Here is a 57671-nt window from a genome sequence, read left to right as displayed (position 1 = left end):
CGATCTGGCCGAGGGTCAGGTTGTTCACGTTGCGCATGAAGATCCCGTACAGCGGCGCCCCGGTGAGGGTCAGGTTCTGCACCTCGACGTCGGTGGTGCCCCGCGAGTAGACCGGCGCGTAGTCGCCCGAGCCCGAACCGGTCACGTTTATCGTGCCGCAGACCGCGAGCGTCGTGTACGACGGCAGCGACAACCGCGATCCCGCGCCCATCGTGCCGGAGCCCCGGACCACCACCCGCTGCCTGGCGGTCCGTCCCGCCGGAAGCGAGTTCACCGCGGCCTGCATCGCCGCGAGCATGTCCGCGCCCGAGTACACGGTCGACGCCCCGTTGCGGGCCGTCCAGGTGCCTCCGTTCTGCACGGCCTCGGCCTGGTACGAGCCACTGCCGCAACCGCTGCCCACCCGGACCATCTGCCACTGCTGGTTGGCGCCGTTGAGGTCGGTGTACTGACTGATGCGCGCCCCGTCCGCGGTCGACCGCTCCCAGACCTCGAGGGCCTTCCCGGAGTGCCGGTTGATCAGGCGGACGTAGCCGCCGTCCGAGTCGACCACCTGGAACTGCTGGTTGGCGGCGTTGAGGTCGGGCCACTGCCGGTACTCCGCGCCGTCCGCGACGTTCCACTCCCACAGGTCGACGACCTTGCCGCTGTGCCGGGCCCGCAGGCGGTAGTAGCCACTGCCGGAGGAGACGAACTGGAACTGCTGCCACTCGCCGTCGTTGCGGGGCCACTGCTGGAGGACCGCGCCGTCGTCGACGGAGGTGTCCCGGACGTCGAGGACCTTGCCGCTGTTGCGGTTGACCAGCACGTAGGAGGCGCCGGTGTCGATGGTGGCGGCCCGTGCCGACGGCGCGGCCACCACGACGGCGCCGGCCGCACCGACCAGCGCCGCCACCAGGGCCAGTACCAGGCCGGCACGCCGGCCCGGTGCGCGGGGGGACGACTTCTCTGCGGGGTTGGGCATCGTGGGACCTCCGAAGCGGTACGCCGGGTGGGCGAGGAGTTGACGAGGGGGCGCTACTCGAGGTGGAAGGTGGCGGCGACCCGGTCCGCGCTGGTGCCGACCGTTTCCAGTTGGAGCAGTCCGTCCCGGTGGCGCACGTACCGGCCGGGGTAGTTCTGCGATTCGAGGGAGAGCCCCGCGTCGGCGGCCAGCCCGGGGCGGCGCTGGAAGCTCGCGTCGCCGTCGAACAGGGTCGACCCGTCGTCGCGTTCGACGTAGAGGGCGAAGGCCCGGTGCCGCAGGAAGTAGCCGGGGAAGTTCGTCGACTCCAGGGAGACCGATCCGGCTCCGGCGAGCCCCGGGACGATGCGGAACTGCGAGTCGGCGAGGTTCGTCACGTTCGGTTCGACCCGCGCCCGGTAGTCGTAGTGCCGGACGTAGCTGGTGTTCAGGTCGTGTGACCGCAACCGCACCGGCGTGGGGCCGTCGGGCACCGGGATGCCGAGGTTCGGGGTGCCGTCGGCGTTCCAGTACAGCTTCTGGATCCTGGTCCGCCGGTTCGGGTCGTCAAGCGGGTCACCGCTGATGTCCCGGTAGTTGCGGTCGTGGTAGACGAGGATGTCGCTCTGCCCGTCCTCGGAGACGGTGAAGGAGTTGTGCCCGGGGCCGTACTGGCCGGTGGCCGCGTTGCTGGCGAACACCGGGGTCGGGCTCTTGCGCCAGGCGGCGGCGTCGAGCAGATTCGCGCCGGCGGACGCGGTGAGCATGCCGAGGCAGTAGTTCGCGTCCGTGGCGCTCGCCGAGTAGGTGAGGAAGACCCGGCCGTTGCGCTGGATCACCGCCGGTCCCTCGGCGACCCGGTAGCCGCGGGTCTCCCAGTCGTACGTCGGGACCACCAGGCGGGTCACCTGGCCGCTGATCTGCCACGGGTTGGCGCCCATCCGGGCGAGGTAGACGTTGGAGTTGGTGGAGATGCCGGGTTCCTGCTGGGCCCAGGTCAGATATCGCACGCCGTTGACCTCGAACGTCGAGGCGTCCAGGCTGAACGTGTCCCACGGCGTGGTGATCCGGCCGCGTTCGGTCCACGAGCCGGCCAGCGGGTCGGGGTTGGCGTTCTCCAGGACGTACATCCGGATCCGCCACACGTCGTCGGTGCGCCCGGCGGCGAAGTAGACGTACCACCTGCCGTCTATGAAGTGGATCTCCGGGGCCCAGATGTGGGCGCCCATCTCGCCGCTGGTGTGCCGGCGCCAGATCGTCGTCTCCGTGGCGGTGGCCAGCCCGGCCAGGGTGGTGGCCCGCCGGAGCACGATCCGGTCGTACTGCGGCACCGTCGCGGTCATGTAGTAGTAGCCGTCGGCGTGCCTGACGATGTGCGGGTCGGCCCGCTGGTTGACAAGCGGATTGGTGTAGCTGACGGCGGGTGCGGCCTGCGCGGCGCCGGCCGCGACGAGACCGGCCGACACGGTGAGCAGGGCAAGCGCCGCGGCCAACAACGACCGCAGGGGCCGGCGGGCGGCGGAGTCCGCGACGGCCGGACCGGCGGCCCGGCGGTGGGCCGGGTGGCGAAGGTGCCTGTGCAACATGCGCCCTCCAGGTGGGCGAGATCGTCGTCCGTGTCGGTGGCGTGCGCCCACCCGGCGGGGTCAGTACACGTAGGGCCAGGCGGCGGCGTCGTAGCCGATGCGGTTGATGCCGAGCAGTGACGCCCCGTTGTCGGCGTAGTAGTGGTAGAACAGCAGGTCACCGTCGGTGTCGGCGAGGACCGCCTGGTGGCCGGGGCCGTGCACGCTGCCGTGCGAGGCCAGGATCTGGGTACCTCCCCCGGCGAGCATGTCCCGTCCGGCGCGGTCGACGAACGGTCCGGTCGGGTTCGCCGAGCGACCGACCATGACCCGGTAGGTGCTGGCGGCGCCCTGGCAGCAGCGGTCGAACGAGACGTACAGGTAGTACCACGGGCCGCGTCTGACGAGGACCGGCGCCTCGATGCCGGGGGCGTACGCGGCGAGACCGTGCATGGTGGTGCCGAGCCGGCGTCCGGTGGCCGGGTCGATCTGGATCATCTTGATGCCGGACCAGAAGGAGCCGAAGGTGAGCCACCAGCGGCCCTGGTCGTCGACGGTGAGGTTCGGGTCGATGGCGTTGAAGGTGTCCGAGGTCCGCGACTCGACGACAAGCCCCTCGTTGGTCCAGCTCCCGGACGTTCCGGTGGTGCTGGTGGCCAGGAAGATCGCCGAGCGGTTGGAGCCGAAGGTCGACGCCGAGTAGTAGAGGTGGTAGCGCCCGTTGCGGTACGACAGGTCCGGGGCCCACAGGTTGCGCGCACCACCGGTGTACGTGCTGGTCCACGGCGCGCCACCGGGGAAGACGACGCCCGCGTCGCGGTAGGTGATCCGGTCGGCGGAGGTCTTCAGCGCGATGTTGTCACCGGTGTGCGCGACGAGGTAGGTGCCGTCGGGTCGCCTGACCACGGTCGGGTCGTGCACGCCGACGTCACCGGCGACCCTGGCGGGCTGCGGGTAGGTCGCGGGTGGGGTGGGGCCGGGCGGGGTGGTCGGTGTGCCGCCGCCCAGGCGGATCAACTGCCACTGCTGGTTGGCGCCGTCCACGTCGGAGTAGGCGGCCAGCCGCGCACCGTCGGCCGTCGACCACTGCCACACGTCGACGGCCTTGCCCCACTGCCGGTTGACGAACCGCACGAACCCGCCCGCGGAGTCCTGCAACCGGAACTGCTGGGTGGCCGACGAGCGGTCCGTGGACTGCACCAGCCGGGTGCCGTCGCCCCCGGTCGGCAGTTCCAGCACCTTTCCACTGTGCCGCGACCGCACCGTGTAGAAGCCGCCACCGGAGTCCACGAACTGCCACTGCTGCACCGCGAGGTCGTTGCGCGTCCACTGATTGACAGGCGCGTTCTCCGCCGTCGACCAGTCGTACAGGTCCATGGCCTTGCCGCTGTGCCGGTTGACGAACACGTACGTCGCCGACGTGTCCACCGTCGCCGCCGACGCCTGCGGCACCCCGAGCACCACGCCCGCGCCGAGCAGCAGCGCCGTCACGCCCACGACCGCCGATGACCGCCCGCCCCGCGAGCGCGCCCGCTGATCCGTCCCTGTCATCGGTACCTCCGGGCGAACAATCATGGCAGCGGCGTTACGTCCGTGTTGCCAACCATGTTTTCGCTAACATAGACAAGTGTCAAGGTGTGGGTCGGGCAGGGTACCTTCGGTCCATCCGCACAACCTTCCCTCCGGGGAGCTGGTTAGCGCTAACACCGGGCGGGCGGCCGGCTGCGGCGCAGCGGGCGGGCGGCCGGCTGCGGCGCAGCGGGCGCACGAAACCGGCTAGGCCTGCTCGCCGGGTTCGAACACCTGGTCGTTCAGGTCCTGCACCGCCTCCCAGGGAATCGGCTGGACGGACCAGCTCTCGCCGTAGGCCCAGCGCTCCGTGGTTCCCCTGCCGTACGGTCCGCGCTCCATCGCGAGCGTGGTGTTCCTGCCGACGATCTCGATGTGCCCATCCTCGTAGATCCGGGCGTACACCTCGGCGCTGTCGTTCTCCGCGACCCAGATCGAACGCTTGACGAACGCCCCGTGCTTGCCCTTCGGCATGAGGTTCTCCCTTCGGATGGGCGAAGGTCGATTGTTCCCTCGGCACGTTCCGGCAGGCAACCTGGGTGCGGTGCGGCCTCCCCTCCCCCGGCGCACGGCCGCCCCGGCAGGTCGACGCGGGCCCGCCCGGCGGGTGACGGCCGGCACGCCGCCGTCACCCGGGGGCGTTCCGCTCACCCGCGCGCCGCAGCGGCCGCCCGGCCGACCAGCCGGAAACCGTCCGCCGTGACGTCGATCTCGTCGAAGCTCCTGATCATGGCGCCCGGCGCCGGGTCCGGGGCGTCCCCACGGCACACCGTGACGGCAGCCCAGCCGGCGGACCTGGCCGCCCGGATCTCGGCGTCGCTGTCGGACAGGAAGAGGATCTCCTGCGCGGCAACGCCGACGGCCGCGGCGATGGCCAGGTAGGCGTCCACGGACGACTTGGCGCCCGCGTTCTCCGTGTCGAAGTGCAGATCCAGGTACGGCAGCAGGTCCCCGTGGGGCGTGTGCCGGAACCAGGCACGCTGCGCGGTGACCGAACCCGAGGAGAAGACGCACAACCTCAGGTCACGGCGGTGCCAGCGGCGAAGCGCCGGGGGCACGTCCGGGTACACGTGCGAGGTCAACTCCCCCGCGGCGAATCCCTCCTGCCACATCAGGCCCTGGATCGTCTTCAGCGGGGTGACCTTGGCGTCCTCGTCGATCCAGGTCTGCAGCACCGCGGTCAACCCGCGCAGGTCGTCGTCGCTGAGTGCGCCGTCGTCGCCGGCCTTCCCGGCGGGGTGACCGGTCAGCACCGCCGCCGAGCGCAGCGCGCGGACGACCTCCGGGTCGGTGCGGTGGGCCGCGAGCCACCGGGGCAGGTGGCGGCGGGCGTACCCGAACAGCGTGTGGCGAACGTACTCCCCGGAGCTGGTGGTGCCCTCCACATCGACAACGACGGCCCGCATCAGGCCACCGTGGCGCCGCGCAGCTGGTCCAGGCCGGGGAAACGACGAGCGATGCTGTCGGCGACGAAGGCACCGACCCACCCGTCCTCCTCCTGGAAGAACCGGATCGCCGTGAAGTTCGGCCGCTCACCCATGTCGAACCAGTGGCGCGTGTTCGCCGGAACCGACAGCAGGTCGCCCGCCTCGCAGACCATGGCGTACACCTTGCCGCCGGCGTGCAGGTAGAAGCAGCCCGCGCCCTGCGCGAAGAACCGCACCTCGTCCTCGGTGTGGGTGTGCTCGTCGAGGAACTTCTCGCGCGCCGCGCGGGCCGTCGCCGGCCACTGCGGGTCCTCGTCGTCCGGTGCCATCCGCACCACGTCCACCAACCGGAACCCGCCGTTGACCCGCAGCAGGTCGACCTCGTCGCGGTACGCCGCCAGGACGTCGGTGTCGGCGCCGCCGTCGTTCGACCGGAGCGTCCACCTGTCGAACGTGACCCCCAGCGGAGCCAGCGCCGCGGTGATCTCCGTCCGCTCCTGCGTCCGGAGCAGGACCCGGTCCGGGTCGTGGTCGGGCATGATCTGCAGCAGGGACATGGCATTCCTCCATACCGTCGTTCAGCGGTCGAGCAGCAACGTCAGTCGACACAGCTCCTCGAGACACTCAAGGTGGTTGCGAGCCTGTCGCAGGTCAGCGCCCCAGGCCGTCGCACCGTGGTGGGCGATCAGCAGCACCGGCGGGCAGCCGTCGGGCTCGCGCTCGAACCAGGCCGCCGCGTCCGCGGCTATCCGGCCGACATCGGAGTGGTTGGGCAGGACGGGCACGGTGAGGGCGCCGTCGTGGCACCCGAGCCCCTTGATGAGTTCGAAGTCGGTGAACCGCACGCTCCGCCGTCCCGCGCGGGCCAGGCGGGCGGCCAGCGCCGTCGCATACGGACTGTGCGCGTGCACGACCGCCCCGCAACCGGTGAACCGCCGGTAGACGGCCAGGTGGACGGACGTCTCGGCCGACGGGCGTGGGGCGTCGGCCGAGACCGGACGTCCGGAGTCCGCGTCCACGCGTACCGTGTCGGCGACCGTCAGGTCGCCCTTGCCGCGCCCACTGGCGGTGATCAGGACCTCCTGCGCGCCCAGCCGCACCGACAGGTTGCCCGAGGTGCCCTCCAGCCACCCCCGCCGGTACAGGGTGTGCGACAGGTCGACGAGTTCCGCCGCCGCGTCCCCCTCGGCTCGCGGCCGCGGCCAACGGCCGCCGCGCAGCACCCGACGTTCCGTCACGACCGCGGTGACCAGGTCGGTGGGCGTCACGTCGAAGGCGGGGTTGAACACCGCCGTGCCGGGCACGGTGACCGGCGTCCCGGCGACCGACGTGACCTCCTCCGGCGGACGCTGCTCGATGACGATCTCCCGGCCGTCGGGGGTGTCCGGGTCGACAGTGGACTCCGGTGCCACCACGACGAACGGGATCCCGTGGCGGGCCGCGGCGACCGCGAGCGCGTACGTGCCGATCTTGTTCGCGACGTCGCCGTTGGCCGCGACCCGGTCCGCGCCTACCACCACGCAGTCGACCAGCCCGGAGGCCATCGCCGCGGCGGCCGCCGAGTCGGCGCACAGCCGATGCGGCAGACCCGCCGTGCGCAGTTCCCACACGGTCAGCCGGGCGCCCTGCAGCAGCGGCCGGGTCTCGGTCGCCAGGACGGACTCCAGCCGCCCGCGGGCGGCGAGCTCGATGGTGGCCTCCAGCGCGGTTCCCCGCCCACCGGTGGCGAGGCGCCCGGTGTGGCAGTGGGTGAGCACCCGCAGCGGCCGTTCCGGGCACAGCTCCGCCAGCAGGTCGGCGGTGCGCGCGGCGGCCTCGCCGTTCGTCCGCACATCCGCGTCGGCGCACTCCAGCGCGTGCTTGAGCACGGCGTCGGGTCCGTGCGGGACGTGGCGTGCCGCGGCCTCGACCCCGCGGGCCAGGTTGACCGCGGTGGGCCGCGCGGCCGCCAGCCGGCGGGCGTCGTCGTAGACGCCCTGCGGATAGTCGCCGCCGCGGTGCCGGTGCGCCGACAGGGCGACGCCGAGGGCCCCGGCGATGCCCAGCGCCGGTGCCCCCCGGATGGCCAGCCGCTGGATCGCCGCGATCAGCTCGTCGACGGTGGTGAGGCGCAGCCGACGCCGCCGGTGGGGCAGTTCGGTCTGGTCGATCGTCTCCACCGCGCCGTCGACCCAGTCCAGGGTGCGCGACGTGGCGGTGCGGTACGCGTGGTCGGTCTCGACGTGTTCCACCGTTGCCTCTCCCTTCGCGCCTACCGTCCGAGGGTCAGGACGTCCGGTACCGGTCCGACCGCGAACCGCAGGGCCGCCAGTGCCGCGTTCGCGCGGCGTCCCGCGGCCACCGGCTCGCGGCCGACGGCGATCACGTACCCGAGACGGTCCTGGAAGGAATGCCGTAACACGAGGTCGGAACCCGGCTCCCGCAGCACCCCGACGTCGACCACGCCGGGCAGCCCGCGTGCCGCCTCCACCCCGTCGACGGCGAGCAGTCGCCCGGGCCGGTCGGCGACGAGGAACCGGATCACCGCGGCCCCGGGCGCGTCCGGCGCGGTTCGGCCGCCCGTCGGCGTGAGATCAAACGGCAGGCCGGCGGCCCGCGCGACGGTCGCCGTGACCAGATCGGCGCCGGTCGCCGCTTCGACCGCCCGGGGGATCATGCCCCCGGCGAGCCGGGGGTTCACCTCGATGATGACGGCTCCGGTGGGGGCGTCCCGCAGCTCGACGTGGGCCGGGCCCCACCCCAGCCCGAGGGCGCGTACGGCCTGGGACGCCACCGCGCCGAGACGCTGCGCCGCCCGGTCGGTCAGGGCGGCCGGCACGTCGTGGCCGGTTTCGACGAAGTGCGGTTCCGGGCCGAGGTGCTTGCGGACGACCGCGACGACCCGGTCGTCGAACATCTCCACCGAGTACTCCGGTCCCGCGACGTACCGTTCGACCACGACCCCGGTCTGTGGCGGCAGGCCCAGCACGGCGGGGTCGTCGTGCAGTACCGCCGCCGCCGCGCGCCGTACCTCCGCCGGGCTCAGGCAGAGGCGTACGCCGACCGACCCCGAACCGGCGACGGGCTTGCACACCACCGGCAGCCCGATCCGGTTCGCCGCGGCCACCGCCGCCTCGACGTCGGCGGCCGGCACGAACCCCGGCACCGGCACGCCCGCCGCGGCCAGGGCGGCCCGCTGCCGGCCCTTGTCGCGGCAGGCGCGGACCGCGTCGGGGTCGACGTGCGGCAGGCCGCGCCGTCGTGCCGCCGCACCGGCGGTCGCGATGAAGTACTCCGAGCTGCTGGTGATCCCGGCGGCGGGGACGTCCAGGGCGTCGACGGCGGCCAGTACCGCATCGATCGACCCGGTGTCGACACGACGGCTGTCCACGGCGTCGGCGGCGAGGTACGGATACCGGCCGGGGTCGCGCGCGAGAACGACCGGCCGCAGGCCCAACCGGCGGGCCGCGGCGCAGAACAGCCGCCCCGAGCCGGTGGTGTTGCTCTCCACGAGGACGAGCGCGCGGTCGGTCACGGCTGGGCCTCCGGTACGCCCCCACCCGCCAGGTCGGTGGCGGTGGCACGCAGTTCCCGGTCGGCGGCGCGGACGCCGTCCTGCCACCGCGCGCTCCACGCGCGCAACGCGACCCATTCCGTAAGCGTCTGCCGGTACGCCTCGTCGAACGCCCCCGGGCCGCCACCGTGGCGCTGCGCGGCGACCACCGTGTCCGGCTCGGTGTCCACCCCGGCCAGCCAGCCGGGCGGGCCGAACGGGGCGAGGTCGACGGTGCCCGCCTCCACGGCTCGCCGTACCGCCTCACCCACCATCCGGTGCGCGGTACGGAAAGCCGTCCCGTCGCGCACCAACCGGTTGGCGATCGCCGTGGCGGTGGTGAAACCGTCCCCGACCCGCTGCCGCATGCGCTCCGGCACCGGCCGGGCACCCAGCACGACCACCTGGCCGAGTTGCACCGCGTCGTGCACCGCCCGCAGCCCCGGCCAGAGCCCGGCAACCGCCTCGGTACCGACCTCGATCGAGTTGCTGAACGGCGCGCCGGTCATCGCGGTCGCGGCGGCGGTCCAGGCCCCCACCGCGTGGCTCGGCTTCGCGCGCAGGTGTTCCAGCAGGAAGGCGTTGCGCTTCTGCGGCATCGCCGAGCTGCTGCCGACGAGCCGGTCCGGGAACCAGATCAAGCCGAACTCGGCGGTGCTCCACTCCTGCAGGTCGGTGGCCACCCGGCTGAGGGTGACGGCGAGCCCGGTCGCGGCGGCGAGGATCCGCAGCGCGGTGTCGCGGCTGGCCACCGCGTCGGCCGCGTGTCGCACCGCGGTGGCGAAGCCGAGCAGGTGTGCGGTGCGCTCCGGCGCGATGGGCAGGTCCGTGCCGGCGACCCCACCCGCGCCGAGCGGGCAGACGTCGAGGCCCGCCGCGGCGGTGCGCAGCGCGTCGATGTCACGGGCCACCGCGGTCGCGACGCCGAGCAGGTAGTAGCCGTAGGTGACGGGCATCGCCGCCTGGTGGTGGGTGTAGCTGGGCATGAGCACGTGGCGGTAGCGGCGTGCCCGGCCCAGCAGCACGCCTAGCAGGCGGGTCGCGTCCTCGGCGAGGGTCAGCAGGCGTTCGCGGAGCCGCAGGCTGGTGGTCGTCGCCTTGAGGTCGTTGCGCGACCGGCCGGTGTGCAGCACACCCCCGACGTCGGCGCCGAGCCGCTCGGCGAGGTACTGCTCGTACATGAGGTACAGCCCGCGCGGCGCCGGCCGGCCGTGCAGGGGCGCGAACCGGGCACCGAGAAGGTCGTCCATACACCGCAGCAACCCGGCGGCGGCGTCCTTGGTGACCAGTCCGCACTCGACGAGCATGATCAGGTGGGCGCGGTCCACCTGGACGGTCAGCGACAGCTCGTCCTCGATCGCGGTGGGGGTCAGCTCGCCGTACACCACCTGCCGGGTGCGCGGTCCGAGCTGTCCGACGAGCCGGCCGGTGCTGGTCATCGGCCCGGTGCTCCGGCCGGGGCCGGGGCGATCACCTCGTTGAGCGGGCGCCGGCCCCAGGCGAAGGTCGCCCACGGCTGCGGTGCCGTCCGCGGGTCGTCGACCACGACCGGGTCCTCCGGTACGGCGACACCGGCCTGCTCATGGGCGGACAGCCACGCGTCGTCGTAGACGGTGTCCTGGTAGCGGTAGCCCTCGTCGGGGAGCATCACCACGACGCGCGCGTGCGGGTTGCGCCGCGCGAACCACCGGGCGACCAGGTACGCCGCGCCGCTGGTCGGCCCCATGAACAACGCGTGTCGCTGATGCAGCCGGCGGGTCGCCGTGTACGCCACGAAAGGGGTGCACCAGTGGACGTGGTCGAAGACGCGGTGGTCCAGGTTGCCCGGCATCAGGCCCATGCCCAACCCGCGCAGCTCCCGGGGGCCGTCCTCCTGACCGAACAGCACGCTGGCGAACGTGTCCACGCCGATGGCCTGGCAGTGCGGGACCGACGCGCGCAGACCGGCCGCGGTGCCGCACATCGAACCGCCGGAGCCGACCGGGCCGACCAGGCAGTCGACCGGCCCCAGGGTGTCGAGGATGTGCTCGGCCACCATCGCGTACGAGCGGGGGTTGTCCGGGTTGGTGTACTGCTCCGGGCAGAACGTCGCCGGGTACTCCTCGCGCACCCGCGCCAGCAGTTCCAGCCGGGCCGCCTGGTAGCCGCCGGGGCGCTCGCCGGCGCTCGCCGGCACCCGCAGCACCGTCGCGCCGAGGTCCACCAGACGCCGGTGCAGCCGTTCGTCGATGACCGGGTCGCTGACCAGCACCACCCGGCGGTCGAGATGGACGCCCTGCATCGCCAGGGCGAGACCGAACGTGCCCGAGGTGGTCTCGACGATCACCGTGCCCGGGTCGAGCCGTCCGTCGGCGAGCGCGCGACGCAGGATGTGGCGGGCCGGCACCATCTTCATCAGCGTGAAGCAGGCCGCGTAGAGGTTCGGTTCGAGCCGGAGCAGCCTCGGCAACTGGTACGCCTCGGTGGCCTCCACCGCGGCGCGCCGCCCGGGCCGGGTCGTGTGGGGCAGTCTTCCGCGCATCGGTCACACCCCTTCCGCACGTACGAGGCACCTCATCGCGATCCAGGCCGCCGCGTTCTGCTCGTTCGCGTCGACCCGCACCCAGGTGCGGCCCTGCCGCCTTACCTGCCCGACGATCTCGCGTACCCGCCGGTCCGGTGAGGAGCTCAGCGGCCGGCGGGCGAGGTCGTCGGGATCGACCGACAGCTCGGCGTCGACCGCACGTCGCAGCTCGGCCGGATCGGCGGGGACGGACCCGTGGCGGGACGCGTGCCAGACCGCCGCCGCGACGAGCCGGCGGGCGAGCAAGCGGTGATGGTGTGCGTCGGGGCCAGCCGGCTGATCCTCGACGACCTCGGCCGCGAACGCCTGGGCGTCCCGCCAGTCGTCGATGTGCCGTGCCGTCGCCGCCGCACCGGGTCGACCGGAACCCATCGCACCCCCCTCTGCCGGATGGGCGCCCGAGGGGACAAACGCCGCACGGGCGCACCGTGGACATCCGAACGCTAGGTACCGGCGCCCGGAGCCACCAACCACACCGAAAGAAACCGGACGGATGCGCCCGACCGACCGCCGCGCGGTCCCGGCGTGCGCGACCGTGGCCGTCGTGATTCTTTCGGCGGCGCCGGTACGCCGCGGTCGGCGTGCGACGCTGTCCGCAGCCGCTCGATGGTGCCAGACCGGTCGCGGCGCATCTCGGACCAGCGCTCGCCCCGCGGGGGACGAGCCGGAGCCATGCCTGGAACCTTGGCCGACGAGGAGGGCTGAGACCCGATGAGTTCGCCCCTCAAGCAACGCCCCCAACCCATCCGGCGGTTCGTGGACCACAAGCGACAGGTCGGTAAGGCCACCGTGCACGGAACGTTCGGTGAGCTGCTGCAGGGATACCGCCAACACCGTACGGGCGACTTCGAACACTTCCTGTTCACCCTGCCCGTGCAGGAACTGTGCACCACCGCCACGGTGACGCTGAGTCACGGCGACGGCGAGCACCACGTCCGCCCCGCGAACCGGACCAGGGCGTTGGCCGCCGCCACCGACCTCGCCCGGGCGCTGGGGCTGCACGAGATCGACATGGACCTCACGGTCGACAGCAACATCCCCGTCGGCAAGGGGTGCGCCAGCTCCACCGCCGACATCATGGCCTCGATCTCGGCGCTCGTCGCCGCCGCCTCCCCCGGCACGTCCCGGCGCGTCCTGCACGCCCTCGGCACGCTCGTCGCCAGGGACATCGAGTGGGGCGACTACGTCCTCGGCGAGTCGATCAGCCTGTGCCTGCAACGCACCCACACCCTCGTGCGCAGCTACGACACCGACCTGCGCTGGCACATCCTGGGCGTGGACGAGGAAGGTTCGGTCGACACCGCCGAGTTCCACCGGCGCGAGCGGGAGTCGGCGCGGCTCGCGCGTCACTACGCGTCGCTGCTGAGTGAGCTGGACGCCGCGCTCATGATGAACGACTTCGCCGCCGCCGCGCAGGTGGCCACCGAGAGCGCGGTCCTCAACCAGCGGATCCTGCCCAAGCGCAGCTTCCCGCTCATGCGGCAGGTCGCCGCGGCCACGGGCGCGCTTGGCATCGCGGTCGCGCACACCGGCACCGTCGTCGGGCTCATCTTCTCCGGTCACCAGAGCGACATGCCGGCGCGGCTGCGCGAGGCGCAACTGTGCCTCGACCGCGAGGAGCTGAACAGCCGCGTCTACACGGTGCGCGACAAGGGCGCGGCGCAGCTGTCGAGCGGTGACGGTGGGTAGCGGTCCCGCCGTCCACCCACCGCCGGCCACCCGACGTCGCGACTACAGGTTCCTCAGTTCGGCGCGCAGCAACGCCGCCAGCCGGTCGGCGTCCTGCGCGCCGATCTGCGCCGGCCGGTGATCGAGCCACACCCGCAGTCCGCCGTCCTCCCCCACCTGCGCCTCGCAGGACAGCACCGACTTGGCGTACGCGAAGCGCACCGCCTCGGCCCGCAACGGCTGCGGTTCGCCGGCCGGCGCGCTCTCCACGAAGGTGAAGCGCACACCGATCCGCTCGTCGGCCACGGCACCGTCACCGAACACGAGCTCGAACGGCAGGTCCACCGACCCGAGGGCCTCCTTCATCGCCTGGTGCGCCTCATCGACCAGCCGCGGCCCGGCCAGGGTGGGCCACTGCCGGCCCGGCAGGACGACCACCGTGTTGGTCAGGTTCCCCAACGTGGTGCGCAACTCCGGACGCAGCCGCATGGTGGTGCAGCAGCCGATCGGTACGGCGCCGGCGCGCGGGTCCCAGGCGGCCAGCGCCCGGTACCAGGCGACGAAGGCGAGCGTCGCCGGTGACACGCCGGCCCGGGCGGCGGCGGCGCGCAGTGGCTCCGCCGCCCGGGCACCGGAGAGAACCTCCACGCGGCGGCCGGCGCGGTCGCCGCCGGTCGGCCACGGGCACACCGGCGCCCCCCGCAACGCGCAGCGGCGCCCCTCGACCGCGGCGCCCAGCACGCCGTCGTCGAGGCGGCGCTGCTGCCAGGCCGCGACGTCCCCGATGCCCACCTCTTCGCGCACCGGCGGCGCCCCGGTCAGGTGCGCCGCCAGCGCCGGACCCAGCACCTCGACCAGGCCCTGGTGATCCAGGTGGATGTCGTGACCCACGACCGCCAGGGCACCCGAGCCGTCCGGCAGGTCGTACGCCCGCACCTGCGCCGCGCTGCGGGTCGGGTCGAGCGGCCCCGAGGCCACCGCCGCGGCGTCCCGGCGTACCCACCGCGCGGGGTCCGGCACGCCGGCCGGCACCGGGACCGGCACCGGTGTGGGAACCGGCGCCGGTCCGCTGCGTGGCCGTCCGTCGCGCACGTCGACGACGCGGGTCAACGCGTCGAACCCGCCCGCCACCGCCTGAAACGCGTCGGCCAGCGCCCGCGCCGAGCAGGACGGCGCGAACCACAGCGCACCGCAGTGGTAGAAGTCGCCGTGGCGGCCGTCGTGGTCCAGCTGCCACAGCACCGACTGCTTGCGGGTGAGGGTGTCGGCGGGCTCCGGGAGACGTACCGGCGGGGTGTCGATCGTCGCGAGCAGCCCGCGCTGGGCGAGCGTGCGGACGGCCGCCGTACGCTGCTGCGGCGTCATCGCCCGGAGCCGGTCGACCACGGACCGGGCGGAGGTGTCAGGCGACATCAAGCTCCACCTCGTCGAGCACCTCGTGGGCCAGGGCGTCGCGCTGCCCGCGCCGCAGGATCGCCGCCGCCAGCTCGGCGATCGTGTTGGCCTCCAACCACTCCCGCAGCGACAGCTGCACGTCGAACGTCCGGCGGACCTCGGCGATGACCTGCGTCGCCAGCAGCGAGTTCCCGCCGATGCCGAAGAACTCCTCGTCCGCGCCGACCGCGGGCAGCCCCAGCAGCCGGCACCAGATCTCGGCGATACGCTCCTCGACCGGCCCGGACGGCTCCCGCCCGGCCTCCCGCCGGGAGAACTCCCGCGCCGGGTCCGGCAGGGCCGGCCGATCGACCTTGCCGTTGCTGTTGAGCGGGAAACGGTCCAGCACGACGAACGCGTTGGGCACCATGTACGGCGGCATCCGGTCGGCCGCCCCGGCGCGGAGCTTCGCCACGTCGATGGTCTCGCCCTCCTCGGCGATCACGTACGCGACGAGGCCGCGGTCGGCGCCCTCCCCGAACGGCACGACCAGCGACTCACGCACCGAGGGCAGGGCGTTGAGTTCCGCGGCCACCTCCAGCAGTTCGATGCGGATGCCTCGGATCTTCACCTGGTGGTCGCTGCGGCCGAGGAAGCGCAGGTGCCCGTCGGGCAGCAACTGGGCGACGTCGCCGGTGCGGTACATCCGCGCGCCGCCACCCCGGAACGGGTCGGGCACGAACCGGTAGCCGGTCAGCTGCGGCCGGCGCAGGTATCCACGGGTGACCGAGTCGCCGGCGATGAAGACCTCGCCGCGGGCGCCGAACGGAACGGGCTGCAGGCTCTCGTCCAGCACGTACGTGCGGGTGTTGCTCAGCGGGGTGCCGGACCGCACGAAGGGCAGGTCGTCCCCGCGCGGGCACACATAGTAGGTCGAGTCGATCGACACCTCGGTGACCCCGTAGAGGTTGATCAGGTCCGCGTTGAGCCGTTCGTGGAAGCGGCGCATCAGCGACACCGGGACCGGCTCGCCGCTGACGAAGACGTGCCGCAGCGACGTGCACCGCTCCACCTGCGGCGCGGACAGGAAGGTCTGCAGCATCGCGGGCACGAAGTGCAGCGTGGCGACGTCGTTGTCGGCGATCAGGTCGACGAACCGGTCGAGGTCGAGATGCAGCTTGGCGGGGGCCATCACCACCCGGGCGCCGAGCACCAGCGGCCAGAACAGTTCCCACACCGCGGCGTCGAAGCTGTACGCGGTCCACTGCAGCGCCGCCTGGTCCGGTCGCAGCTCGAAGCGCTCCCGCATCCACCACAGGAAGTTCACGGCACCGCCGTGCTCGATGAGCACCCCCTTCGGGCGGCCGGTCGAGCCCGAGGTGTACATGACGTACGACAGGTTGGCCGGGGTGACCGCCACGTCGGGGTCGTGGTCCGGCCATCGGCCCGGCTCGTCGGTCCCGCCGAGAACGAGGTTGCGTTCCTGGTCGACGGGGAGCAGGTGCGCCAGGTGCCGCTCCACAAGCACCACCGAACAGTCCAGGTCCCGGTACAGGTAGTCCAGCCGGTCCGGCGGGAAGAACGGGTCCAGCGGGGCGTAGGCGGCACCGGCTTTGAGGATGCCCAGGACGGCGACGCACATGTCGAATCCCGGCTCCGCGCACAGCCCGACGATGTCGTCCGGGCGGACGCCCCGGTGGATCAGCTGGTGGGCCAGCCGGTTGGCGCGCCGGTTCAGCTCGGCGTACGTCATCGTCCGCCCCTCGAAGACCACGGCCACCGCGTCGGGCGTGCGCGCCACCTGCTCCTCGACGAGCTGATGCAGGCAACTGTCGCTCGGGTAGGTGGCCTCGGTCGCGTTGTGCCGCTGCACCGCCCGCAACTGCGCCTCGTCGAGCAGGCAGATGTCAGCCGACGGGCGGTCCCCGGAGACGACCGCGGCCAACGCCACCACCGTGCAGTCCAGCAGCCGCCCGGCCAGGTCGTCGGCGACGATCGCCGGGTCGTACGCGGCGACCAGCACGCCGTCTTCCACGCGAACCGTGTACGCCACCACCGGTCCGGGTCGGCCGGTGGCGACGGCCGAGGGCGGCCGCAGGTCGAACACCGAGTCGAACAGGTCCACGCCCCGCCCCTTGCCGGTCAGTTCGTTGCGCTCGGCGCGGGACAGGTGCGAGTGGTCCAGCAGTCGCCGGATCGCCTCGACGCGCTCGTCCCGCCACTGCGGCAACGGGCGGCGGTCGAGGCCGGCCACGAGGGGAAGGGTCGACTCGTACACGCCGACGGCGTCGGCGAGCTGTTCGGGTCGGGTGTCCAGCAGTACGCCGACCGCGGAGCGCTCGCCGCCGCGGAACCGGGCGACGACCGCGCAGTAGGCGGTGAGGACGAGCCACGGCACCGGTGTCCCCAGCTCGGCGGCCGTGCGCTCCACGTCGCCGAGCAGCTGCGCGGGCAGTTCGCGGCGCACGTCCCGGCGCGGATCGGGCAGCTGTCGCGCTTCGTCGAACAGCGGCGTGGCGGCGTCGAGTTCGCGCAGCGCGGTGCGCCAGTACCGCTCGGCCGCGTCCCGGTCCAGGTGCGCGTCGGCCCAGCGGCGGTAGTCCGCACCGTCGGGCAGGCGCCGGGGCGGACCGCCGGCGGCCACGCGGGCGACCTCACGGATGAGCAGTTCCGCGCTGCGCTCGTCCAGGGCGAGGTGGCTGTAGCTGAGCGCGAGTCGGGTGACCTGCTCGCCGTCGACGGCGGCGAACAGCCGGCACAGCGGACCACCCTGGTCGATGTCGGCGGCCGGCTCGTCGGCGTATGCGCCGAACCGGACCGGCTCCGCTTCGCCGAGCGTCATCCCGGGCGTGTCCGCGCCGCCGGTGACGACGGTTCGGGTCACCGGGTTCGTCCGGCAGGTTTCCTGCCACGCCGCCTCGACCGCACCGCGGGTGAGGGCGGGATCGCAGGTGAGCGTGGCGCGTCCGTAGGTCGTCAGGGCAGCGTCGAGCAGGGTGTCGACAAGCCTGTCGTGTTGGCTGGGGGTCAGCACGATGTCCATCAAGACTCTCCCGTGATCTCGTCGAGGAGTTCCAGCGCTGTCGACGCCGCGTCGGTCGGCGTCCCGATCAGTTGCGCCAACGTGGCCACACACGGGGCGGCGAAGAAGCGCGCGAGCGGGATCTCCACCCCGGTGCGTTCCTTGACCTGCAGCAGGATCCGCATCAGCTGCAGCGAGGTGGCGCCCAGCGAGAACAGGTCGTCGTCCGGACCCACCGGCTCGCCGAGGATCTGTTCGACGACCTCCTTCGCCAGCACCGCCTCCTTCGAGGCGGCCCACCGTTCGTCGCGCCGGGGACGGGGGCGCCGGGTGTGCGCCCGCACCACCGCCCAGGCGCCGGCCGCGTCGAGCTGGTCGGCCGCCCGGTCCACGCAGACGGTCGCCGAGGCGAGCGGCTCGGGCAGGTCGACCGGGCCGACCGGGTTCGGCGACACCACGAAGGCGGATTCCGCGGCCGGTGCGCCGGGCGGCCGGGTCGCCACGACACCGCCGTCCAGCAGCGCCCACCACGCGTCGGTCAGGCAGGTTCGGTGCCGTCGTACCGCCCGGTCCGACGGCAGGCGCAGCACCCGCAGGCTCTCGTCGAGCCGACCGGCCAGCACCCCGGTGTGGTGTTCCCGTCCACCGCCGGAGCACGGCCGCAGCCGCTCCGCGGTCCGCCGGGGATCGTCGTGGTACCGCGTCCCGGCCGGGACGCGGACCACCAGTTCGCCGACGGCGCCGACCGGCACCCCACGGCCGCTGTCGTCGACGAGGCGCGCGGTGCCGGACCGCCGCACGAGCCCGTCGCCGGTGGCCTGCCACTGGGTGTCCGGCGCCTCCGCGGTCCACCACGCGGTGATGCCGTCCGGTGCGGGGTCGACGCCCCGCCGCGTCCGCCGCAGCCCGGTCAGCCGGTGCGCCGGCACCGCCCAGTCGTCGAGCAGGTGCTCGTCGACGACGCAGCCGGCGAACTCACCGAGCAGGTCCACCGCCTCGGCACCGTCGCGGTCCGACAGCACCGCCAGGTCAGCACCGTGCAGTCCGCACGCCAACGCCTTGAGCACCAGGTCGTCAGCGGAACGCGCGGCGTCCACGACGAGCGCGTCGCCCTCCCGCAGGTGCCACATCCCGCCGAGCGCCGCCGCGCCGTCGAGCAGTTGGGGTAGCGGGACGCGGGCGAGCACCGTCGGGCCGGGCGAGCTGGACAGCCCGACCAGCAGCGCGCCCTCGCCGTCGCCGCCGACGCGCTCGGCGGTGCCCGGATGCACGACGTTGCCGGCGGTTACTGGATGCACGACGTTGTCGGCGGTGACGCGCGCCGCGCCGGGCAGGTGGGCGACCAGACGGTCCCGCCAGGCCGGCGGGTCGGCCAGATCGACGACGAGCACGTCGGCGCGGCAACGCAGCGCGGCGAGCAGATTCGCCACCGTCTCCGGGCCGGCCGTCGCCTCGATGACGACGGGGGTGCCCGGTCGCACGCCGGCGTCACGCAGCTGCGCCGCGCGCCGGTCCACCGCCGCCTCGACCACGTCCGCGGAAAGCGTGCGCGGCGGAGCCACGATCCGGGGCGCCCGCGGATCGGGGTGGACCCGCCCGGACGCCGCGACGGCCGGCCCGGCGCCCGAGCCGTTGTGGACCCTCCCGTCGACGTGGTCGCCGGTCAGCGCGTCGAGCAGCGCCGGTACGGTCGGGGACGGACCGGCGAGGTAGAGCCGGGCGCTGTCCGGCTGCCGCAGCAGGAGGCACTGCCAACCTGCGTCTGCCGCCGGCGACAGCAGCGGCTCCACCTCGACGGGTTTGCCGTCGAACCGCAGGGCGGGCAGGTCCACGACGTCCACGTCGAGCTGCACCAACGGTTCTTCCGCGCGGTGCCAGGCCGCGTCGAGCGCGTCGAGCACGGCGGGCACGGGCGCGGCGGCGCCGGCCGCACGGCCGGTGTCCGGGTCGGGGAAGAGCAGGCCGAAGATCGGCTCGTCCACCCGGCCGACGACCGGGGTGGCCGGCGGCCGGAACCGGTGGCGTCGGGTCCGCACCGCGGGGCCACGCCAACCGCAGGAACGCAACGCGCCGGCCAGCTCGGCGGCCAGCGCGTCCACCGCCTCGGTGCGGGGCCGGTCGTGCCGCGGCACGGGTCGGCCATGCACCACCTCCGGTCCACCCGCGGCGAACGTCCAGTACAGCTCCGGTCCGGGCTGCCCAAGCTCCTGCGCCACAGCCCGCCCCGCCGCGGCGTCCACCGGGCGGCGATGCGCCAGCCAGTAGCAGTAGTCGCCGTAGTCCAGGTCCGACCGGGCGGACAGGCCGCCGGTGGCGTACGCCTCGGCCAGGTCCCGCAACAGGATCGGCCAGCACGCGCGGTCCACGAGGTACGCGCTGACCGCGAGGGTGACCACCACCCCCGGTGACGCGCTCCGCGCGGACCACCGCAGCGGGTGCTCGGGGTCGGCCCGAGACAACTCCGACGCGTCCTGCACCCGGGCGACCGGCTGCCGCGCCGGGGCCAGGAACAACCGCCCGCTGTCCCGGACCGGGGTGAGCCGGAGCGCCTCGTGACGCGCGGCGACGGCATGCAGGGCCGCGTCGAACCGCGACATGTCGAGCGTCGGCACACTCAGTCGCAACCGGTGTGTACGCCCCGCGGCCAGGTCCGCCGCGTGTGCGGGCGGCAGCGGGATCCGCGCGCCGGACGGCCGCGGGGCGGGCGCGTCGACGCGTTCGGCGGCCATCCTGCGCGCCAGGGCCTGGATTGCCTTCTGTCGATCAACCATCGCCTCTCCCGTTGAGCAGGCTGAGCACGTGGTGACGCTCCACCCGGCCGAGCACCGGCACCGCGCCGATCCGCCGTTCGCCGTCCGCAGCGACCCAGTCCAGGACGCGGATCAGACGGTCGGCCAGTCGCTGCGCGGTCGCGGGCTCGAAGAGGGCGTCGCTGAACTCCATCTGGACGGCGGCGCGCCGCAGCCCCAGCGCGAACGTCGCGTTGAGGTCGAACCGGGCCACCGGGTAGTCGGCGACGACGACCTCCGTGTCCAGCTCGGCGAGCGCGAAGCTCGGCGGCGCGCCGTCCACCGCGGAGCAGAACGCGCTGAACAGCGGGTGCCGGGACGTCGCGCGAGCCGGACGGACCGCGCGCACCACCTCGCCGAACGGGACCGCCTGGTGTTCGAGGCCACCGGCCAGCGCCCGCGCCGTGCGGCCCACCAGTTCCCGGACCGTCAGCTCCGGCGAGATGCGGAACCGTACGCAGACGGTGTTCATGAAGCAGCCGACGAGCCGCTCGCAGGCCGCGTCGGTTCGTGCGGCCACCGGCATGCCGATGGCGAAGTCACGCTGGCCGGTGCTGCCGTGCAGCAGCAACGCGTAGCCGGCCAGGCAGGCGGCGAACAGGCTGTTGCCCGCGGATCGGGTCAGTCGCGTCAGGTCCCGTACCGTCTGCTCGGCCACCTCGCGCCGGATGGTGATCATGGTGGCGCCGACGCCGTGACCGGTGCGGTCCGCGGGCAGATCCAGGTCGCCGACGCCGTCGAGCTCCTGCCGCCAGTACGCCAGGCCGGCCTCGTCCATGCCCCGGGCGCTCTGCCAGGCGGCGTAGTCGGCGAAGGTGAGGCCGAGATCGGGCAGCCGTACGGGGCGGCCGGTGACGAGCGCCTCGTACACCGTGCTCAGCTCGTCGGAGAGGACGGACAGTGACACGCCGTCGACGGCGAGGTGGTTGAACGTCACCGCCAACAGGTGGTCGTCCTCACCCAGCCGCACGAGGCGCACCCGCATCGGCCACTCGCCGGCGAGGTCGAACGGCCGCCCGACCTCCTGCTGCACGATGTCGCGGGCCAACCCGTCGCGCCCGTCGTGCGCCCGCACGTGTTCCGGCTCAAGCCGCACCTGCCGGGTCGGCCAGACGAACTGCCGCGGCTGCCCCGACGCGTCGGCCCGGATGGTGGTGCGCAGCGGCTCGTGCCGCATCACCAGGATGTTCAGCGCGTTCTCGAGACAGTCGAGGCGGAGTGGGCCACGCAGGCGCAACGCGATCTGGACGTTGTACTCCGCGGAGGCCGGGCGCAACTGCTGCAGGAACCACAGCCCACGTTGCTGCGGCGCCAGCGGACGTCCGGTCATCGCCGGGTGGGGCCGGTAGAGCCGCCGCTGCCGGTCGGGGCGTCCGGTGGCCGTACTCATCGCACCTCCCGGGCCAGCACGGACCGCATCGCGACGACGGCGGCGGTGACCGCGTCGTCGTCGAGGTCGCGGTGCGTGACGAAACGGACGACCCCCGGGACCACCTCCGTGACCCGTACGCCCTGCGCGGCCAGCAGGTCGACGACGTGCGCGGCGTCCGCGCCGAAGCGCAGCGCCAGGATGTTGGTCTCCGGTGGGTCACCCAGGACATCGGCGGGCAGCACCCCGTCGAGCTGCTCCCACAGCAGCCGTGCCCGGCGGTGGTCGTCGGCCAGGCTCGCGACGTTCTCCAACGCCACCAGTCCGGCGGCCGCGACGTGACCGACCTGGCGGAACGTCAGGCCGAGGGTGCGCCGCAGGGTCCGCGCCCGGTCGATGAACTCCGGAGCACCGCAGAGCACCGAGCCCATCGGCGCGCCCAGTCCCTTGTAGAGCGAGATGGCGACCGCGGCGCAGCGGCTGGTGGCCTGCGCCGCGGTGTAACCGCGCGCGACCACGGCGTTGAACAGCCGCGCACCGTCGCAGTACAGCGGCACCCCGTGCGCGGCGCACAGGTCCGCGACCGCGGCGATCTCCGCCAGCGACCAGGCACTGCCCCCGCTGGCGCTGTGCGTGTTCTCGATGGCGACCACGCCCGGCCGGGGGGCGTACGGGTCGGTGGCACTCAGGCACCGCCGCAACGCGTCCAGGTCCAGCCGTCCGCGCGCGCCCGGCAGCGGCAGCGTCTGCAGATGCGCGACCTTCGCCATGGTGTGGGCTTCCCACATCTGGATGTCGGAGTCCGCGTGCACCACGACCTGGTCGCCGACGGTGAGCGCGAGCATCGCCACGGTGTTGGCCAGGGTGCCGTTGGGCACGAAGAGACCGGCGGGCTTGCCGACAAGCGCCGCGGCGGCAGCTTCGAGCGCCGCGACGGTGGGGTCCTCGCCGTAGAAGTCGTCGCCCACCGCCGCCGACGCCATCGCCTCGCGCATCCGCGCGTCGGCCACGGTGATCGTGTCAGATCGGAAATCAGCCACTGTTCCACCCGTTCGTAGACCGCACCCAGCTTCCGGAGCCCCGGCGGCGGCGCGCCACAGGTCTTTCACGGACATGTCCAGATCTGTCCCGCAACCTTCATCCCCGCCCGGGGGACCGGCCGGCGGCACCTAGCGTGCAGATACGGCACGCATCCGTGTTGATCGGAGGAATCGATGAGCGAGAACGACGACACCCGCGAGTACCTCGTCGTCCTCAACGACGAGGAGCAGTACTCGATCTGGCTCGCCGACAAGCCGCTGCCCAGCGGGTGGCGGGCCGAAGGCACCCGCGGCACGAAGGACTCCTGCCTGGACCACATCGAACAGGTGTGGACCGACATGCGTCCGCTGAGTGTCCGCAAGCGCTTGGCCCACGTCTGACCGGACGGACGGGAGCAGCGACGTGGAGCACTTCTCCCCCATCCATCGCACGATCATGCAACGCGCGGCGGAGACGCCGGACGTGATCGCGGTCGCCGACGACGACACCAGCCTCACCTACCGTCAGCTGGTGGAGCGCGTCGACCATCTCGCGGCGGCGCTGATCCGCCGCGGGGTACGCCGCAGCGACGTGGTGGCGGTGCACATGCAGCGCAGCGCCGCACTCATCGTCGCGCTGCTCGCCGCGTCGCGGGCGGGCGCCGGTTCGCTGATGCTCGACGTGGACGGACCGCCGAGGTGGCTGCACCGTTTCATCGAGGTCGCCGCCCCGATGGCCCTGATCACGCACGAGGTCGGGCCGGCCCTGTCCGACGAACTCGCCCTGTTCCGGCTGGACCGCGACGGGCAGCCGGTCGCGACCGACTGCCCGCAGGTCCACGGCGGCGAAGCCGTGCGCTTCCCGGAGATCGGCCCGGAGGACCTGGCCTGCCTCGTGCAGACCTCCGGCTCCACCGGGGAGCCGAAGTTGGTCCTGGTTCCGCACCGGACGTGGTCGTTCGCCGCCGAGACGCAGCAGCGGTTGCACGGGATCACGGCGCAGGAGCACGGCGCCTGGCTCTTCCCCTCGCACACGAACGTCTCGGTAAGCGTGGTCATCTGGCCGTTCCTCGCCGCCGGCGCCCGGCTGTCCATCCCCGCCCACAAGATCGTCGGCTCCCCCGAGGATCTCGCGGCGTGGGTGCGCGAGCAGGGCATCACGCAGTTCTTCGCGGTCGCCCCGCTCGCCGAGGCGATGGCGCGGCTGCAGTGGCCGCCCGGCGCGCTGCGCCTCATGCTGACCGGCAGTGACCGGGTCCGGGAATGGGGCCGGTACGACCTGCCGTTCGAGGTCGGGAACTGGTACGGAGCCAACGAGGTGAACATCGTCACCTCGTCGGTCATCCCGTGGGAGAACCGGGTCACCTCGGCCACGGCGACCGCCGCCGATCGCACCGGCCCGCCGCCCATCGGGCGGATCTGGCCGGGCGCGACGTGGCGGGTGGTCGATCCGGCCACCGACGAACCGGTCCCGCCCGGCGGCATCGGCGAGTTGCTGGTCGGCGGCACCCAGATCGCCATCGGGTACGTCTCGCCGCGCAAGACCGCGGAGAAGTTCCTGCCCGACCCGGAGGCGGGCACGCCAGGCGCCCGGGTGTACCGCACCGGCGACCTGGTCCGGGTACGGCCGGACGGCATGCTGGAGCATCGCGGCCGCATCGACGAGCAGGTGAAGATCAACGGCGTGCGCGTCGAGATGGCCGACGTCGAGCGGGCCCTGCTGGCCTGCCCCGGCGTGCGGGAGGCCGCCGCCGCGGCGGTCGACACGGCCTCGGGACGCCAGCAGCTGGTCGGTTACGTCGTCACCGAGCGGGTGATGACCGACGGCGATCTGCGCGCCGCGCTGGCCGAGCTGCTGCCGGCGGCCATGCTGCCGGCCGCGTTCGTCCGCATGGACCGGCTTCCCCGCAACCGTGGCGACAAGATCGACCGGCTCGCGCTGCCCCACCCGGACGCGGCGCCGAAGTCGGCGACGGACGAGATCGGTACGGTGGTCGCGTCGGTCCTGGCCGGGTTGCTCAAAATCGAGTCCATGACCGCCGGCGACAACTTCCTGCTCCTGGGCGGCGACTCGATGCTCGCCACCCGGGCCGGCCGGGAGCTGAGCAGGCGGTTGGGACGGACGGTGTCGGCCAAGGACATCCTGCTGCACCCGACCCCCGGTGAGCTGGCCGCCCACCTGGGCGCCGGCTGAGTCACCACGACGACGATTGCCCGAGACGACCGCGACGTGCGGCGTTCTCGGGCAATCGTCGTGCGCCGGGCGGCGTCACGTGCGACATCATGTGCGAAGGGCGGCGTCACGTGCGAAGGCCGGCGTCAGGTGCGAAGGGCGGCCGGCGGCACCACCGGTGGCCGGACACGCGTCGCGGCCGCGGGGGTGTCCCCGCGGGCGCCGCGCCCCCGGGCCGGGGGGGGGGGGGTGGGGGGGGGGGGGGGGGGGGGGGGGGGGGGGGGGGGGGGGGCCGCCCCCGGGGGGGGGGGGGGGGGGGGGCCCGCCCCCCCCCGACGCAAGCGTCCGTTCGGCGGTGAGCTATTCGGCGAGCAGCACCTGCAGGTCGTCCGGGCAGGACGCGAACGCCCAGTGGGCACCTGGCAACGTCCGGAACTCGGTGTCGGCGACGTCGCTCCACGCGGGGTGGACCGCCTCGGCCGGCGGCACGACGTCGTCCTCCTCCCACGCCAGGGCGACCACCGGGCACGGCACCCGACGGGTGGCGTCGTAGCGCCAGGGGCGGTGCACCTCGACCTCCTGACGCAGCACCTTCGCGCCGATCTTCGCCAACTCCAGCGGCATGTCGGGATTGCCCAGGCCCCGTTGGACGGCCTGGATCTCGCCCACGAAGTCGTGTTTCTCGATGTCCACCTTGTTCAGCCCGCCGTACAGGTCAAGGTGGGGTGGCCCCCACGACGACGCGACGAGCTTGCGCGGAGCGCGGTGGCCGTGGTCGACCAGCCACCGGATGGTCTCCAACGCGAACGGCACACCGCCGCAGTGCGCGAAGAACACGTACTCGCGGTCGGTGAACCCGGCGAGGAAGGCGCCGAGGTCCGCACCGTACTCGCGGTGCGTCTGGAACGGCGGCTCGCCGAACCGGTTCTCGCGGCCCGGTGGCTGCACCGCCGCCACCGCCCCCGCCTTGATCACCCGCGGCCAGCGCCGGTACGACGACGCACCGGCGCCCGCGTACGGGAAGCAGACAACCACCGTGTCCGCCTCGTCCGACACCTTGCCGAACAACCACTTCTGCGGATCTCTCTGTCTGGCCACGTTCGCACCGTAGTTCGCCGCCGGCCCCCGCCCCCGGTCCGGTGACAGGTCGGCGACAGGATCCCGCGCGTCTTTCACGCTCGTGTCGCGGACCCGGTGACGGGGCGGGCGATTTCGTACGGTCGGGTGCGCTGGACGTTCCGACCCTCCGATCGTGTCGAGGAGCCGAGGCGATGAAGATCCACCCCGTTGCCGTGGTCACCGCGCCCGCCGAGGTGACATCGTGACAGCCACCGCAGGCCACATCGTGACAGCCACCGCACTCCTTCCCGCCGCACCCGTACAGAAGCAGATGTGGGTCGTCGACCGGATGGACCCGGCCGCCGCCATCTACAACGAGGACATCGCGTTCTGGATCGACGGGGACCTCCGGGTCGACGTCCTGGAGCGGGCCTGGCAGATCCTGACCCGCCGCCACGAGGCGCTGCGGTACGTCTTCGAACTGCGCGACGGCGAACTGCACCTGCGTGCGGAACCGGACACCGAGGTGTCCTTCCAGGTCGTCGAGCACGCCTCCGACGAGGAGGCGCTGGTGTGGGGCGCCGCGCTGGTCCAGCGGCCCTACGACATCACCGCCGGCCCTCCGGTCCGGCACGGCCTGGCCCGAACCGGTGACCGACGGCACCTGCTCGTCATCGGCTTCCACCACGCGATCATCGACGCGGGCTCGCTGGCGCTGCTGTTCGAGGAACTCGGCGACGTGTACGCCGCGCTGCTGGCCGGCCAGGAGCCGACGTTGCCGCCCGTCGAGCGGACGTACGCGGACTTCATCGCCTGGACCGCGCGCGACGAGCGGCGGCAGCGGGTCGACGAACTGCTGCCAGAGGTGGTCGCGAAGCTGACCGCGGACGGCGGTGCGGCAAGCGCCGAGCTGCCCACGGACCATCCCCGGCCGCCGGTCAAGGGCACGCACGGCCGGCTCACCGAGGCGCGTTTCCCGGCCGGCGTGGTGCCGCGGCTGCGCCGGTTCGCCGCCGAGCGCCGGGTCACCCCCTTCCACGTCCTGCTCGCCGGAATGACGGGTCTGCTGCGCCGCTACGCCCAGCTGGACGACATGGTCTTCGGTGTCGGCACCGGCGGCCGGCCGGAGGGCTTCGAGGACGGCATCGGCCCGTTCGCCTGCTTCGTGCCGGTGCGCGCCACCACGGGATCCGACACCACCTTCCTGGACCTGCTGGGCCAGGCCCGGGAGACCTCCTTCGACCTGCAGGAGACGCAGTTCGTGCCGTTCAGCGAGGTCGTCAGCCGGGTCATCACGGCACGCGACCCGAGCCGGCCACCGCTGGTGCAGATCGTGTTCAACGCGCCGCCGCTGTCCTTCCGCGGCGACGTGCTCGCCGGCTGCGACCTGTCGCCGGCGCGCCTGCCGCGTACCCGCTCCCGGGTCGATCTCCTGGTGAACCTGGAGTGGGTCGGCGACGACATCGTGGCCAGCTCGGAGTTCGACGACGCGATCTTCGACGAGGAGACCGTCCGCACCTTCCTCGGCCAGTTGGGCGTCTTCACCGAGCAGGCGATGCGGCAGCCCGGTACGCCCGTGGACGAGGTCCCCATCCCCTGGCCCGGTGCCCCGCTCGCCGTCGCGGCGGCCACCGACCCGGCGACCGGCGAGAAGGTCGAGGCGGACGGGCAGTGGTGCCGCCTCGACGACGACGGTTTCGTCTCCGCGGTGTCCGGCACCGCGACTGTCGTCGAACGCGGCGGCGGCGAGGCCCCGGTCGGTGTGGAGGGCGACCTGCTCGTCGACGGCCGTGCGATCCCCGGCGTCCGGGTGCGGCGGCGGCCGGACGGGCGGCTGCGCTGGCGGCGACCCGAGGAGCGTCGGGCCGGCCGCGACACCGCGACCGCGAGCGGCTCACGGGTGGAGCGGCACCTGGTCGAGGTGTGCCGCGAGCTGTTGGAGCAGGACGAGGTCGCGCCGGACGACGACTTCTTCGTCGCCGGCGGGCACTCGATGCTGGCGGCACGACTGGTCCAGCGGCTCAGCGAGGAGTTCGACGTCGACGTACCGCTGCTCATGGTCTTCGAACACTCGGTGCTGTCCGAATTGGCCGGTGAACTGGAGGCCCAGTTCCCGATGATGGACGAGGTGCTGGCGCAGCTGGAGCAGCTCGGCGAGGGCGACCTGTCCCTGCTCGACGCCGAGGTGGACCAGGAGTCCGAGGCCGATCCGGACACCGTGTCGTTCCTGTCCGGCCACGAGCAGCCGTTCTGGCTGATGGAACAGTTCGCCCCAGGCAGTTCGGTGAACACCATGACGCTGCGGATCCGGGGTGCCGGCCCGCTCGACGTGGCGGCGCTGGACGAGGCGTTGAACCGGGTCGTGCGACGGCAGGAGATCCTGCGGACCAGCTACGGCGCGGACGAGGCGCACAACGCCGTCCGGCACGTGCACCCCGACGCTCCGGTACGCGTCACCGTGCACCGGACCGACGCCGACGGCGCGGAGCGGCTCGCCCGGCAGGAGGCCACCACGGGGTTCGACATCGGCCGGGCGCCGCTGTTCCGCTGCCTCGTGGTGTTCACCGGCGACGACCGGTTCGACATCCTCCTGTCGTTCCACCACCTGGTGATGGACTACTGGGGCGTCACCCGCGTCATGCTGCCGGAGGTGAGCGCCTACTACCGGCAGCGGGTGGGCGGTGTTGCGGCGCAGCTGGACCCGCCGCAGGGGTACCGCGCCGCCATCCTGCGCGAGCTGCGCTGGCGCGGGTCCGCGGCGGGGCGCGCCGAGCTGGCGTACTGGCGCGAGCAGTTGGACGGCATGCGGCCGGCGGAGTTCACCGCGGACGACGACCCCGGTGACACCGTCGACTTCCGGGGCGCGGTCGCGACCGTCGAGGCCGACCCGGCGCTGGCGGGTGCGCTCGACGAGTACGTGAGCCGGAACCGGACCACCCCGTTCGTGGTCGTCGCGGCGGCCGTGGCCGCGACCGCCCGCGCCTGGTCCGCCAGTGACGACGTGAGCTTCATGTCGCCGGCGGAGAACCGTCGCGACGAGGCCGACACCAGGGTGATGGGCACGTTCGTGAACCTGGTGACCCTGCGGTACCGGTTCACCCCCGACCTGACGTGGGACGCCCTGGTGGCGCAGAGTCGGCAGGTCACCCTGGACGCGTACGCCCACCAGGCGGTGCCCGTCAGCGAGGCCCTGGCCAGCATCGGCCAGCAACACGTCATCGCCAGCGGCCGCGGGCGGTACCTGGTGTTGAACGTGTTCTCCGACCGCACCGGCCTGGAGCTCGACGGCTGCCGGATCGACGGCGGCGAGATCGTGCCCCACGACTCGGCCAGCACCGACCTCGAGCTGTCCGTGTTGCAGGCCGACGGCCGGCTGGGGCTCACGCTGAAGTACCGGGCATGCCAGTGGCAGCCGGACACCGCCCGGCGGATCCTCGGCGACGTCCTCGAAGCCCTGCGCCGCCTCGTCGCCGACGGTTCCGCCGCCGTCGCCGATCTCACCACCGCACCGGCGGCCCCCTGAAGCACCCACCGCCCGCTTCCACGCACGGAACAGACGGGAAGGAAGATGTCGTGCGCACGGTAGTTCCACCGCAGTTCTCCGGCGAGGACCTGCAACACCTGCTCGCCGCTACCCTGAACGACCCGTCCCGGCCGGCCGGGACGAGCACCGAACGACAGACGCCGGTCACGCCGCCGCCGGTGCGGGACCCCCGGCCGGACGCGGCCGGGCCGGCGCAGCCCACCGACCCCTGGGACGAGCCGTGGTGACCTCCGAGGTCCCCGCGGCCTTCCGCCCCTACCTGGACCTGCCCGCGGACGTACGTCCCGCCGGCACGCCCGACCCGGACACGGGCGCGGTCCTGGTGACCGGCGCGACCGGGTTCCTCGGCGCCACCCTGGCCGACGAGGTGCTCAGCCGGTGGCCGGAGCGCACGGTGTACTGCATCGTCCGTCCCGGCGCGGGCACCGCGGACGAACGCCTCCGCCAGGCGCTCATCGAGGCGGAGCTGTGGAACGAGGAGTGGCGTGGGCGCCTGCGGGCGGTCCCCGGGGATCTGTCCCAGCCGGGCGCCGGCCTCGCCCCCGACGACGCGCGCCGGCTGGCCGAGGAGGTGTCGCTGATCTACCACAGCGGCGCGTTCGTGAACCTGGCGTTCCCGTTCGACCAGGTCCAGGCGGCCAACGTGGGCGGCACCGTGGAGATGCTGCGCCTGGCCGTGACCGGCCGCCCCAAACGGCTCTGCCACATCTCCACGATGTCGACGATCGACATCAACGCCCGCGACGGGGAACGGCTGCGGGACCCGGCACCGCTTGGCGCGTTCGAGGCGATGACCACCGGCTACACGAAGAGCAAGTGGATCGCCGAACTGCTCGTCGAGCAGGCGGCGCAGCGGGGCGTGGACGTGCGGACCGTCCGGATGGGCGCCCTCGCCGGCCACTCCCGCACCGGCGTGTCGAACCCGAACGACTACGCCTGGCTGGTCATCTCCGCCTGCCTGGAGCTCGGCGCCGTGCCACTGATGCGGGCACCGACGAGCTGGCTGCCGGTCGACCTCGTCGCCCAGGCGACCATCATGCTCGGCGAGCTGCCCACCGAGGGATACCGCCCGTACCAGATCCTGCCACCCGGTCAGGTCACCTACTCGGACGTCTTCAGCTGGCTGCGGCGGGCCGGCTACCGCCTCCCGACGATGGGCTTCGCGCAGTGGCGGGAACGGCTGCGCCAGCACGCCGACGGGGGCTCGCGGGCGGTGCAGGCGATCGCCTCGGCGATCCCCAAGGGTGGGCTGCCCGGTGAGGCACAGGCCAACCTGCACTCTCCCGAGACCGAGGCGATCCTCGTCGCCCACGGCATGAACCCGCCCCGGCTCACGGAGCCGACGTTCCAGACCTACCTGCGCACCGGGCACCGGCGCAAGGAGATTCCGGCACCGACCACGGAAGGATTCCGGTGAGTTCCTCAGCCCCCGACTACGACCACGTCGCACCGTACTACGACGATCTGACCTCGTCCCTGCTGGACACCGGGCAGACCGTGGACTTCCTCGCCGAGCACGCCGGCGCGGGACGCATTCTCGAACTCGGTGTGGGGACCGGCCGGATCGCACGTCCGTTGTCGCAGCGCGGCTACGACGTGACCGGCATGGACAACTCCCCCGGGATGCTCGCCCGACTGCGCTCGCGCGCTGACGGCGCGAAGGTGAACGTCGTCCTCGGCAGCTTCACCGAGATGCCGGTCGAGGGCAACTTCGACCTCATCTACGCCGTGTTCAACTCGCTGTTCTGCGCGCTGACCCAGGAGGAGCAGCTGCGGACGGTGCAACTGGCCGCACAGCACCTGGCGGTGGACGGCATGTTGGTCGTCGAGACGAACCTTCCCGACATCGCCCGCTCGGACAGCGCCGGGCGCACCCTCAACACCGGCGGGGTGGAACGCAACCGCGTCTTCATCGAGGCCGCGATGCACGACCCCTCGACCCAGCGGATCCGTACCCAGACCATCATCGTGTCGGAGCAGGGCATCCAGATGTTCCCGGTGATGATGCGCTACTTCTGGCCCAGCGAGCTGGACCTCATGGCCAGGCTGGCGGGGCTGCGCCTGGTGAAGCGCTACGGCAACTGGGACAAGAGCCCCTACAACCGCACGAGCAACCGGCAGATCAGCGTTTTCCAGCACGACTCCCGGCAGGCGTGACAGCGGGCCCGCCGCGAGCACACGAAAAGGGACGGCCAGCCGATCGGCTGGCCGTCCCTTTCGGGTCACCCGTTCACAGACCCCGCAGCATCCCGTCCAGCGCCGACTCGCTGACCAGGCCCGGCCGGTACTGCAGCGTCACCGGCAGCTCACCGGCCGCCGCGTCGACGAACTCGAGCGACGCCACCACACCGGTACGCGCCGTCGACGGCCCGTCCGGCCACTGCGGCTCCAGCGGAACGAGCGTCACCCGTTCGTCGGCGCAGGCGACGGGCGCCTGCGGGGCCCGCGCCACCACGGCCACGCCGGGAACCGCCGCCAGCCGCTCACCGCCGTGCCACTGCAGGGCCAGCAGCTCCGCGGGTACGGCATGCGACAGCGCCCACGCGACGTCGGCGCGGACGGCGTCGAGCCCTTCGCCGGTGAAGGGCACCAGCAGCGTCGAGGCCAGCGGCCCGACGAGGTGCCGGGTGTCCTCACCGCGCCCGTCCAGCACGAGGGCGCCCACCGTCGCCCCGATCGCGGTCCGCAGCCGGTCGAGCAGCACGGTGGCCAGGTCGACGTCGTGCTGGTCGGCCACCTTGCGCAGGTACGCGTGCTGCTCCTCGGACAGCAGGATCCGGCGGGTCGCCGTGCGGTGGTCCGACCCGACGGGCCCGGACGCCTGCCGCGGCAGCCGCGCACGCCACTGGTTGACCAGATCGGCCACCGCGTCACCGCTGCCCTGCCCCCGCTGCGCGCGGGCGAGGTCGGTGAAGCTCAGGCTGCCCCTGGTGGCCGGCTCGCCGCCGGCCGGGGCCGCGCCGGGCAACGCGGTGCCGTAGGTGGCGGCCAGGTCGGCCAGGACCACCGAGGCGGACGCCACATCGCAGATCGCGTCGTGGAAGCACAGGTACAGCGCCCTGTCGGAGCCCGTCTCCTCGACCAGCAGCGTCCGGAACAGCGGCCCGGCCGCCAGGTCGAACGGACGCTCGGCCCACCGGCGTACGGTGGCCAGGGTGCCGGCCGCGTCGTCGGTGACCGCCTCCTCGAAGTCGATGTCCGCAGCCGGCTCGATCACCTGCACGGAGTCGAGGCCGCGCAGCTCGAACCGGGCCCGCAGCATCTCGTGCCGCTCGATGACGGTCTGCAGCGCCGAGAGCAGCTCACCCACATCGACGGGGCCGCGCAACCGCGCGCCCACCACGAAGCCGGGCGAGGTGACACCGGGTACGACCTGCTCGGCGATGCACAGCGCGGCCTGGGCGAAGGAGACCGGGGCCGACCGGGCGCCGGTGTCGCCGCCGTCGCCCTCCTGGATCGCCTCGGCCAACGCCGAGGCCCAGGCCCGGACGGTCGGCACGGTGAACAGCTCCCACACCGGCAGGTCGACCCCGAACTCACCGCGGATCCGCGCGACGATCTCCATGGCGAGCAGGGAGTGCCCGCCCAGGTCGAAGAAGCCGTCGTCGACGCCGACCGACGTGACGCCGAGCACCTCGCCCCACATCTGGGCGATGCGCGTCTCGAACTCGCCGGCCGGCTTGCTCTCCGGCGTCACCGGCTCGTCCCGGCCGTCGTCGAGCAGCGCGTCCCGGTCCGGCTTGCCGTTGACGGTCAGCGGGATCTTCTCGAGGACGACGAAGCGGGTCGGCACCATCGGCAGCGGCAGTTCCTCGCGCAGCCGGGCGCGCAGTTGCGCCGGGTCGACCTCCCCGACCAGGTAGGAGATCAGTTCGTTGTTGCCCGACGGGTCCTTGGCGACGGCCGCGACGCACTGCCGCACACCCGGCTGGCGCAGCATGGCGGTCTCGACCTCGGTGAGTTCGATGCGGTGACCGCGGACCTTGACCTGGGTATCCTTGCGGCCGGCGAACATCGCCCCGCCGGAGGAGTCGACCCGGACGAGGTCGCCGCTGAGGTAGCACCGCGCGCCGGCCACGTCGGTGTACGGGTCGGGGCGGAACCGCTCGGCGGTGAGCCGGGGCCGGTTGTGGTAGCCGGCCGCCACCATCTCGCCACCGATGGCGAGTTCGGCGCGCACGTTCAACCCCACGATCTCCAGGTCGTCGTCCACCGGGTAGTACGACGTCCCGGCCACCGGCCTGCCCAGCGGCAGGTACCCGGGGTCGTCGGCCCGGTGGTACGAGGAGAGCACCGTCGTCTCGGTGGGTCCGTAGCCCTGGTACAGCCGCGAGCACCGCGTGAGCAGCGTGGTCGCCAACTCACGGCTGAGCGCCTCGCCGCCGGTGATGACCCGGACACGACGGCGACCGCTGTCGCCCAGTCCGGCGAGCACGAGCATCTGCAGCAGCGACGGGGTCGCGTAGACGGTGTCGACCTGGTGGGTCTCGATGCACTCCAGCAGCACCGAGGGTTCGCGTTGCTTCAACCCGCCGGGCGGCAGCGCCACTGTCGCACCGTTGGCCAGGGGTACGAAGATGTCGCTGACCATCATGTCGAAGGCCAGGCTGGCCACCGACAACACCGTGTTGCCGGGGCCGACCGCCGGGTCCCCCGTCTCCACGACGCGGGCGAACGTGGCCAACTGGCGGTGCTGCACCATGACGCCCTTGGGCTGCCCGGTGGAACCCGACGTGTAGATGACGTAGGCGATGTCGTCCAGGTCCGGGGCGGTGCGCCCCTCGACGTCGAACAGCACCGCCTCGGCGGCCAGCTCGTCGAGCAGCGCCTTGTCGGCCTCGTAACCGATGGTGAGTTCACGCGCCGCCGTGTGGTCGGTCACGAGCAGCGCCGGCTGCGCGTCGTCAAGCGTCAGGCGCAGCCGGGGCATGGGATGTTCCGGTTCCAGCGGCACCACGGCCCGGCCCGCCTGGAACGCGCCCAGGATCAGCGCGATCACCTCAGGGCTGCGGCTGGCGCACACCGCGATCCACCCTCCCGGCGGGAGGCGGTCGTCGAGCATCGCGGCGTAGCGGTCGACACGCTTGGCAAGGGTCGCGTACGACCAGGGCCGGCCGCTCCAGCGCAGGGCGACCGCGTCGGGGTGCGCCGCGGCGACGCGCGCGAACTTCGTGGGGAGGTCGACCAGCCGCTCCGCGTCGCGCGCAGCGACCGGGTCGACCGGCTGGGCGAACATGTCGAGGGATGTCGTCGTCATCAGCAAAACCGCCCGGTGAGTTGTCGACGTTTACCTGAGGCCTTGTCTGCCGCTCTTCTCCGGGGCCGGTGTGCCGGCGCCGGAGCGGTCCGGATGCGGTGCGCCACCCGAGGTCGCGCCCGACCCGGCGTCGCGGCGTGGCCGCCCCCGGTCCGGCACCAGACCGGGGGCGGCGCGCGTGTGCTAGTTCAGCCGCACCGGCAGTTGTTGCAACTGCCGGAACAGCGGTGTCGGCATCCACCTGAGGTCCTGCGGCGGCACCGCCAGCTGGATGTCGGGGAACCGGGTCAGCAGCGCCGGCAGGGCGATCCTGGCCTCGGTCAGCGCGAGCAGCGCGCCGACGCAGCGGTGGATCCCGGCGCCGAACCCGAGGTGCTGGTTGTCGGTCCGGGTGACGTCGAAGCGGTCCGCGTCGGTGAACCGCCGCGGGTCCCGGTTGGCCGACGCGAGGAGGCCGGCGACCACCTCACCCTTCGGGATGGTGGTGCCGCTGAACTCGATGTCCTCGGTGCTGATCGCGAGCGACACCCCGATCGGCGACTCGAAGCGCATCATCTCGTCCACCGCCGTGGGCCACAGCGTGGGGTCGGCGTCGAGCTGTGCCCGCTGCTCGGGGTGGCACATGAGCAGCAGCGCGCTTGTGGACAGCAGCGCGACGGTCGTCTCGTGCCCGGCGATGAGCAGATGGAAGATGACCCCGATCAGTTCCTCCATGCTCAGCGCGTCCTGCTCGTCCACGGCCTGGACCAGGGCGGTCACCAGGTCGTTCTCCGGCTGGCTGCGCTTGCGTGCGATGAGGTCCTGGCAGTACGCCGCGAGGTTGCGTTGCGACTCGCGCAGCCGGTCCCGCGCGGCCTGCCCGGCGCCGGACATCACCAGACCATCCATCCACCGCCGGAAGTTCGGCCGGTCGGCGACCGGGATGCCCATGAGGTGGCTGATGACGGTCAACGGCAGTGCGAACCCGAAGGCGTGCACCAGGTCCACCTGCTCGCGGCCCTCCATGCCGTCGAGGATCCGCTGCACCAGGTCCTCGACCCATCCTTCGAGTTCCCGGACCCGCCGGCCGGTGAACGCGGACTGCACCAGCTTGCGCATGCGCGTGTGGTCGGGCGGATCGACCGACAGCAGGTTCTTGTTTGTCAGCTGGTCACTGCCGCCGGTGTACTCGATCACGCCGGGCGGAGCCAGTCGCAGGTCGCGGCTGAGCCGGGGATCGACGAGCGACTGTTTCACGTCGTCGTACCGAGCCAGCGTCCACATGTCGAAGCCGTGCGGGGACGGTGCCTTCGACACCGGCTCGTGGTCACGCAGGTGGGCGTAGACCGGGTAGGGATCGACGATGAAGTCGCGGGTGAACAGCGGATGCTGCTGGACGCTAACCGTCACGGTGCTCCCTCCTTGTGGGGTGGTACGTCGGACGAGGGCTCAGTGACCCGGCAGCGGCACCGCGCACAGCCCGAGATCGGGGGCGTTGCCGGTCGACAGGAACGTCCGCACGGTCGAGTCGACACACGGGGTACGGCCGAGCTGCAGGTGACCGCTGGCCTTCAGCACGACCACGTCGGCGTGCAGCCGCCTGGCCACCCGCTGGGTGTGGGTGAACGGGGCGAGCGGGTCGTCGGTCGCGGCCACGACGAGCACCGGCTGCCGGGTCGGGTTGCGCCACGGTCCGCTGGTCCGCTCGGCCGCGGTCGCCGGCCAGGCCTGGCACTTCATCTCGGCGTACCCGTACCGGCCGCCGAGGTACCGGGTGGAGCGCAACGAGGCGAGCAACTGCCTGTCGTACGGCTTCAGATCCTTCGGCAGCGCCCGGTCGAGGCAGGACTGCGAGTAGTACTGCGCGAACCCGCGGTCGTCCCCGCTCGGCAGCGGCACCGTCGGCACCGGCTGCGCGTCGATCTGCGCCAGCTCCTGGCTGAATCCGGGCCAGTTCTGCGGGAACAGCATCGCCCCGCCGACGTAGTCGATCAAGGAGCCGTCGGTGACGACGTCCCACCTGCCCGGGTTGTCGAGCCGGTTCTGCCGGGTCTTGGCCAGCAGTCGCTCGAAGGCGCCCCGCGGGTCCCCCGCGCCGAAGGCGCACTGCGTGGGGGTGTTCCTGCACCAGCGGAAGAAGGTGTCGAGTGTGCGTTCGGTGGCCTGCATCTGCGCGATGTCGAAGGCGAACGGGTCGTTGATGTACTGCTCGGGGTCCAGCGGCGAGTCCAGGACCATCGCCGTCACCCGCTTCGGGAACATCTTCAGGTAGTTCTGGCCGAGGATCGCGCCGCCGGACAGACCGATGAAGCGCAGGCCGGGCTCGCCGAGCGCGATCCGCAGACGCTCCAGGTCCCGCGCCGACGTGGTGCTGCTCAGGTGCGGCAGCAGGGCGGCGCTGCGCTCCTGGCACTTCGCGGCCAGCGCGTGGGCCTCCCGAACCCGCTGGCCCCGGTCGGCGAGGGTCTGCGAGGCGGACAGCGGCGCCTCCAGCGCGTGGTTCTCCTCGTAGGTGGTGCACCGCACGAGCGGCTGGCTGGTTCCGGTGCCGCGGGTGTCCAGGCCGATGATGTCGAACTCGCGGTTCATCTCGGTGAACGCCGGCGCGAAGTACCGCACGTACGCGGTGCCTGTCGCGTCCTGCGTGCCGGCGTTGACAACGATCGACCCCTTGGCGGCCCCGTTCTTGGCGGGCAGCCGCAGCAATCCGATGTGGATGTTCGTCGACGTCGGGTCGGCATAGTTCAGTGGCACGGGCAGTGAGGCGCACTCGAATCCGTCACCGCAGGCGGTCCACGCAAGTCCGCCGGTCGGTGCCTGCGCTTCGGAGCTGGCCGCTGTGGCGGGGCAGACCGTGACGGCGAGCGCCATCACGGCGGTCATCGCCAGGGCCCGGGTCCGGGTCCGGGTGCGGTTCAGATCACGCGACGCCATATCCCCCTCCTTCGTCCGGCCGGCGGGATACCTGGCCGGAGGGCATCGATGGACGCAGTCCTTTCAGCAGCAGGCTAGCCGCGGCTACGGCCGGCGCCGCCGGAGAAACAGAGTTCGAACAGATCCCTGCATCCACCGCGCGGCGCGTCGGCAGACTGGCATCGGCAGCCGTCCCCGACGGCGTGCACAGCCGGGGGAGCAGCGATACGGGCTTCGAGGCGGTGCCGCGCACCGCGACCGCATCGCCGCCACGAGCGCATGGGCAGCGGTAGGCGATCCCTTGGCGATTCCCGCCGGAGAGGAGTGCGTCGTGCATGACCGAGACGGCCACCTGGCAACCAAGCCGGCCGAGTGGCGCCAGCGGATGACGAGCGTGATCGTCGACGGCGCGCGCGCACCCCAACCGTCGGCGCGCCCGGCGAACGATCCCGGGGGCGTGCTCGGGGGCGAGATCGACCACATCGACTGGCGGTCGACGCTGTACTTCTGGCTGGAGAACAGCCTCTACGTCAACAGTCAGGGCATGTACGTCGGGCAGTTCGAGCTGTCGTCGGGCACCAACCAGCTGACTCCCCCGCGGATGTTCATCGACGCGCTGCGGGAGTTCAGGCCGACGAACTACTGGGAGATCAACACCTACACCGGGCCGCTCGGCGACACGTCGCTGCGCGACGCGGTGGTCAACTACGAGAATGCGGTGAACGGCTGGCAGATCGGCCGCGAGAACGTGGCGATGACCGGCGGCGCGCACGAGGGCATCCACATCGCGCTGGCCGCCCTGCGCCGGCAGGGCCGCACCCGGGCCCTGGTCCTGGGCCCCCAGGTACCGTTGATCTTCCAGGCACTGTTGCAGGAGGGCTTCCGCTTCCGCGAGGTGTGGTCGGCCGACCCCCGGGCGATGGTGCCGTCGGCGGCCGAGGTGATCACGGCGCTGGAGCGGTACCGCCCGGACGTGGTCCTGCTGACCTCGCCGAACAACCCGACAGGGGCCCGCTACCTGCCCGAGGAGCTCGACCAGATCGGGTCGGCGACGCTCGAACTGGGCGGTGTGCTCGTGGTCGACAAGATCCTCTCCGACAGCACCATCCCGGGCAGCCCGATGCCGAACGGGACCTGCCCCCGGATGGGCCAGTGGATCACCTCGGGGCGATGTCTGGTGGTGGACAGCCTGTCGAAGCGCCGGGCGGTGAGCGGCCTGCGCAGCGGATATCTGGTGGCCTCCGCCGACATCGTCGCCACGCACTCGATGGCCGTGCTCGGCGGCTGCCCGCCGCTGCTGCTGGCCAGCGCCGCGGCCGCCGACCTGAACTGTTCGGCGCGGCTGCACGCCGGCGGCCCGACGGTGACCGGCACCGACCGTACGCATGCCGAGGACCTGCGCCGGATGCGGGCGACGGTGGATGCGAACTTCCAGTTGGCCAAGGAGATCCTGGGCGACTACTGGATGTGGGACTCCAAGCGACCCGGCTGCATGAACTGCGTGGTCGGCCTCCGGGTCGGCCCCACCGTGCCCGGGGACCGGGAGAAATGCGTCAGTCTGTTCACCCAGCAGGTGACCTGCTACCCGTTGCGGACGTTCGTGGCGGACCCCCGGCTCCTGCGCCGGCCCGACGGCGGTGGCCTCCTCGAAACGAGGCTCACGGTCGCCATGGACCCGGCCCGCTTCGAGGAGACCATGCTGCGCACCCGCTCGGTCCTGCGGGGCCTCGGCGGGTGACCCTCGCCCGCGGGTGACCGTCGCGCCGTCGGCGCGGGACGGACCGGCGCTGCCCGCCGTGGTGCGCCGCCCGCCGTGGTGCGCCCCGCCGTCGCGTGCCCGGGTGTCGCGTGTCCCCCGGGTGTCGCGTGTCCCCCGGTGTCGCGTGTCCCGGTGTCGCGTGTCCCTGGGTCGGCGAACCTCGCGCCCCCGGAGTCGGGCAACCGCATGACGGTGCCGCCATCCTCCGATGGCGGCACCGCACCACGCGCCCACGGCCGAACGGACTCAGCCGACGTCCCGCCGACCCGAACGACTCAGCCGGCGTCCCGCCGCCATCTCCGGTGGCGTCTGCGCCTCGTCGGCGGACCGGTCCTCGGCAGCGGCCCGCTGCATCGTCGACACGGCGTCCCACAACCGGCCGAACGGCATCGCCAGCCGCCCGGCCAGCCACGCGGTCCCCGACGTGCCGCCGGTGCCCAGGCGCTGATGGCCGATCATCTTCGCGGTCAGCTCGACGTGGGTCACCCGCCACTTCCAGGACCTGCGCGACACGTCCAGCATGGCCAGAGCGACGCGCGTCAGGTCGGGTTGCTTCGACACCCCCGGCGCGAGCAGCGACTCCACCGTCACGCCTTCGCGTGCGCAGGCGGCCAGCAGCGCGTCCAGCAACGGACAGTCCCCCCGGCCGCGCAGGCCGAGCCGACGGTCCAGGTCGGCGAACTGGCCCGACTGCGCCCCGCTGGCCGAGCCCAGGTCGCGGCGGAACGCCGCGAACCGCCCCGGCGGCATCGACGCGAGCACGTCGAGGTTCGCCGTCATCACGTCCAGCACGGTCGCGCACCGTTGCAGACACTCGTCCGCGTCGACGTAGCTGCCCTCGGCCAGCGCCGCGCAGGCCTGGTCGAGGTCGAGCAGGACCTGGGCCAGCCAGAGTTCGCTGGTCTGGTGGGTGACGATGAAGAAGTGCTCACACACCCGGTCCAGCGGCCGTTCCGAGCGTGAGTGGGTCTTCTGAAGCTCCAGCAGTTCCGGCACGCGGATGTAGGTGCCGTAGGTGAGCCCGGTCATGACAGCCGCTCCAGCGGCCCCGCGCCACCCCACTGACGGCACGCCTGCACGATGGCGTCGACGCCCTCGACGAGCTGGTGGCGGTCGCCGGCCATCGAGATGCGGACCACGTACCCGGTGCTCGTGTCCCCGGGCATCGCGAAGGCGGCCGCGGGGGCCACGGCGACACCACGGTCGGCGAGCAGGCGGGCCGCGAACGCCTCGGCGGTCAGGCCGGACGAGGCGACGTTCAGCAGCGCGTACCAGCCGCCGGCCGGCGGCTCGTCGATCAGGCCCGCGGCGACCAGCCCGGGCATCACCTCGTCGCGCGAGCGGCGGACCATGGCCACGTTGGCCCGGACCGCGTCGGCGTCGTCGAGCGCGGCGAGCGCGCCGATCTGCGACGGCGTCGGCGGTGCGATGATCGCGCCTTCCTGGACCTTGCGCAGCAGGCCGGCGAACTCGTCGTTCGGTGCGACGACGTAACCCACCCGACATCCGGTCATCGCGTAGCTCTTGGAGAAGGTGAAGGTCGAGAAGACCCGCCTGCCCCGGGGGTCGGTGTCGGCCTCCAGCGCGGCGAGGGAGACGTGCGGGGCGTCGTACGCGAAGTCCTCGTACGCCTCGTCGGCGATGACCACCCAGTCCCGCTCCCGGGCCAGGGCCAGCAGGTCCCGCAGGGTGTCGGCGTCGGCGACGGCACCTGTCGGGTTCGCCGGCGTGTTGACCACGATCACCCGCACGTCAGGCGTGGCCGCGCGGGCGATCGCCGCCACGTCGAGCCGGTAGCCTGGACCGAGCGGGTAGCCCGTCACCCGGTAACCGTTGATCATCCCCTGCTGCCGGTAGATCGGCCAGTGAACCTGTGGGATGAGCAGGCCCGCCCCCGGGGTGTGGACCGCCGCGCCGATCGCCATGAGCCCCTGGCAGGAGCCCGGGGTGACGAAGAGCCGGTCCATGGTCGCCTCGACCTGCTGCCGGGCCAGTTTGGCGACCAGCGCCTCGCGCAGTTCCGGCATGCCCTCGGCGCTGGTGTAGGTGCAGGCGCCGGCATGCAGGGCACGGCTCATCGCCTCGACGGCGCCCGCCGGCATGCCGAACGCCGGCTCGCCCACGTGCAGGGCGACGGGTTCGCGTCGGTGCGCGTACGTCCAGCGCTGCGCTGCCCGGAACACCGCGTGCAGGCTGGATTCGGGGACCTGTTCGACCGGATAGCGCGGCTTGTGCTGTGCCAGCGTGGTCATCGATGTCCTTCCCTCAACTCGGGGCCGCGGCCTTCTTGGTTCACACGCTTCGTCCACCGTCGACGGCTATGAGTGCGCCGGTGACCCAGCCCGACAGGTCCCGGTCAAGCAGGACGTGAACCCACTTGGCCACCTCCTCCGGGCGGCCGAACCGGGCCATCGGGGTGCTGTCGAGCAGCCCGTCACGAAGGGCCTGGGTCTGCGCCGGAGCGAGCCCGAGATCGTCGTACATGGGCGTGTCGACCGGACCGGGCACGACGGCGTTGACCCGTACCCGGGGCGCCAACTCCCGGGCGAGCGAGCGGGTCAGGCTGTTGATCGCCGCCTTGGTCGCCCCGTACATCGACCGTCCCGGCATGGCCAGTACGCCGCCGACCGAGGTGACGTTCACGACGCTGCCGCCGGCGTCCGCAAGAGCCGGCAACAGGGCCTGGATCAGTGCGGCCGGAGCCCGCAGGTTGACGGCCAGCATGCGGTCGAGGTCAGTGAGGTCCGCCGACGGCAACGGCGCGAACCGGGCGAGCCCGGCACAGTTCACCAGGCCGTCCAGGCGCGCGAACCGCTCCTGGACCAGCGCGCGCAGCCGCGCCGGGGCCGTCGGCTCGGTGATGTCCATCGGCACCGGCACCACCGCGCCGGCCGCCTGCGCGGTCAGCGACTCCAGCGGGTCGGCGCGTCTGCCGACGGCGATGACCGTGTCCCCCGCGCCCAGCAGCCGCTGGGCCACGGCACGTCCGATGCCGGACCCCGCGCCGGTAACCACGACGACCCCGACTCGGCCAGTCATCTCCACCTCCACACCCGACCCGACAAACGTGCTTGCGCGGCGGGCGGTGTGCACGTGATCTGTCGTAGATGCTTCCGCCGCGACGCGGGCCGGCCGAATTCTGCGCCGAATCCTTCGACCGTGTTGCCACCCGTGAACCCGGGTCGAACAGTGGGCGGCAGACGTGGTCCATGGATGGAGGCGAACGTGGGCAACGAAAATCTTGTGCACCGGCGCTTCGAGTACTGGGTCCGCCGGCAGCCGGACGCGCTCGCCGTCGTCGACGGCGACACCAGGCTGACGTACGCCCAGTTGGACGCTCTGGCGTCGACCCTCGCGGCGCGCCTGGTCGAGCAGGGAGTCGCGATCGAGGATCCGGTCGCGGTGCAGATGGCCCGGGGTTACCGGGTCGTCGTCTCCTTCCTCGCGATCCTGAAGGCGGGCGGCTGCTACGTACCTGTCGACCCGGACTACCCCGCCGCTCGGCAGGACTTCATGAAGGACGACTGCGGCGCCGTACGGACGCTGACGGACGCGGACGTGGACGCCGCCGGGCAGGCGGCGCGGCGCACCCCACCACCGCGGGACCTGACCGGGGCGAACCTCGCCTACATCGTCTACACCTCCGGCTCGACCGGCCGCCCCAAGGGCGTCATGGTCGAGCACCGCAACGTCTGCGCGCTGATGGACGAACCGCTGCTCGGCGTCGGCCCCGGCGAACGGGTCGCGCAGAACGTGTCGATCTCGTTCGACGTCGCCGCGTTCGAGATCTGGGGCGCGCTGTGCCACGGTGGCTGCCTGGTCGTCATGTCGAGCGGGCGGTCGGTGAAGGAGTTGGCCACCGAGATCCGCTCGGTGCGCCCCGACTGGATGTTCCTCACCGCCGGGGTGTTCCACCTGATGGTCGAGCACGATCCCGACGCGCTGTCCGCCATCGGCGTCCTGCAGGCCGGCGGGGACGTGCTCGGGCCGGCCCAGTTCTGCCGTGCCGCCGTCGAACCCCGGCGCGGGCTGCTGAACGCCTACGGACCGTCGGAGACGACCGTGTACTCGGGCCTGTACCAGGCCGTGCCGGGCCAGCGGTTGGAGTCGGTGCCGATCGGGTCGGCGCCGCGCGGCGAGCACATGGTCATCGCCGGGGACGCGCCCGACGGCATGGGCGAGATCCTCATCGGGGGTGCCGGCGTGTCCCGGGGCTACCACCGCCGGCCCCGGCTGACCGCCGAGCGGTTCGTGCCGGACCCCGACGCGGCGACGCCCGGCGGGCGGCGGTACCGCACCGGCGACCTGGGCAGCGTCGCGCCGGACGGCTCGTTCCTCATCCACGGCCGGGTGGACCGGCAGGTCAAGATCCGTGGATTCCGCATCGAGCTGCCGGAGATCGAGAACGTGCTCGTCGCCCACCCGAACGTCGGCCAGGCGGCGGTGAAGGTCTTCCACGTCGGCGCCGAGAAGCGACTCGGGGCGTTCGTCGCCCCGGCGGGCACCAGCCCCGTCTCCTCCCCCGCCGTGATGGGGTGGCTGCGGGAGCGGCTCCCGGCCTACATGCTTCCCACCTACCTGCGGGTGCTCGACGAGATCCCGCTCGACCCCAACGGCAAGGTCGACCGCGCCGCCCTGCCCTACCCGTGGGCCAGGCGGGCCGAGATGGACGACCTCGACCCGTACGCGGAGCCGACCACGCCGATGGAGAAGCACCTGAGCATGGTGTGGGCGGACAACCTGCAGATCGACGAGGTCGGCCGGCATGACAACTACTTCCTGCTCGGTGGTGACTCGCTGCGCGTGATCTCGCTGCTGGCGCAGCTCGGTGAGGCTGGCTACCCGATCACCGCCGAGGAGTTCCTGGGCAACCAGACCGTCGCCGAGCTCGCGGAGTTCCTCGAGCAGTGGCCGGCCGACGGGGATCAGCCCGCGGGTGTGGCGGCCGGTGACGGCGGGACGGCCCTGCCGTGAACCGCCGTCGCGTGGCGGCCCGGCCGCGGTCCTGGGTGACCCGTCCGGTCCCCCGGCCGGATGCCGCCTTCCGCCTGTTCTGCATCCCGTACGCGGGCGCCGGTGCGACGGCCTTCCGCGGCTGGCCCGACCAGCTGGGCGAACTCGTCGACGTGGAGGTGCTGCCGATCTGCCCCCCGGGCCGCGAGCACCGGCTCGCCGAGCCGCCGCAGTTCGACATCGGCGGGTTGACCGACGGGGTCGAGGACTGGCTCGACCGGCCGTACGGGCTGTACGGGCACAGTGTCGGGGCCCGGCTGGTGTTCGAGCTGGCACGTGAGCTTCGGCGGCGTGGCCGACGTCCGCCGGCGCTGCTCGCGGTTTCCGGCTGCCCGGCGCCGCAGCTTCCGGTCCCCACCCCGGAGGACTCCGACCTCGACGACGTCGCGTTCCTGCGCCGGGTGGTCGCGTTGGGCGCGCTGCCCGACGTCGTGCTGCACGACGCGGAGTTGCGGGAACTGGTGCTGCCGCCGTTGCGCGCGGACTTCAGATATGTCGACTCCTACCGCTACCAGCCGGAGCCGCCGCTGGACGTGCTGCTGCACGCGCTCGGCGGCGACCGGGACCCGGAGGCGACCGTGGAGTCGGTGCGCGCCTGGCAGGCGCAGACGTCCGGGGCTTTCCGGTGCTCGATCGTCCCCGGCGACCACTTCTTCCTCCACAGTGCCGCACCGCGTGTGCACGCCGAACTGGCGGCGTCGATCGCCGAGTGCCTGGTGCGCCGATGACGGCGCTGTGCCTGTGGGCGGGCACGCTCGCCGGACACGGCGTCTGGACCCGGATCCGGGCCGCCGGACGGGCCGGCTTCGGCGGGCTGTCCGTCGCGCCGGTCGAGCTCGACGCCGTGGTCGCGGCCGGCGACGAACGCCGGCTGCGCGCCGAGCTGGCACGTCACGGGCTGCGGCTGGCGTGCCTGGACCCGGTCGCCGCGTGGCTGCCCGACCCGGTACCCGCGCATCCGGCCCACCGTGCCCACGCGGCGGTGTCCGCGAGCCGGTGCCTGGACCTGGCCGAACGGTTCGGCATCGACCTGGTCAATGCCATCGACGTGACGTGGCGACCGCTGCCGCCGACGGCCGCCACGCACCTCGCCGCCTTCGCGGACCGGGCGCGGCGCCGCGGCATCACGGTCACCGTCGAGGCGCAGGTGCCCTCCGGCATCGCCGACCTGCGGGCGGCGCACGAACTCTGCCGCGAGTGCGGGCCCGACGTGCGGCTGACGGTCGACAGCTGGCACTTCTTCCGAGGCCGGGCCAACCGCGCCGCCGACCTGCGGGGCCGGGCGGTGGGTGCGGTCCAGCTGTCCGACGGTGCCGCGACGCCGGCTGCGGACGCGGTCCTGGAGAGCACGACCGGGCGTCTCCTGCCGGGTGACGGCGACTTCGGGCTCGACCGGCTCCTCACCGCGATCACGATCGAACCGGGATGCCCGGTGGGCCCGGAGGTCTTCACCGCGCCGGTGCCCGAGGGGCGGGTCGACGCGGTCGCGGTCCGCGCTCACGACGCCACCCGCAACGTCCTGTTCCACGCGCCCGCCGTGGGCTGAGCCCGGCGGCCGGACAGAGTCCTGGGGGCACGCCCGGCCGGGCGTGCCCCCAGGACAGATTCGTCTGTCAGTCCCAGATGACCTTCGGCGGGTCGTCCCCGTTGGCCTCGGCGACGAGTGCGGCGTTCTTCTCCGCCTTGCCGCGCTGCGCCGGCTTGAGCTGGGTGAACGTGGTCACGGTCAACGTGTGCTCGCTGCCCCGGTATCGCCACACCCCGGCGACCTCGCCGTCGACAAGCAGCGCGCCGGGGCCGGACAGCGCCTTCCAGACCTGCTGGCGTTGCTTGCTGTCCGGCACGAGCAGGGGCCGGTCGACCTGCCGCAGATAGGGGTCGTTCGGCGGGACGAGGACCACCCCCGAGGCCTTCGGCGCATCGCGGACCGCGTCGACGAGCTCTTCCGGCAGCTCGTAGCGCTTGTTGCCGACCTGGACCTTGACCAGCTGGTCCTTCAGCTCCGACCACATCGCCGCGGTCGCCGCGACGCCACCGAGCCAGTCCCGGAACAGCGTTTTGGTGGACGGGCCGTTCACCCGCAGGTACGTCTGCAACAGTGCGAGCCGCGCATCGTCGATCCGGTGCTGGCGGCGGCGCGGCATCGGATGGAGCATCGTCGCCCGCCGCTCCTCCGGGCCGAGCACGATCTGGGCCTGCAGGCCGGCCGCGCGGAACGTCCCGTCGGGCACGTGCGTCGCCTGGCAGCGCTCGCACCAGCTCACCAGCGACTTGGGCACCTGGTCGGCCACGGCGCTGCTGGCGTCCGCCTTGGACGTGGCGCCCTTGACCACCTTGCGCAGCGCGGCGGCGACCTCCTCGACCGCCTTCACGTAGCTCGCACCGCCCTCGTCGGAGGCGTCCGGCGCCAGCGCGTCACGCACGAAATCCAGGTGGGTCACCTGGTGCGCGTGCGGTGCTCCGCGTACCGACCAGAGGCTGACGAGAGGTCCGCCCGGCTTGATCGCGTCCAGCGCAGCCGTGTTTTTGATCTTCTCGGTTCGCTGCCGCAACGACAGCTGGGCGCCGGCCTGACGGCCTCCCTGCACACCGAGCGCGAGGAGGTCGTCGAGCATCTCGTCGCGCAGGTGGCCGTCGAGGCCGTGGCGCTGCCACCGGTATCCGGTCCATTGGTCTCGGCCAAGAGTAATCGTGCCCGCCACGCTGGATATCCTACCGTTTCCCGCGGTCCGTCGACCCGGATTCCGGCGGCTGCGCGCCGGTGTCGGCGCTGGCCCCGGCAAGCAGCCCGACGGCGAGCGCGACCACCTCCGCGGCGTGCTGCTGCAGGTAGAAGTGGTCGCCGTCGAAGGTGTGCATCTCGAACCGGCCGGTGGTGACCCCGGACCAGGCGCGGACGTCGCTCGGCGGCGCCACCGCGTCCTGGTTGCCGGCGATGGCGACCACCGGGACGTCGAGGCTGCGGCGGGCGGCCGGCCGCAGGTACGTGGCGTCCAACGCGAGGTCCGAGCGGACCAGTGGGGTGAAGATCTCGCGCAGGTCGACCATCTCCAGGATTTCCGGCTCGGTCCCGCCCAGCTTCGTCAACTCCTGCCACATCTCGGCGTCGGGCAGCAGGTGGATGTCACTGTCGACCGGAACGTCGGGCGGGGTGTGCGCGGACACCACCAGGCCGTCGAGGGGCACGCCGGCCAGCCGCAGCAGGCGTGCGGTCTCGTACGCCACCGAGGAACCCATGCTGTGCCCGAACAGGACAGTCGGCGCCGGGTGCCGGCCGATCTCCTCGGCGAGGGCGGCGGCGATCTGCTCGATGCTGTCCGCGTACGGCTCGGCGAGCCGGTCGTGGCGGCCGGGGTACTGCACCGACAGGACGCTGACACCCGCCGGCGCCAGCTCCTGCCAGGACCGGAAGTAGACGGCGGTGCCGCCGGAGTGCGGGCAGCACACGATCCGTGGCCTGCCGGTGCTCGGGTCCGCACCCCGCAGCCACCGCTTGCGGGAGGTCGCGCTCGCTCTGGTCACCTTGCCAGGATGCAACCGGCCCCGGGCGTGACGGCGCGTTCCTTACGCGTTTCATTCGCGAAGGAACGTCGGATCATTCGCGAAGGAACGTCGAAGGGATGGCCCCGCGCGCCCGTCACGGCGTGCGACGGTGGGATCTGTTGGCGTCGGTGGGCAGCGCCGCCGACGAGCAGGGAGTGCCCAAGATGCAGCACATCACCGAATACGACCTGACCGCGCCGGAGACCTTCCAGCTCAACGACATCCACCAGCTGTGGCGGCGGGTGCGACGCGATGCTCCGGTCTACTGGCATCCGTACAAGGACACCGGTTTCTGGGTCCTGAGCCGCTACGAGGACGTGGTCCGCGTCTACAAGGACAACCAGCACTTCACCTCGGAGCGGGGCAGCGTGCTCGACGTCCTGCTCGCCGGAGGCGATCCGGCGGGCGGGCGCATGCTCGCGGTCACCGACGGCCGGCGGCATCGCGCGATCCGCAAGGTGATGTCGCGGTTCTTCACGCCCCGGGCGTTGTCGGCCGTCGCCGACAGCATTCGGGAGCGGACCCGGCAGATAGTCGCCGAGGCGGCCGCCCGGAACACCGTCGACTTCGCCACCGAGGTCGCCGACCGCCTTCCCATCGAGGCGATCTGCGACCTGATGGCGATCCCCGAGCGGGACCGTCCGCACCTGCTCCGCTGGAACAAGGCGGCGCTGTCCTCGGACGACCCCGACACCACCGCCCTGGACGCGCACGCCGCCCGCGCGGAGATCCTGTTCTACTTCACCGAGCTGATCGCCGACCGGCGTGCCACCCCCGGCGACGACGTCGTCAGCGCGCTGGCCGCCGTGGAGGTCGACGGGGAGCCCCTGGACGACGAGGACCTGGCGCTCAACTGCTATTCGCTCATCCTCGGCGGCGACGAGTCCACCCGCATGTCGGCGTGCTGCGCGGCGGTGCTGTTCGCGCACCACCCCGAGCAGTGGCGGCGCCTGCGCGCGGGAGCGCCGGTCGAGACGGCGGTCGAGGAGGTGCTGCGCTGGGCCACACCGTCGATGCACTTCGCGCGTACCGCGTCGGTGGATGTGCGGGTGGGCGCGGCCACCGTCCGCAAGGGCGACGTCGTCACGCTCTGGAACACCTCGGCCAACTTCGACGAGGCGCACTTCACCGACCCGGAGGTCTTCGACATCACCCGGAGCCCGAACGACCACGTCACGTTCGGTCAGGGGCACCACTACTGCCTCGGCGCGGTGATGGCGAAGCTGGAGCTGCGTTTCCTGCTGGAGGCGCTCCGCGACCAGGTGCGCGAAATCGAACTGCTGAGCGAGCCGCGGCAGGTGTACTCGAACTTCCTCTTCGGCTACAGCAGCGTGCCGAGTCGGTTGGTGCCCGCGACATGACGTCCGACGGGTTGCCCGGCGCGCCCGGGCCCCCGGCGGACGGGTCGGGTCTCCGGGGTTTGCCCACGCCGGGGTGGCGAGTCCGGCCACCGCGCGGGGACTGGCGTCGAGGAACGCCTCCTTCAGCGGCAGGCGAACCTCGAACTGCCGGTTGAGCCGGCTGATGAGCCTCGTGTACCGGATGGAGTCGCCGCCCAGGTCGAAGAAGTTGCCGTCCGGCCCGAGATCGGTCACCTGAAGCGACTCCTCGAACAGCAGGCGCACGGCGCGCTCCACCCCGTCCTCGGCCTCGTCCCGGCGCGCCGGGTCCATCGGCGCCGCGGCGGCCGCCGGCGTCGGCAGGGCACCGCGGTCGATCTTGCCGTGGACGTTTGTCGGCATCTCCGCCAGCACGGTGATGACAGCCGGGACCATGTAGCGGGGCAGCCGCCCCACCAGATACCGACGCAGCGGGTCGGAGTCGGTACGGCCCGACGCGGTGCTCACCCAGGCGACCACCGAGTCCTCCCCCGGACGAAGCTGCCGCACCGCGACCACCGCGGCCAGCACGTCCGGGTGCTGGGCCAGGGTGGCCTCGATCTCGCCCAACTCGATCCGGAACCCCCGCACCTTCACCTGGTCGTCACGCCGGCCGACGAACTGCAGTCGTCCGTCGGGCCGGCGGCAGCCGAGGTCGCCGGTCAGATACACCCGCTGTCCCCCGGCACCGCGGGGGTCGGGCCGGAAACGCTCGGCGGTCAACCGTGGGCGGCGATGGTATCCCCGTGCCACACCGCACCCGGCCACCGACAGTTCCCCGGCGGTGCCGTCGGGGACCTCGTCCAGCGACGCGTCCACCACGTCGACCCGGGCGCCGTCGAACGGCACGCCGATGTCTGCCGGGACGCCGGCGTCGAGTGGGCTGCTCACGGTGGCCCCGACCGTCGTCTCGGTGGGACCGTACCCGTTGATCAGGCGGCGGCCGGGCGCCCACGTGTCGACGATCCCCTGCGTGCAGGTGTCGCCGGTGGAGACGACCGTGCAGCCGGCCAGGAGGTCGCTGGCGCCGTCGAGGGCGCCGAGCGCCACCGGCGGCAGCGTGGCGCAGGTGATCCGGCGGCTGCGCAGCGTCTCCGCGAGCGGGTCGCCGGGCATGAGCTGCTCCGGCGGGGCCAGGTGCAGTGTGGCGCCGTGCAGCAGCGCGAGGGTGAGGTCCCAGAACGCCGCGTCGAAGCTCGGCGACGCCCACTGCAGCACCCGGTCCGACGGGCCCGCACCGACCGCCCGCCGTTGCGTCGCGGCCAGCGAGGCCATGCCCCGATGGGTGACCGCGACACCCTTCGGCCGGCCCGTCGAGCCGGACGTGTAGATCAGGTACGCGAGGTTGTCGGGGCCCAGCGGGGCTTTGCGCTCAGCCTCACGGATCACCGAGTCGTCGAGTTCCTCGGCGACGGCCGACTCGATCATCAGGACGGGGAGTCCGCCCGGCACGTCCGTGGGCTTGGGGCACAGCACGAGTCCCGGTGCCGCGTCGGACAGGATCAGGCTGACCCGTTCGGCCGGATAGGCCGGATCGATCGTGACGTACGCGCCACCGGACAGCAGCACCCCGAGGAGCCCGATCAGCCAGTCCTCGGTGCTCCGGTCGGCGACCACCGCGACGATGTCCTCCGGGCCGGTGCCCTTCGCGATGAGCCGGCGGGCGACGCGCCGCGACCGGCTCGCCAACTCGGCGTAGGTCAGGGAACGCTCCGCCCCGACCACCGCCACGGCGTCGGAGTGCCGCCGCACCACGTCCTCGAACAGATCCGCGAACGTGCACTCGGCGCGGGCGTCGGGAGGGGCGGACGGGCGGAGGTGCACAGCGGTGCTCATGCCAACTCCAGCATGTATCCGCGCCCCCAGACCGTCTTGATCTCCAGCCCGAGCGGTGCGATGCGCCGGCGCAGCCGGAGGATCCTCAGGTCGAGGGCGTTGCGGTACTGGTCCGACGGTTGGCCCCAGCCGCGCTCCACAAGCGCCTTGCGGGCCACGACGCACTGGAAGTTCTCCGCCAGCGGCGCCAGGATCGCCGCCTCGGAATCGGCCAGCGCGAGCCGTCCGGCCCGCGTGTGCAGCACGTTGTCCGGCCCGATGACGGGTACGGCTTCGTTGAGGGCCCGGTGCATCAGGCACGTCACCCGAGCGTCGACGTCCGCTTGGGGCATCGGTAGGCGCACCCAGTCCTCGATCGGATCGAGCTTCTGCGGCGGCGCGTAAGCCGACTCGACGACCCACAGGATCGGGATGCGCTCCGCGAGATAGTCAGAGCGCTTACCTTCCTCGTGGGGCCATCGCAGGAACTTGACGCCACGTCGCGGCTGGCACTGTGTCCGGCTTCGGCGATGCGCGTTCGGCTTGCTGTGCCGCCGGGATCGGTCGACTGTCGCACGCTGCCGCGACGGCGCCGTTGCCGTCATGGTTCCTTGGTCCATCTGCTGTGGTCCTCTCCAGAGCATCAATGATCAGCACTCTTCGTCCTGCACAGCACTGCACCAGAGCAACAGGCGGCGGAGCGGCCGCTCAATCACCCCGGCCGGGTAAAAACCCTCGACATCACGCCCGGATCGAAGACCGTCGACTTCCCGCGGGCCGATGCATTCACCATGATGGAACACTCGACTTGGGCTGTCCACTCGGGACGCAACTTCTGCCGCTCGACTTATCAGAAATCCGCCGGTTGCCGGCGGCGCCACTCTCGCGTCGACCAGGTCGGAGGTGGCTGAGCACTGCGGCGACGCTGAGGTATGCCCGAATCATCGACCTTTGACAGTCACGCCGGTTCTGACTGTTACACGACGCGCGTCACCTTCGGCCGACCATTCACATGCTGAACGAATGTTCATCCCAACGGTGGTCGCCTCCATTTGCGGACAGCGCGACACCGGCGGGTCAAGGTCGATGGGAAGGAAGCGACAATCCCGGAGCGGCGCCGCGGGCAGGCCGGGGCGAGCGCCGGGCCCGCAATGGGGTGACGAGGGGCGCGTGCCTTACCACGGGGACGGCCGCGCAGGCCCGCCCGACGAGGGACGGGACCGCGACCGACCGGGGTGACGTTGCGACCTCGCGCGGCGTCGAACGGCAGCCGCTGCCGGACATCGAGCAGCTCGCCACCGGGGACGACCTGCTACGACAGCGACCCGGGCGACCGACCGCAGAGACAGGTCGACGCCCGGGTCCCGATCGGAGAACCCGCCTGACGCCCGGCCCGAGCCGGATGCGCCACGTGTTGTCCCTGCCCACGTCGAGCAGGGCGGAAAGACGGCCGGGTGGGCCCCCCGCCGACTGACCGGTCTCGTGGGAGAACTGTCCGCCGAGGGGCCCCGCCCCGACGTCGAACGTCACCGGGCGAGCCGCATCGGTCCGTCGCGCACGTCAGCCGCCGACCGTTGCCGAGAGCGCCTCGCCTATCGGCTCCGCCGCGCGTACAACGCGGTGGCGAGAGGTGCGAACACCGCCAGGATCCCCACCGACCAGATAAACGACTGGAGCGCCGCAGAACCGAATTCGCCTCGCTCGAACGCGTCCCGGAGCGCATTCACCGTCACCGTCACCGGACTGTGGTCGGCATACACGCGAAGCCACCCCGGCATCGAGTCCGTGGGCACGAAAGCGGAACTGATAAAGGCGAACGGGAACAGCCAGAACGTGCCCGCCGACGAGGCGGCCTCGGCATTCGGCGCGGTCAGGCCCAACACCGCGCCGAGCCAGGAGAACGCGCATCCGAACAGGAGCAGCAGCGCGAACCCGGCGACCGCCGCGTCAAGCCCGCCCTTGAACCGGAACCCGATCACCAGCCCCATCACGATCATCACGACGACCGCGACCAGCGTACGGATGACCTCCGAGAGCGTCCGCCCCACCAGGACCGACGAACGCGTCATGGGCATGGAGCGAAAACGGTCGATGATCCCGCGCTGCATGTCCTCGGCCAACGTCACAGTGGTCGCCGCCACGGAGGAGAACAGCACCATCATCACGAAGATGCCCGGCATGAGGAACTGGCGGTACCCGGAACCGCCGACGTTGATGGCGCCGCCGAACACGTAGGCGAACAGCACGATGAACATCAGCGGCTGCACGACGGCGTACATCACCAGCTCCGGCGTCCGCTGGATCCGCCGAAGGTTGCGCAGGGCCATCTGCCAGGCGTCCGAGAGCCACCATCGTGGGCTCGTCGAGGCCGCGTCGGTCCGGATCGCGGGGCCGGACGCGAACACCTGATCCATCGAGACCATCAGTCCTCCCTCGATCCAGCGGTCACCGTGTCACGCCGCACAGCCGCACCTTCGGGCCGCTGCCCGGCACCTTGCGACCCGCCCTTCCCCTCGTCCGCCGGGTCGCCTGTGGAGACGGGATGGCCGGTCAGGCGCAGGAACACCGTGTCAAGCGTCGGCCGGCGCACCCCGACATCGGCGACGCCGATCGACCGCTCGCGAAGCTCGACGAGCATCTCGGGCAGATCGTCGAGGCCGTGTTCCAGCACGTCCACCGTGACCGCCGCACGGTGCTGCTCGTTCTCCGCGGGCCGGGCACCGAACTTGGCCAGGGCCTCGACCGCGGCATCACGATCGGCGCCGTCGACGAGGACGAGCTCCAGGTACTCACCGCCGATTTGCGCCTTCAGCTCACTCGCCGTGCCGCTGGCCACCAGCTTGCCGTGATCGATCACCGCGATCGAGTCGGCCAGTTGGTCGGCCTCCTCCAGGTACTGCGTCGTGAGCAGGACAGTCGTCCCCGCGGTTCGCAGCTGGCCGATGACGTCCCACATCGCCAGCCGGCTGCGCGTGTCCAGCCCTGTGGTCGGTTCGTCGAGGATCAACAGGCGGGGCCGGGCCATCAGGCTCGCGGCCAGGTCCAGCCTGCGGCGCATCCCACCCGAGTAGGTCTTGACCTGGCGGTGCGCCGCGTCGGAAAGATCGAAGACCTCGAGGAGCTGATCCGCCCGGGCGCTCGCCTCCCGCGCGCCGAGCCGGTGGAGCCGGCCGATCAGCCGAAGGTTCTCCGCACCCGTGAGAATCTCGTCAACCGCCGAGAACTGCCCGGTCAGGCCGATCGCCGCCCGTACCCGGTTCGACTGTTTGACGACGTCAGCGCCGAACACCGTCGCACTTCCGCTGTCCGGCCGTAGCAGCGTCGACACGATGCGCACCGCGGTCGTCTTGCCTGCCCCGTTCGGCCCCAGCAGCCCAACCACTGAAGCCTCGGGCACCACAAGATCGAGACCATCCAATGCCGCCGTGTCCCCGAACCGCTTTCGCAGTCCGTCCAGCACGATTGCATCACTCATGTACGTATCTAACGTGATTCCGGCGGCCCGGCGCCCAGTTCTTTCAAAAACGTGTCGACGACGGACGCCCGGTCCGTCACGCCCGCCGGAGAGGGGGACGTTTCGCCTGCTCGCGGCCCTCGGGCGAGCCGATCGTCACGCCACTTCGGACGGCGTGCCCCGCGGGTGGCAGGTAGCCCCCGGCTGGACGTCGTGGGAGCACAGCAGGCACCACATCGACGGCACCGTCTCGTGGACCGTGGCCCCGAAGACGACCGGGTTCGCGTCGGCAGCCCGAGCCGCCGACCGCGCGAAGTATCTGATGGCCCACACGTCCCGGTCAGCCGGCCAGGACCTGAGCTGGGCCTGGACAGCGACACCGGCATCGTCGTCCAGCCACCAGAACTCGGTCGGGCCGGTCGCTTCGGGTACGCGCTGCGGTAGACGCCGCTCGTCCACCACCGGGACCACCTCACGCGGTGTATGGCAGGTTAAGGTGCGATGGGGCCAGCCGCCGACCGCCGCGAGCAGGGCGTGGCCCTCCAGGCGCTGGTCGACGGAGCGGTCGATCACCCGGTAGGACCACTGGCCGGGTCCCATGGCGGTGCGGCCGTCGGCCAAGATGTCGAGGTCCCAGGTCCAGTCGCCGTCCAGGATCCCGGAGAAGGCCGGCCCGAGCGGGCCGCAGTGAGCCACCACGTCGCCGGCGAGGCCGTACTCCATGCCGTTGGAGCCGACGACCGGATACCACAGTCCCCCGAAGCGCTCCTCGAACCTGACCATCGCATCGATCAACTCGTCGGGCGCCGCCTCGGTCCGTTCGTCGACGCGCAGGACGGCCGTCGAACGGATGTCGGTAGCGGCCATGCGCGGCATCCGGCGGCGGGACCGCCGGGCGAGAACCGACCGAGCGCGCGCGGACAAGGCCGGATCATCAAGGACGTATATTCGGCAATCTATCACCGCCGCTCCCCCACCGGCCCGCCCGGAACCCGTCGACGTGGGTCGCGCGACCCGTCCCGGACAGGGCATAGTGGCCCGCGGCGCCATCGACCGGTGTTGCCTGTGCTCCTGGAGAAGGTGGTGGGAAGTGACGACGCGCTCATCTGTCCGATGGACCCGGGCGGCCGCGTTCATCACGCTGGCCGCCGGGGCGCTCGCGGTGCCGGCGGCACCCGCGACGGCCGCCCCGGAAACCGTCCGCATCCTGAGCGTGTCCGCGGAGAACGTGAAACCCCAGGAGACGGTACGCGTGCAGTTCCGCGTCACCAACACCGGACGCCGGCCCGAGACGGCCATCGTGGTGGTCGGCGGCGGCCTGCGGTGCACCTCCGGCTGCCGGGCGGAGCCGAGGCTCAAATCCGGCCAGAGCCAGACCCTCGACGCGACGCTCGTCGCCCCCGACGCACGCCCCGGCGAGACGACAGGCCTCAACATCTCGGTCGGCGTGCGCCTCGGCGGGCAGAACAGCTACGCCTACAAGATGGTCTACGTCCACGGCCCGGTCGCGTCGCCGTCGGGCGGGGCCACGCCGGCGGCCGGGGTGCGCGGGGTCTCCGGTCAGGTCCGCGACGCCGACGGAAAGGCGATCGGCGGCGTGGACCTGACCATCCGCGACAGCGCCGGGCACGAGTACCGGACGACAAGCAGCCGCAGCGGCCAGTTCTCGATCACGTCCAGCGCCGGCAGGACGATCGCCGCGGGAACCATCACGGTCCGCGCGGCCATGGACGGCTACCGCACCGTTCGCGCGACCGTACGGGGCAGCGCCGGTGCCGTCGCGGCCGTACGGCTGACCCTCCCCGCGGTGGCGGCACCCACCACGGCGCCGCCGACGTCGCCGTCACCCACCGCGGAGGCGAGCCCGCTCGACCCGGCAGACGACGACACGCCCGCGGCGGCGGCACCGCCCACGCTCAAGGCCGCCGGTGACGACGGCGGCAGTTCGTCGTTCTTCCTGCTGGGCGGCCTGCTGGTCGCCGCCGGACTGGGCGCGCTCGCGCTGCTGGTGATGCGCCGCAGAAACGCGCCGAACCCGGACACGGAGGCGGAGGCGGAGGTCGTCCCGATGCCGCACCTGTTCGCGCCGCCCGGTGGTGGCATGGCCGACGCCCCGACCGCGGTGCTGCACCTCGGCCCGGTGGGCGGCGGATTCCCGGGTTCGCACGGCGCACCCCCGCAGGGTGGCATCCACCCCGACGGCCACCGGGGTTGAGAGGTCGACGAACGCCCCGGCGCCTCCCTTACAGGTAGACCGTTCGTGGCCTGGTCCCGGGTTCTTCCAGCCTGGTGGAGGTGGAGGTGCAAGGATGGGTGACGTGGGAACCCTGAAAACCTCTGCCCCTGCTGTCTCACCGCTCGCCGGTGAGCCGATCAAGCGTGCCGACGCCGAGCGGCTCGCGGGAGTGCTGAAGGCCGTCGCCGACCCGGCGCGGCTACGGCTGCTCAGCCTGATCCAGTCCGCTCCCGACGGCGAGGCGTCCGTCAGCGACCTCACCGCGCCGCTCGGCCTCTCCCAGCCGACCGTGAGTCATCACCTCCGGATCCTCACCGAGGCCGGGCTGCTCGAACGGGAGAAGCGCGGGGTCTGGGCCTACTACCGCCTGGTGCCGTCCGCGATCGCGGCGATCGCCGAGCTGTTGACGCCGCCCCGCAAGCGGGCGACCAAGAAGGCCCGCTGAGCCTCACGCTGAAGGGCGCGGCACCTGCCGTGCCGGCAACGGCGTCCGTGGCCGGCCGACCACCGAACGGCTCGTGCCGCACCCGTTGGCGCGAGCGGCGCCCGTGTCCATCGAACCGGGCGCCAGGCCGACGCCGACGGCGAGGCACGGCTCACGCCGAGCCGGTGAAGATGTCGTACTCCCTGCCGTTGTTCGTCGCCGTGAGCCGGGCGACCGGCTCGAACCCGAGTGACCGCACCACCTTCCGCGCACGGACGTTGAA

The 57671-nt window shown here is 72.5% G+C and carries 44 protein-coding genes and 1 pseudogene (2 of these 45 cut by a window edge); 14 read left to right on the top strand and 31 right to left on the bottom strand.

Translation table 11 applies throughout. From position 1 onward, the window contains the following. The 11 genes from ACLQ2X_RS00460 to ACLQ2X_RS00410 all read right to left on the bottom strand — a co-directional run. A protein-coding gene (locus ACLQ2X_RS00460; RefSeq protein ID WP_425678869.1) for an RICIN domain-containing protein crosses the window boundary here: on the bottom strand, positions 1-964 show its 5' portion. 662 nt of this gene lie to the left of the window's left edge; 964 of the gene's 1626 nt are visible here — the first part of the coding sequence; it begins with the start codon at positions 962-964; the stop codon falls past the left edge of the window. Positions 965-1017: 53 nt separating this feature from the next. Then, positions 1018-2529, bottom strand: coding sequence for a family 43 glycosylhydrolase (locus tag ACLQ2X_RS00455; RefSeq protein WP_425678868.1), 1512 nt, complete (start codon positions 2527-2529; stop codon positions 1018-1020). A 60-nt stretch (positions 2530-2589) separates the two neighbouring features. Continuing rightward, the gene (locus ACLQ2X_RS00450) at positions 2590-4059 is read right to left on the bottom strand and encodes a family 43 glycosylhydrolase (protein WP_425678867.1); all 1470 of its coding nucleotides are present in this window, start codon (positions 4057-4059) and stop codon (positions 2590-2592) included. 225 nt (positions 4060-4284) lie between these two features. Then, entirely contained in the window at positions 4285-4551 is a 267-nt protein-coding gene (locus tag ACLQ2X_RS00445; protein ID WP_425678866.1) for a hypothetical protein, read from the bottom strand. Positions 4552-4724: 173 nt separating this feature from the next. Next, positions 4725-5483 carry an acireductone synthase gene (gene mtnC / locus ACLQ2X_RS00440; protein WP_425678865.1) on the bottom strand — a complete coding sequence of 253 codons (759 nt, stop codon included), beginning with the start codon at positions 5481-5483 and terminating at the stop codon, positions 4725-4727. Further along, on the bottom strand, positions 5483-6061 hold the full coding sequence (locus ACLQ2X_RS00435) for a 1,2-dihydroxy-3-keto-5-methylthiopentene dioxygenase (protein ID WP_425678864.1): 579 nt from the start codon (positions 6059-6061) through the stop codon (positions 5483-5485). Before ACLQ2X_RS00435 ends, mtnC begins: the two co-directional genes overlap by 1 nt. A gap of 21 nt (positions 6062-6082) precedes the next feature. Further along, complete coding sequence (mtnA, locus tag ACLQ2X_RS00430; RefSeq protein WP_425678863.1) at positions 6083-7735, bottom strand: S-methyl-5-thioribose-1-phosphate isomerase; 1653 nt, start codon at positions 7733-7735, stop codon at positions 6083-6085. Between the two features lie 20 nt (positions 7736-7755). After that, positions 7756-9018, bottom strand: coding sequence for an ATP-grasp domain-containing protein (locus ACLQ2X_RS00425; RefSeq protein ID WP_425678862.1), 1263 nt, complete (start codon positions 9016-9018; stop codon positions 7756-7758). Then, positions 9015-10475: an argininosuccinate lyase gene (argH, locus tag ACLQ2X_RS00420; RefSeq protein ID WP_425678861.1), complete on the bottom strand. Its 1461-nt coding sequence runs from the start codon at positions 10473-10475 to the stop codon at positions 9015-9017. The genes ACLQ2X_RS00425 and argH overlap by 4 nt, the downstream gene beginning before the upstream one ends. After that, positions 10472-11557: a PLP-dependent cysteine synthase family protein gene (locus ACLQ2X_RS00415; protein WP_425678860.1), complete on the bottom strand. Its 1086-nt coding sequence runs from the start codon at positions 11555-11557 to the stop codon at positions 10472-10474. Before ACLQ2X_RS00415 ends, argH begins: the two co-directional genes overlap by 4 nt. A gap of 3 nt (positions 11558-11560) precedes the next feature. Then, positions 11561-11971, bottom strand: a complete 411-nt coding sequence (locus tag ACLQ2X_RS00410) for a hypothetical protein (RefSeq protein ID WP_425678859.1) — start codon at positions 11969-11971, stop codon at positions 11561-11563. Positions 11972-12310: 339 nt separating this feature from the next. Between ACLQ2X_RS00410 and ACLQ2X_RS00405 the strand changes: the two genes are divergently transcribed. Next, complete coding sequence (locus tag ACLQ2X_RS00405; RefSeq protein WP_425678858.1) at positions 12311-13288, top strand: hypothetical protein; 978 nt, start codon at positions 12311-12313, stop codon at positions 13286-13288. A gap of 42 nt (positions 13289-13330) precedes the next feature. Here the strand turns inward: ACLQ2X_RS00405 and ACLQ2X_RS00400 are convergent, their stop codons facing one another. Genes ACLQ2X_RS00400 through ACLQ2X_RS00380 form a run of 5 tightly spaced genes read right to left on the bottom strand, consistent with a single transcriptional unit; the run spans position 13331 to position 22861 of the window. Then, positions 13331-14680 carry a hypothetical protein gene (locus tag ACLQ2X_RS00400; RefSeq protein ID WP_425678857.1) on the bottom strand — a complete coding sequence of 450 codons (1350 nt, stop codon included), beginning with the start codon at positions 14678-14680 and terminating at the stop codon, positions 13331-13333. Next, positions 14670-17684 carry a non-ribosomal peptide synthetase gene (locus ACLQ2X_RS00395; RefSeq protein ID WP_425678856.1) on the bottom strand — a complete coding sequence of 1005 codons (3015 nt, stop codon included), beginning with the start codon at positions 17682-17684 and terminating at the stop codon, positions 14670-14672. Before ACLQ2X_RS00395 ends, ACLQ2X_RS00400 begins: the two co-directional genes overlap by 11 nt. Further along, positions 17684-20434 (bottom strand): phosphopantetheine-binding protein, encoded by a 2751-nt coding sequence (locus ACLQ2X_RS00390; protein WP_425678855.1) that lies wholly within the window; start codon positions 20432-20434, stop codon positions 17684-17686. Before ACLQ2X_RS00390 ends, ACLQ2X_RS00395 begins: the two co-directional genes overlap by 1 nt. Next, a complete protein-coding gene (locus ACLQ2X_RS00385) occupies positions 20427-21842 on the bottom strand; it encodes a condensation domain-containing protein (protein ID WP_425678854.1) in 1416 nt (471 codons plus the stop codon). The genes ACLQ2X_RS00390 and ACLQ2X_RS00385 overlap by 8 nt, the downstream gene beginning before the upstream one ends. Beyond that, entirely contained in the window at positions 21839-22861 is a 1023-nt protein-coding gene (locus ACLQ2X_RS00380; protein ID WP_425678853.1) for a threonine aldolase family protein, read from the bottom strand. Before ACLQ2X_RS00380 ends, ACLQ2X_RS00385 begins: the two co-directional genes overlap by 4 nt. Before the next feature lie 174 nt (positions 22862-23035). Here ACLQ2X_RS00380 and ACLQ2X_RS00375 point away from each other — a divergent pair, with 174 nt between their 5' ends. Further along, complete coding sequence (locus tag ACLQ2X_RS00375) at positions 23036-23242, top strand: MbtH family protein (RefSeq protein WP_425678852.1); 207 nt, start codon at positions 23036-23038, stop codon at positions 23240-23242. Between the two features lie 22 nt (positions 23243-23264). Further along, positions 23265-25034, top strand: a complete 1770-nt coding sequence (locus ACLQ2X_RS00370) for a non-ribosomal peptide synthetase (RefSeq protein ID WP_425678851.1) — start codon at positions 23265-23267, stop codon at positions 25032-25034. A gap of 339 nt (positions 25035-25373) precedes the next feature. On the opposite strand, the gene ACLQ2X_RS00365 is transcribed toward ACLQ2X_RS00370, so the two are convergent. Next, complete coding sequence (locus ACLQ2X_RS00365; RefSeq protein WP_425678850.1) at positions 25374-26111, bottom strand: thioesterase II family protein; 738 nt, start codon at positions 26109-26111, stop codon at positions 25374-25376. Positions 26112-26334: 223 nt separating this feature from the next. Between ACLQ2X_RS00365 and ACLQ2X_RS00360 the strand changes: the two genes are divergently transcribed. The 4 genes from ACLQ2X_RS00360 to ACLQ2X_RS00345 are packed head-to-tail and all read left to right on the top strand — an operon-like array spanning position 26335 to position 31773. Further along, positions 26335-29595, top strand: coding sequence for a condensation domain-containing protein (locus ACLQ2X_RS00360; RefSeq protein ID WP_425678849.1), 3261 nt, complete (start codon positions 26335-26337; stop codon positions 29593-29595). Between the two features lie 50 nt (positions 29596-29645). Then, on the top strand, positions 29646-29843 hold the full coding sequence (locus tag ACLQ2X_RS00355; protein ID WP_425678848.1) for a hypothetical protein: 198 nt from the start codon (positions 29646-29648) through the stop codon (positions 29841-29843). Continuing rightward, positions 29840-31033, top strand: coding sequence for a thioester reductase domain-containing protein (locus tag ACLQ2X_RS00350; protein ID WP_425678847.1), 1194 nt, complete (start codon positions 29840-29842; stop codon positions 31031-31033). The genes ACLQ2X_RS00355 and ACLQ2X_RS00350 overlap by 4 nt, the downstream gene beginning before the upstream one ends. Then, positions 31030-31773 (top strand): class I SAM-dependent methyltransferase, encoded by a 744-nt coding sequence (locus ACLQ2X_RS00345; RefSeq protein ID WP_425678846.1) that lies wholly within the window; start codon positions 31030-31032, stop codon positions 31771-31773. Before ACLQ2X_RS00350 ends, ACLQ2X_RS00345 begins: the two co-directional genes overlap by 4 nt. A gap of 73 nt (positions 31774-31846) precedes the next feature. On the opposite strand, the gene ACLQ2X_RS00340 is transcribed toward ACLQ2X_RS00345, so the two are convergent. The 3 genes from ACLQ2X_RS00340 to ACLQ2X_RS00330 all read right to left on the bottom strand — a co-directional run bounded on the left by ACLQ2X_RS00340 (position 31847) and on the right by ACLQ2X_RS00330 (position 37786). Then, a complete protein-coding gene (locus ACLQ2X_RS00340) occupies positions 31847-34873 on the bottom strand; it encodes an amino acid adenylation domain-containing protein (protein ID WP_425678845.1) in 3027 nt (1008 codons plus the stop codon). A gap of 183 nt (positions 34874-35056) precedes the next feature. Beyond that, positions 35057-36262: a cytochrome P450 family protein gene (locus tag ACLQ2X_RS00335; RefSeq protein WP_425678844.1), complete on the bottom strand. Its 1206-nt coding sequence runs from the start codon at positions 36260-36262 to the stop codon at positions 35057-35059. A 39-nt stretch (positions 36263-36301) separates the two neighbouring features. Continuing rightward, the gene (locus ACLQ2X_RS00330; RefSeq protein WP_425678843.1) at positions 36302-37786 is read right to left on the bottom strand and encodes an alpha/beta fold hydrolase; all 1485 of its coding nucleotides are present in this window, start codon (positions 37784-37786) and stop codon (positions 36302-36304) included. A 310-nt stretch (positions 37787-38096) separates the two neighbouring features. Between ACLQ2X_RS00330 and ACLQ2X_RS00325 the strand changes: the two genes are divergently transcribed. Next, on the top strand, positions 38097-39503 hold the full coding sequence (locus tag ACLQ2X_RS00325; protein ID WP_425678842.1) for a pyridoxal phosphate-dependent aminotransferase: 1407 nt from the start codon (positions 38097-38099) through the stop codon (positions 39501-39503). Positions 39504-39770: 267 nt separating this feature from the next. On the opposite strand, the gene ACLQ2X_RS00320 is transcribed toward ACLQ2X_RS00325, so the two are convergent. The 3 genes from ACLQ2X_RS00320 to ACLQ2X_RS00310 are packed head-to-tail and all read right to left on the bottom strand — an operon-like array spanning position 39771 to position 42563. Further along, the gene (locus ACLQ2X_RS00320; protein ID WP_425678841.1) at positions 39771-40553 is read right to left on the bottom strand and encodes a tryptophan 2,3-dioxygenase family protein; all 783 of its coding nucleotides are present in this window, start codon (positions 40551-40553) and stop codon (positions 39771-39773) included. Beyond that, a complete protein-coding gene (locus ACLQ2X_RS00315; RefSeq protein ID WP_425678840.1) occupies positions 40550-41776 on the bottom strand; it encodes a pyridoxal phosphate-dependent aminotransferase in 1227 nt (408 codons plus the stop codon). The genes ACLQ2X_RS00320 and ACLQ2X_RS00315 overlap by 4 nt, the downstream gene beginning before the upstream one ends. Positions 41777-41816: 40 nt before the next feature. Continuing rightward, a complete protein-coding gene (locus ACLQ2X_RS00310) occupies positions 41817-42563 on the bottom strand; it encodes an SDR family NAD(P)-dependent oxidoreductase (protein ID WP_425678839.1) in 747 nt (248 codons plus the stop codon). A gap of 186 nt (positions 42564-42749) precedes the next feature. On the opposite strand from ACLQ2X_RS00310, the gene ACLQ2X_RS00305 reads away from it, so the two are divergent. From ACLQ2X_RS00305 to ACLQ2X_RS00295, 3 genes are read left to right on the top strand one after another with little or no spacing between them, the layout of a single operon-like run. Further along, the gene (locus tag ACLQ2X_RS00305) at positions 42750-44498 is read left to right on the top strand and encodes a non-ribosomal peptide synthetase (RefSeq protein ID WP_425678838.1); all 1749 of its coding nucleotides are present in this window, start codon (positions 42750-42752) and stop codon (positions 44496-44498) included. Positions 44499-44533: 35 nt separating this feature from the next. Next, positions 44534-45265, top strand: a complete 732-nt coding sequence (locus ACLQ2X_RS00300) for a thioesterase II family protein (RefSeq protein WP_425678837.1) — start codon at positions 44534-44536, stop codon at positions 45263-45265. Beyond that, positions 45262-46083, top strand: coding sequence for a sugar phosphate isomerase/epimerase family protein (locus tag ACLQ2X_RS00295; RefSeq protein ID WP_425678836.1), 822 nt, complete (start codon positions 45262-45264; stop codon positions 46081-46083). The genes ACLQ2X_RS00300 and ACLQ2X_RS00295 overlap by 4 nt, the downstream gene beginning before the upstream one ends. A gap of 67 nt (positions 46084-46150) precedes the next feature. On the opposite strand, the gene ACLQ2X_RS00290 is transcribed toward ACLQ2X_RS00295, so the two are convergent. Next, entirely contained in the window at positions 46151-47239 is a 1089-nt protein-coding gene (locus ACLQ2X_RS00290; RefSeq protein WP_425678835.1) for a DNA glycosylase AlkZ-like family protein, read from the bottom strand. A gap of 10 nt (positions 47240-47249) precedes the next feature. Beyond that, complete coding sequence (locus ACLQ2X_RS00285; RefSeq protein ID WP_425678834.1) at positions 47250-48059, bottom strand: thioesterase II family protein; 810 nt, start codon at positions 48057-48059, stop codon at positions 47250-47252. A 98-nt stretch (positions 48060-48157) separates the two neighbouring features. Here ACLQ2X_RS00285 and ACLQ2X_RS00280 point away from each other — a divergent pair, with 98 nt between their 5' ends. Next, positions 48158-49441, top strand: a complete 1284-nt coding sequence (locus ACLQ2X_RS00280) for a cytochrome P450 (protein ID WP_425679519.1) — start codon at positions 48158-48160, stop codon at positions 49439-49441. Between the two features lie 93 nt (positions 49442-49534). Here the strand turns inward: ACLQ2X_RS00280 and ACLQ2X_RS00275 are convergent. The 5 genes and pseudogenes from ACLQ2X_RS00275 to ACLQ2X_RS00255 form a co-directional block, all read right to left on the bottom strand. After that, positions 49535-51295: pseudogene (locus ACLQ2X_RS00275) on the bottom strand (non-ribosomal peptide synthetase); the annotation flags it as partial. After that, on the bottom strand, positions 51292-51894 hold the full coding sequence (locus ACLQ2X_RS00270) for a helix-turn-helix domain-containing protein (RefSeq protein ID WP_425678833.1): 603 nt from the start codon (positions 51892-51894) through the stop codon (positions 51292-51294). The gene ACLQ2X_RS00270 and the pseudogene ACLQ2X_RS00275, both read right to left, overlap by 4 nt. Before the next feature lie 972 nt (positions 51895-52866). Beyond that, positions 52867-53697: an ABC transporter permease gene (locus ACLQ2X_RS00265; protein ID WP_425678832.1), complete on the bottom strand. Its 831-nt coding sequence runs from the start codon at positions 53695-53697 to the stop codon at positions 52867-52869. Beyond that, positions 53697-54749: an ATP-binding cassette domain-containing protein gene (locus tag ACLQ2X_RS00260; protein WP_425678831.1), complete on the bottom strand. Its 1053-nt coding sequence runs from the start codon at positions 54747-54749 to the stop codon at positions 53697-53699. Before ACLQ2X_RS00260 ends, ACLQ2X_RS00265 begins: the two co-directional genes overlap by 1 nt. A gap of 135 nt (positions 54750-54884) precedes the next feature. Further along, entirely contained in the window at positions 54885-55595 is a 711-nt protein-coding gene (locus ACLQ2X_RS00255; protein ID WP_425678830.1) for a hypothetical protein, read from the bottom strand. A gap of 223 nt (positions 55596-55818) precedes the next feature. Here ACLQ2X_RS00255 and ACLQ2X_RS00250 point away from each other — a divergent pair, with 223 nt between their 5' ends. Continuing rightward, positions 55819-56943, top strand: a complete 1125-nt coding sequence (locus ACLQ2X_RS00250) for a carboxypeptidase-like regulatory domain-containing protein (RefSeq protein ID WP_425678829.1) — start codon at positions 55819-55821, stop codon at positions 56941-56943. A 94-nt stretch (positions 56944-57037) separates the two neighbouring features. Then, positions 57038-57409 carry an ArsR/SmtB family transcription factor gene (locus ACLQ2X_RS00245; protein WP_425678828.1) on the top strand — a complete coding sequence of 124 codons (372 nt, stop codon included), beginning with the start codon at positions 57038-57040 and terminating at the stop codon, positions 57407-57409. A 151-nt stretch (positions 57410-57560) separates the two neighbouring features. On the opposite strand, the gene ACLQ2X_RS00240 is transcribed toward ACLQ2X_RS00245, so the two are convergent. Beyond that, a protein-coding gene (locus tag ACLQ2X_RS00240) for a GNAT family N-acetyltransferase (RefSeq protein WP_425679518.1) crosses the window boundary here: on the bottom strand, positions 57561-57671 show its 3' end. The gene runs 129 nt beyond the window's last position; the window shows 111 of its 240 coding nt (coding positions 130-240); its start codon lies off the right edge, out of view; the stop codon is at positions 57561-57563.

Origin of the sequence: Micromonospora sp. DT31 (assembly GCF_049841795.1) — a bacterium.
Lineage (GTDB): Bacteria > Actinomycetota > Actinomycetes > Mycobacteriales > Micromonosporaceae > Micromonospora.
Note: the sequence above shows the minus strand (reverse complement) of the source record. Positions and strands in the feature narration are given on the sequence as shown.

Coding starts and splice junctions, on each gene's coding strand:
- ACLQ2X_RS00455 (WP_425678868.1), bottom strand. CDS start 2,529: ATGTTGCACAGGCACCTTCGCCACCCGGCCCACCGCCGGGCCGCCGGT.
- ACLQ2X_RS00450 (WP_425678867.1), bottom strand. CDS start 4,059: ATGACAGGGACGGATCAGCGGGCGCGCTCGCGGGGCGGGCGGTCATCG.
- ACLQ2X_RS00445 (WP_425678866.1), bottom strand. CDS start 4,551: ATGCCGAAGGGCAAGCACGGGGCGTTCGTCAAGCGTTCGATCTGGGTC.
- mtnC (WP_425678865.1), bottom strand. CDS start 5,483: ATGCGGGCCGTCGTTGTCGATGTGGAGGGCACCACCAGCTCCGGGGAG.
- ACLQ2X_RS00435 (WP_425678864.1), bottom strand. CDS start 6,061: ATGTCCCTGCTGCAGATCATGCCCGACCACGACCCGGACCGGGTCCTG.
- argH (WP_425678861.1), bottom strand. CDS start 10,475: ATGACCAGCACCGGCCGGCTCGTCGGACAGCTCGGACCGCGCACCCGG.
- ACLQ2X_RS00415 (WP_425678860.1), bottom strand. CDS start 11,557: ATGCGCGGAAGACTGCCCCACACGACCCGGCCCGGGCGGCGCGCCGCG.
- ACLQ2X_RS00410 (WP_425678859.1), bottom strand. CDS start 11,971: ATGGGTTCCGGTCGACCCGGTGCGGCGGCGACGGCACGGCACATCGAC.
- ACLQ2X_RS00405 (WP_425678858.1), top strand. CDS start 12,311: ATGAGTTCGCCCCTCAAGCAACGCCCCCAACCCATCCGGCGGTTCGTG.
- ACLQ2X_RS00400 (WP_425678857.1), bottom strand. CDS start 14,680: ATGTCGCCTGACACCTCCGCCCGGTCCGTGGTCGACCGGCTCCGGGCG.
- ACLQ2X_RS00395 (WP_425678856.1), bottom strand. CDS start 17,684: ATGGACATCGTGCTGACCCCCAGCCAACACGACAGGCTTGTCGACACC.
- ACLQ2X_RS00390 (WP_425678855.1), bottom strand. CDS start 20,434: ATGGTTGATCGACAGAAGGCAATCCAGGCCCTGGCGCGCAGGATGGCC.
- ACLQ2X_RS00385 (WP_425678854.1), bottom strand. CDS start 21,842: ATGAGTACGGCCACCGGACGCCCCGACCGGCAGCGGCGGCTCTACCGG.
- ACLQ2X_RS00375 (WP_425678852.1), top strand. CDS start 23,036: ATGAGCGAGAACGACGACACCCGCGAGTACCTCGTCGTCCTCAACGAC.
- ACLQ2X_RS00340 (WP_425678845.1), bottom strand. CDS start 34,873: ATGACGACGACATCCCTCGACATGTTCGCCCAGCCGGTCGACCCGGTC.
- ACLQ2X_RS00330 (WP_425678843.1), bottom strand. CDS start 37,786: ATGGCGTCGCGTGATCTGAACCGCACCCGGACCCGGACCCGGGCCCTG.
- ACLQ2X_RS00320 (WP_425678841.1), bottom strand. CDS start 40,553: ATGACCGGGCTCACCTACGGCACCTACATCCGCGTGCCGGAACTGCTG.
- ACLQ2X_RS00315 (WP_425678840.1), bottom strand. CDS start 41,776: ATGACCACGCTGGCACAGCACAAGCCGCGCTATCCGGTCGAACAGGTC.
- ACLQ2X_RS00310 (WP_425678839.1), bottom strand. CDS start 42,563: ATGACTGGCCGAGTCGGGGTCGTCGTGGTTACCGGCGCGGGGTCCGGC.
- ACLQ2X_RS00295 (WP_425678836.1), top strand. CDS start 45,262: ATGACGGCGCTGTGCCTGTGGGCGGGCACGCTCGCCGGACACGGCGTC.
- ACLQ2X_RS00280 (WP_425679519.1), top strand. CDS start 48,158: ATGGCCCCGCGCGCCCGTCACGGCGTGCGACGGTGGGATCTGTTGGCG.
- ACLQ2X_RS00270 (WP_425678833.1), bottom strand. CDS start 51,894: ATGGACCAAGGAACCATGACGGCAACGGCGCCGTCGCGGCAGCGTGCG.
- ACLQ2X_RS00265 (WP_425678832.1), bottom strand. CDS start 53,697: ATGGTCTCGATGGATCAGGTGTTCGCGTCCGGCCCCGCGATCCGGACC.
- ACLQ2X_RS00260 (WP_425678831.1), bottom strand. CDS start 54,749: ATGAGTGATGCAATCGTGCTGGACGGACTGCGAAAGCGGTTCGGGGAC.
- ACLQ2X_RS00255 (WP_425678830.1), bottom strand. CDS start 55,595: ATGGCCGCTACCGACATCCGTTCGACGGCCGTCCTGCGCGTCGACGAA.
- ACLQ2X_RS00245 (WP_425678828.1), top strand. CDS start 57,038: ATGGGTGACGTGGGAACCCTGAAAACCTCTGCCCCTGCTGTCTCACCG.